Origin of the sequence: Parabacteroides sp. Y3-G-102 (assembly GCF_023656845.1) — a bacterium.
In the GTDB taxonomy this organism is placed as follows: Bacteria; Bacteroidota; Bacteroidia; order Bacteroidales; family Tannerellaceae; genus Parabacteroides; species Parabacteroides distasonis.
In genome coordinates, this window is the sequence record NZ_JAMOKU010000003.1 from 57,672 (window position 1) to 115,342 (window position 57,671).

At 46.8% G+C, this 57,671-nt stretch carries 37 protein-coding genes (2 of these 37 cut by a window edge); 26 read left to right on the top strand and 11 right to left on the bottom strand.

Features of this window, described 5'->3' with window-relative positions; genetic code table 11:
* From NBH16_RS02260 to NBH16_RS02275, 4 genes are all read right to left on the bottom strand, one after another.
* Positions 1 to 111, bottom strand: the 5' portion of a protein-coding gene (locus tag NBH16_RS02260; RefSeq protein WP_008780630.1) for a DUF349 domain-containing protein. Its footprint begins 1,743 nt before the window's first position; the window shows 111 of its 1,854 coding nt (coding positions 1-111); its start codon is at positions 109 to 111; its stop codon lies beyond the left edge, outside the window.
* 216 nt (positions 112 to 327) lie between these two features.
* On the bottom strand, positions 328 to 1,563 hold the full coding sequence (locus tag NBH16_RS02265; protein WP_005866596.1) for a sodium ion-translocating decarboxylase subunit beta: 1,236 nt from the start codon (positions 1,561 to 1,563) through the stop codon (positions 328 to 330).
* Positions 1,563 to 3,488, bottom strand: coding sequence for a biotin/lipoyl-containing protein (locus NBH16_RS02270; RefSeq protein WP_005861011.1), 1,926 nt, complete (start codon positions 3,486 to 3,488; stop codon positions 1,563 to 1,565). Before NBH16_RS02270 ends, NBH16_RS02265 begins: the two co-directional genes overlap by 1 nt.
* A gap of 18 nt (positions 3,489 to 3,506) precedes the next feature.
* Positions 3,507 to 3,803, bottom strand: coding sequence for an OadG family protein (locus NBH16_RS02275; RefSeq protein WP_010185308.1), 297 nt, complete (start codon positions 3,801 to 3,803; stop codon positions 3,507 to 3,509).
* Positions 3,804 to 4,093: 290 nt separating this feature from the next.
* Here NBH16_RS02275 and NBH16_RS02280 point away from each other — a divergent pair, with 290 nt between their 5' ends.
* Positions 4,094 to 5,059, top strand: a complete 966-nt coding sequence (locus tag NBH16_RS02280) for a tetratricopeptide repeat protein (protein ID WP_250788036.1) — start codon at positions 4,094 to 4,096, stop codon at positions 5,057 to 5,059.
* Between the two features lie 23 nt (positions 5,060 to 5,082).
* Here NBH16_RS02280 and NBH16_RS02285 read toward each other — a convergent pair whose 3' ends face one another.
* Positions 5,083 to 6,027, bottom strand: coding sequence for an Rpn family recombination-promoting nuclease/putative transposase (locus NBH16_RS02285; RefSeq protein WP_250788038.1), 945 nt, complete (start codon positions 6,025 to 6,027; stop codon positions 5,083 to 5,085).
* A gap of 524 nt (positions 6,028 to 6,551) precedes the next feature.
* Here NBH16_RS02285 and NBH16_RS02290 point away from each other — a divergent pair.
* The 8 genes from NBH16_RS02290 (at position 6,552) to NBH16_RS02325 (ending at position 16,338) form a co-directional block, all read left to right on the top strand.
* Entirely contained in the window at positions 6,552 to 7,772 is a 1,221-nt protein-coding gene (locus tag NBH16_RS02290; protein WP_147342806.1) for a hypothetical protein, read from the top strand.
* 20 nt (positions 7,773 to 7,792) lie between these two features.
* Positions 7,793 to 9,721, top strand: a complete 1,929-nt coding sequence (gene fimD, locus NBH16_RS02295) for a fimbrial tip adhesin FimD (protein ID WP_057326049.1) — start codon at positions 7,793 to 7,795, stop codon at positions 9,719 to 9,721.
* Positions 9,722 to 9,753: 32 nt separating this feature from the next.
* Positions 9,754 to 11,823 (top strand): FimE-like fimbrial tip protein, encoded by a 2,070-nt coding sequence (locus NBH16_RS02300; protein WP_250788040.1) that lies wholly within the window; start codon positions 9,754 to 9,756, stop codon positions 11,821 to 11,823.
* A 336-nt stretch (positions 11,824 to 12,159) separates the two neighbouring features.
* The gene (gene rpmH, locus NBH16_RS02305; RefSeq protein ID WP_005633099.1) at positions 12,160 to 12,312 is read left to right on the top strand and encodes a 50S ribosomal protein L34; all 153 of its coding nucleotides are present in this window, start codon (positions 12,160 to 12,162) and stop codon (positions 12,310 to 12,312) included.
* Between the two features lie 150 nt (positions 12,313 to 12,462).
* Entirely contained in the window at positions 12,463 to 13,089 is a 627-nt protein-coding gene (locus NBH16_RS02310) for a PASTA domain-containing protein (protein WP_005861027.1), read from the top strand.
* Positions 13,090 to 13,093: 4 nt separating this feature from the next.
* The gene (locus tag NBH16_RS02315; RefSeq protein ID WP_005861030.1) at positions 13,094 to 14,173 is read left to right on the top strand and encodes an RluA family pseudouridine synthase; all 1,080 of its coding nucleotides are present in this window, start codon (positions 13,094 to 13,096) and stop codon (positions 14,171 to 14,173) included.
* Between the two features lie 2 nt (positions 14,174 to 14,175).
* Positions 14,176 to 15,168, top strand: coding sequence for a D-alanine--D-alanine ligase (locus NBH16_RS02320; protein WP_122368914.1), 993 nt, complete (start codon positions 14,176 to 14,178; stop codon positions 15,166 to 15,168).
* 6 nt (positions 15,169 to 15,174) lie between these two features.
* A complete protein-coding gene (locus NBH16_RS02325; protein ID WP_005866611.1) occupies positions 15,175 to 16,338 on the top strand; it encodes a 1-acyl-sn-glycerol-3-phosphate acyltransferase in 1,164 nt (387 codons plus the stop codon).
* Positions 16,339 to 16,444: 106 nt separating this feature from the next.
* Here the strand turns inward: NBH16_RS02325 and NBH16_RS02330 are convergent, their stop codons facing one another.
* Entirely contained in the window at positions 16,445 to 18,124 is a 1,680-nt protein-coding gene (locus NBH16_RS02330) for a helix-turn-helix transcriptional regulator (protein ID WP_250788042.1), read from the bottom strand.
* 296 nt (positions 18,125 to 18,420) lie between these two features.
* Between NBH16_RS02330 and NBH16_RS02335 the strand changes: the two genes are divergently transcribed.
* Together NBH16_RS02335 and NBH16_RS02340 are read left to right on the top strand one after the other, a co-directional pair.
* Positions 18,421 to 18,894, top strand: coding sequence for a helix-turn-helix transcriptional regulator (locus NBH16_RS02335; RefSeq protein WP_005866615.1), 474 nt, complete (start codon positions 18,421 to 18,423; stop codon positions 18,892 to 18,894).
* 67 nt (positions 18,895 to 18,961) lie between these two features.
* Positions 18,962 to 21,112, top strand: coding sequence for an MAC/perforin domain-containing protein (locus NBH16_RS02340; RefSeq protein WP_250788044.1), 2,151 nt, complete (start codon positions 18,962 to 18,964; stop codon positions 21,110 to 21,112).
* On the opposite strand, the gene NBH16_RS02345 is transcribed toward NBH16_RS02340, so the two are convergent.
* Entirely contained in the window at positions 21,109 to 21,321 is a 213-nt protein-coding gene (locus NBH16_RS02345; RefSeq protein WP_147423677.1) for a hypothetical protein, read from the bottom strand. The genes NBH16_RS02340 and NBH16_RS02345 overlap by 4 nt on opposite strands.
* Before the next feature lie 61 nt (positions 21,322 to 21,382).
* Here NBH16_RS02345 and NBH16_RS02350 point away from each other — a divergent pair, with 61 nt between their 5' ends.
* The 5 genes from NBH16_RS02350 (at position 21,383) to rocF (ending at position 29,955) form a co-directional block, all read left to right on the top strand.
* Positions 21,383 to 22,195: a DUF6261 family protein gene (locus NBH16_RS02350; RefSeq protein ID WP_122368916.1), complete on the top strand. Its 813-nt coding sequence runs from the start codon at positions 21,383 to 21,385 to the stop codon at positions 22,193 to 22,195.
* A 37-nt stretch (positions 22,196 to 22,232) separates the two neighbouring features.
* Positions 22,233 to 25,526 carry a hypothetical protein gene (locus tag NBH16_RS02355; protein WP_250788046.1) on the top strand — a complete coding sequence of 1,098 codons (3,294 nt, stop codon included), beginning with the start codon at positions 22,233 to 22,235 and terminating at the stop codon, positions 25,524 to 25,526.
* Between the two features lies 1 nt (position 25,527).
* Complete coding sequence (locus tag NBH16_RS02360; RefSeq protein WP_250788048.1) at positions 25,528 to 27,657, top strand: InlB B-repeat-containing protein; 2,130 nt, start codon at positions 25,528 to 25,530, stop codon at positions 27,655 to 27,657.
* Positions 27,658 to 27,846: 189 nt separating this feature from the next.
* Positions 27,847 to 29,055, top strand: a complete 1,209-nt coding sequence (gene rocD, locus NBH16_RS02365; protein ID WP_044544513.1) for an ornithine--oxo-acid transaminase — start codon at positions 27,847 to 27,849, stop codon at positions 29,053 to 29,055.
* 3 nt (positions 29,056 to 29,058) lie between these two features.
* Positions 29,059 to 29,955, top strand: a complete 897-nt coding sequence (rocF, locus tag NBH16_RS02370; RefSeq protein ID WP_005861034.1) for an arginase — start codon at positions 29,059 to 29,061, stop codon at positions 29,953 to 29,955.
* Positions 29,956 to 30,060: 105 nt separating this feature from the next.
* Here rocF and NBH16_RS02375 read toward each other — a convergent pair whose 3' ends face one another.
* The 4 genes from NBH16_RS02375 to NBH16_RS02390 form a co-directional block, all read right to left on the bottom strand.
* A complete protein-coding gene (locus NBH16_RS02375) occupies positions 30,061 to 31,332 on the bottom strand; it encodes a hypothetical protein (protein ID WP_250788051.1) in 1,272 nt (423 codons plus the stop codon).
* A 129-nt stretch (positions 31,333 to 31,461) separates the two neighbouring features.
* Positions 31,462 to 33,915, bottom strand: coding sequence for a translocation and assembly module lipoprotein TamL (gene tamL, locus NBH16_RS02380; protein WP_005866633.1), 2,454 nt, complete (start codon positions 33,913 to 33,915; stop codon positions 31,462 to 31,464).
* Positions 33,912 to 38,522, bottom strand: a complete 4,611-nt coding sequence (locus NBH16_RS02385) for a translocation/assembly module TamB domain-containing protein (RefSeq protein ID WP_250788053.1) — start codon at positions 38,520 to 38,522, stop codon at positions 33,912 to 33,914. Before NBH16_RS02385 ends, tamL begins: the two co-directional genes overlap by 4 nt.
* 29 nt (positions 38,523 to 38,551) lie before the next feature.
* Positions 38,552 to 39,226 carry a TonB-dependent receptor plug domain-containing protein gene (locus NBH16_RS02390; protein ID WP_048927898.1) on the bottom strand — a complete coding sequence of 225 codons (675 nt, stop codon included), beginning with the start codon at positions 39,224 to 39,226 and terminating at the stop codon, positions 38,552 to 38,554.
* Between the two features lie 177 nt (positions 39,227 to 39,403).
* Here NBH16_RS02390 and NBH16_RS02395 point away from each other — a divergent pair, with 177 nt between their 5' ends.
* From NBH16_RS02395 to NBH16_RS02440, 10 genes are all read left to right on the top strand, one after another.
* Positions 39,404 to 40,189 carry an inositol monophosphatase family protein gene (locus tag NBH16_RS02395; RefSeq protein ID WP_057326074.1) on the top strand — a complete coding sequence of 262 codons (786 nt, stop codon included), beginning with the start codon at positions 39,404 to 39,406 and terminating at the stop codon, positions 40,187 to 40,189.
* Positions 40,190 to 40,415: 226 nt separating this feature from the next.
* Entirely contained in the window at positions 40,416 to 42,146 is a 1,731-nt protein-coding gene (locus NBH16_RS02400) for a tetratricopeptide repeat protein (RefSeq protein ID WP_250788055.1), read from the top strand.
* Positions 42,147 to 42,234: 88 nt separating this feature from the next.
* Complete coding sequence (locus NBH16_RS02405; protein WP_121960963.1) at positions 42,235 to 42,600, top strand: DUF3244 domain-containing protein; 366 nt, start codon at positions 42,235 to 42,237, stop codon at positions 42,598 to 42,600.
* Between the two features lie 618 nt (positions 42,601 to 43,218).
* Complete coding sequence (dxs, locus tag NBH16_RS02410) at positions 43,219 to 45,117, top strand: 1-deoxy-D-xylulose-5-phosphate synthase (RefSeq protein ID WP_008773943.1); 1,899 nt, start codon at positions 43,219 to 43,221, stop codon at positions 45,115 to 45,117.
* 20 nt (positions 45,118 to 45,137) lie between these two features.
* On the top strand, positions 45,138 to 46,475 hold the full coding sequence (gene trkA, locus NBH16_RS02415) for a Trk system potassium transporter TrkA (protein ID WP_005861043.1): 1,338 nt from the start codon (positions 45,138 to 45,140) through the stop codon (positions 46,473 to 46,475).
* A 9-nt stretch (positions 46,476 to 46,484) separates the two neighbouring features.
* The gene (locus tag NBH16_RS02420) at positions 46,485 to 47,939 is read left to right on the top strand and encodes a TrkH family potassium uptake protein (RefSeq protein WP_005861045.1); all 1,455 of its coding nucleotides are present in this window, start codon (positions 46,485 to 46,487) and stop codon (positions 47,937 to 47,939) included.
* Between the two features lie 11 nt (positions 47,940 to 47,950).
* Complete coding sequence (locus tag NBH16_RS02425; RefSeq protein ID WP_057319230.1) at positions 47,951 to 48,838, top strand: SMP-30/gluconolactonase/LRE family protein; 888 nt, start codon at positions 47,951 to 47,953, stop codon at positions 48,836 to 48,838.
* A gap of 64 nt (positions 48,839 to 48,902) precedes the next feature.
* Positions 48,903 to 49,493 carry a Holliday junction branch migration protein RuvA gene (gene ruvA / locus NBH16_RS02430; RefSeq protein WP_005866654.1) on the top strand — a complete coding sequence of 197 codons (591 nt, stop codon included), beginning with the start codon at positions 48,903 to 48,905 and terminating at the stop codon, positions 49,491 to 49,493.
* 50 nt (positions 49,494 to 49,543) lie between these two features.
* The gene (sov, locus tag NBH16_RS02435; protein WP_048927901.1) at positions 49,544 to 56,962 is read left to right on the top strand and encodes a T9SS outer membrane translocon Sov/SprA; all 7,419 of its coding nucleotides are present in this window, start codon (positions 49,544 to 49,546) and stop codon (positions 56,960 to 56,962) included.
* Positions 56,963 to 57,062: 100 nt separating this feature from the next.
* A protein-coding gene (locus NBH16_RS02440) for a TonB-dependent receptor (protein WP_122382788.1) crosses the window boundary here: on the top strand, positions 57,063 to 57,671 show its start. Its footprint extends 2,106 nt past the window's final position; 609 of the gene's 2,715 nt are visible here — the first part of the coding sequence; its start codon is at positions 57,063 to 57,065; its stop codon lies off the right edge, out of view.

The following is a 57,671-nucleotide window of genomic DNA, read 5'->3' on the forward strand; positions in this document are numbered from 1 at the left end:
GTTGGCTTCAACGTCTGCGGTAGCATCGATTTCCGGCGTCTCAACCGGTTTTTTAGTTTCTTCCAATTTCCCGGCTTCTTCCGGCAAATTAGTCTCAAGAGTGTCCTTCATATACAATCGCTTTTAAGAAAAGGATAAATACATTCCTATATCAAGTCACAAATTAAACTAAATATTTTTGGATTACAGCATTTCGGGGAAATTATTTATCTAAAAAGTCATTTTGGATACTAATAGATGTTAAGGTTGGCCGATTTCTCCTGATTCCGGTTGTAGAGACGGGGCATGCCCCGTCTCCCACCATCTACTCATACTATTTAATCTTATTTATCCCAAGAAGGAAATCAACACGCCGGCAGCTACCGCTGAGCCGATCACCCCCGAGATATTACTAGCCATGCAATATTGCAAGACATGGTTCTTCGGATCATATTGCAACGCGATCTCATTCGCCACACGAGAGGCCATGGGTACAGCACTTAAACCCGTGGCTCCGATAAGCGGATTGATTTTCTTCTTGGTGAACAAATTGAAAATCTTAACGAAGAAGATACCTCCGGCAATAGACAAGGCGAATGCCAAGAAACCGCCGATTACGATACCGATTGTTGTCAGGTTCAAGAACGCCTCTGATGTCATGGTAGCTCCGACAGATAATCCAAGGAAGATCGTTGCAGCGTTCATGATGCTGTTGGAAGCGGCATCGAACAGACGGAACGTATTGGTTCCGATCTCTTTTACAAGATTACCGAACATCAACATACCGATCAAAGGAACGGAGCTGGGAACAAACAAGGCGACTACGGTAGTTACCACGATCGGGAAGATAATCTTCAATACACGCAAATTTTTGATCTCCATGTTAGAAGGGTATTTCTTCTCTTGTTCCTTCATGTTGATCCGTAATTCTTTCTTAGAACACAGTAGCTTAACGACCAACGGGATGATAACCGGTACCAAAGCCATGTAAGAATAAGCGGCGATAGCGATCGGGCCTAGCAAATGCGGAGCCAATTTAATGGTCGTGAAGATAGCCGTCGGGCCATCGGCGCCACCGATAATACCTAAAGACGCTGCCTCTTTCGGTGTGAATCCCATCAAGATCGCTACCAAAAGCACCGTGAAGATTCCCAATTGGGCCGCGGCGCCGAAAATGGATAGGCGAAGGTTGCGGAGCATCGGGCCGAAGTCGGTCAACGCACCGACACCCATGAAGATAATCGGCGGCAAGAAGCCCGTCTTGATCAACATATAATAGATGAAGTTCATCAAGCCAAGCTCGTGTGCGATATCATGCAGCGGCATTTCCCAGATGTTTCTCATCACGCCGTGTACATTAATCAACCCATTCTCATCCGCTTGAATCACTCCCATATCGCCTCCGGGGAAATTGGCGAGCAATACGCCGAACGCGATAGGCACGAGCAATAGCGGCTCGTATTGTTTCTTGATACCGAGGTAGAGCAATACGAACGCTATGGCATACATGATCAAGAACTGCGGTTCAGCAATGATATTGCTGAACGCAGTCATCTCATATAAGTTTTGAAATATCTCGTTCATTATTGAATCGTCATTAATACATCATCCTCAGATACGGCATCACCGGAAGACAGGCAGATCGCCGTGATCGTTCCCCCGAACTCGGCACGTACGGCATTGTATGTTTTCATGGCCTCCACGTAGCAAAGGACATCACCTTCTTTCACTACGTCGCCTACCTTCACCGGTGTATCGGAAGCGTTCTTTATAAGGAAGAATTTACCTTCCAGCGGAGAAAGCACCTCTTTTCCAGCGCCTGCGGGAGCATTTGTTGTCTCCGGGGCTGTCGGGGCGGGAGCCGCTGTCGGTTTAACTTCCGGAGTCGCGCTGTTGGTATCACCAAAAGCGACGGTCACACGGTAAGCTTGCCCGTTTACATCTACGGTCATGACTTGCGGAGTAGTCGGCATCGTTAATGCAGCGGCAGGTGCCGGAGCCGGTGCGGCTGGAGTGGCGGGTACCGTCGGTTTACCGGCGTTCGCTTTCTCTGCCTTACGTTTTGCCACGTCTGCCTTAAACTCGACCTTGGCCTTTCCGGACCGATATGCCTCGTATTGAGCGGGGTGCATGGCGTATTCGAAGAGCTCTTCCTCGTCCTCGCCGACTTCCCATTGCTTCTCGTTCATCAACTTGCGATACTTATCCAACGCGTCCGGATAATTGTCTTGAGGATTGCCCTCGAAGAACTGGCGGCCTTCGGCCTTCGCCTTCTCGACGATCTCGGGAGCCAACGGGCCCGGAAGACGTCCGGCCTTTCCGAGGATCATATCCCAGATATCGTCGGCGATCATGCTCCAGCGGGCTTTCCCCTTCTCCATCTGCATGACGTTCATCAAAGCTAGGTTCTTCACGTATTGGCTGAATGGAGTTACCAATGGAGGATAACCGACACGTGGCCATACGTAAGCTACCTCGTCGAACAACTTGATCAATAACTGGTCTTGAGACATCAGCGGTTTGTTGTTCTTTATATTGCTCTTGTTGATCGTCTCTAGGTTCTTCTCAAGGTCCGCCATCAAGCTACCCATCATACCACCCGGAAGTCCCGGTCCGATCAGCAAGGAATTCATCAACCGGTTCTTCGGGCTGATATACAATCCCAAGAAATCATCCATGAATTCTTGAACCAAGGCACGAACCTTCATATAAGCCTCCATATTGATCTCGGGCACCTTATAACCGGCGTCCTTCAACATCGCCTGTACGGTCAGCAAGTCCGCATGTCCTGTACCCCAAGAAAGCGGCTCCATACCTACGTCGATATAGTCGCAACCTGCGTTACAAACCTCCATGATGGAAGCTACGTTAAAGCCGGGACCGGCATGGCTATGATATTGGATCGGGATCTCTGGATATTTTTCCTTGATATTGGCTACGATACGGCCTAATGTGTACGGACGTCCGATACCGGCCATATCCTTGATACAAATCTCATCCGCTCCGAGCTCGATCAACTCGAATGCCATCTTGGTATAATACTCAACCGTATGTACCGGAGAATGCGTGATACACAAGGAGCATTGTGAGATCATACCGGCCTCTTTCGCGTATTTAATAGATGGGGCGATATTCCGTACGTCGTTCAAACCGCAGAACGTGCGGGCGATATCCGTTCCCTGCGCTTTCTTTACCTTATAAAATAGCTGACGTACATCGTCGGGTACCGGGCTCATGCGAAGGCCGTTCAACGCGCGGTCCAACATATGCGTCTGGATACCTGCCGCATGGAAAGGTTTTGTCCATTCACGGACCGCTTTATTAGGATTCTCTCCGAATAATAAGTTGACTTGTTCAAATCCTCCGCCATTCGTTTCCACCCGGGCGAAACAGCCCATCTCGATAATTGCCGGAGCGACTCTGGTTAGTTGGTCTACGGTCGGGACATACTTTCCGGCAGATTGCCACATGTCTCTGAAGACCAAACTGAATTTGATTTCTCTTTTCATGATATTAATATGTATTATTTATACTTTCTCAATTTTGATAACTTTCCCCTGTCCACGGGTCACGGCGCTGATTGCCGATACGATGGCGGCTGTCTCCTGTCCGGAAAGACTGCCGATTGCGGTGGTTTGCGTTGGAGTGGCCGTTTGTACCCGAACGGCTGCCGCTACTGGTTTCTTCGCTATGATCTCTTCCGGTGCGTATTTATTCACCAAGACGATAAGTCCTTTCCCCAGATAGATAACGATCAAAAGGATAGCAAATACGGTGGTCATTCCAACTACCATTAACAAAAGTCCTGTCTCTATATTCTCCATATTCTATATTTGTGGCTAGCTTAAAAGGTTTCTACAAAGGATTGAGCAACTTTCAGCCAAATTAAAAAACAATCGCAAAATTATAAAATACTGGAAAACGATCTGTTACATTTTAATTAAAAAAATGAAAATAAATAAGCGAAACGGCCTTTTCGGTGAATGATTGTCAGCTTGAAAAAACACGTACGTGTTTTTTCCGATGCTTGTACGGCTGAAAATTCAAATATATTACCGTAACTTTGCGGTGGAACTCTAATAATGTAGAACTATAATAATTAAGGAATAAGACCATGGGAAATTTCTTTACATCTTTATTCTCTTCTTCCAAACCGGCCGAGGCGACGGAGGATAAGGCGAAGAACGAGCAGAAGAACTTTGATATCTTGAAATACGACGGCGTGCGTGCCCAGAAGATGGGAAAACTTGCTTATGCGATCAAATGCTTTACGGAGGCACTGAATATACAGGAGGATTTTGAGACGATGAGCTATCTCGTCTCCGCTTATACGATGGCGAACGATCTAGGGAAAGCCGAGGACGTGTTGAACCGGATGGTTGAGATGGAGCCGGATCATATCGCTACCCGCTTGACTCGTGTTAACTTATTGTTTATGTTGGATAAGGATGCGGAGGTCATAACCGATTGTTTGCACGTGATCGAGCTAGAGCCTTCTAATCATGTCGCTTATTTCATGATGGCAAAAGCGAAGAAAGCGACGAATGACGTATTTGGCGCTATCGCCGACCTAACGAGATCGATTTCCTTGAAGGAGGATTTCGCCGATGCTTATTTATCGCGTGCAGAGATTCTTTTAGGACTGGGACAAGCTAAAGAGGCGCTGCCCGATGTGGAGAAAGCGATCGAGATCGTGCCGGAGGAGGAAAGTTCTTATTTATTGAGAGGACGTATTCATATGGCTTTAGGGGATATCGAGGCTGCGAATTCTGATTTCCAGCAGGTCCTAGATCTAAATCCGTTTAATGAGGATGCTTGTATCTTATCTGGTCAGTTATTGATCGAGCAAAAGAAATATGACGAGGCGATCGCTTTCTTTGACGAGGCGATCGAGACGAATCCGTCTTTTGCCAAGGCTTATAGTGAGCGTGGGCGAGCCAAGAATCTGAAAGGAGATAAGACCGGTGCGTTCGAGGACTTGAAGAAATCTTTGGAACTGAATCCAGAAAGCGAGGAGGCCCAGAAGATGAACGGACAGCATTCGAATTTCGATGATATGTATAAAGGGGGAATCTTTTGATTCCCCCTTTATATAAATAGGTATTAGCAATTCGCTATTTCTTCCGGAGAAAGCCCTGTGCAATTCGCTATGATCTCTATGGAAAGCCCTTGCTTTTTCAAGTTGGCGGCAATTTGACGTTTCTCTAGGTTCTGTCCTTCTGCAATACCCTCCGCTCTACCTTCTGCTCTGCCTTCCGCTTTACCCTCTGCGATGCCTTCTGCTCTGCCTTCCGCTCGTCCATCCGCATGCCCTTCTATCCATCCGGTCTCGATGACGCTCTTTTGATATCGAAGGGCTTCCATGTGGGCGTAGTATTGGCCCTTCTCGGAAGGGCTGAGTTTATCGATCCGTAACTTCTCCCGTGCTTCCGGCAATCCTTTGGCGGTGGCATGTTCATCTATTTCTCCTGTTTTTAGGAAATAGATCCATTCGTCGAGGGGTGTTTTCGCCAGTTCGTCAAACTCGTTGACACGTAATACGTAATATTCAGGAAAAATATCGCCGGCTTCTTGTTTGACGAATTGTTCCCGTTGGCGGGTGGATAGTTTCAATATATCGTCAAAATGAATACCTTTGAATTGGGTCTTCCCGTGATATACGTAATCTTTTCCCTGCCCAAGATCGAAATAGATAATGTTTACGGAGTAGATTTTCTTGATAGTACCGTATTTCTCTCCCTCATGAATATACTCGGTGACTGCCTTGGATGTGCCATATAGCATACGGTGAAAATAATCTAGCTCCCGGTTGTTTTGTACCTCGATGATTACCAGCTCGCCTTTACTGTTTTCTGCCAATACGTCTACGCGGTTGAACTTGTCCTCGCTATCCTCTTTGTTACCTTCGCTTTCTAGGATGCGGACAATAATCACGTTTTCCCCGAGAAGGGTGGATAAAAGACCTTCGAGGACTACAAAATTGGACTTTTGGCGAAGTAAACGTTTGATCGCCCAATCGAAACGTACTAACGATGATTTATTTTTCATAGTTATCTTGTTTATTTGTTTATACTTCCACAAAGATAATGAATTAAACGATTATCTTTGTTCCTATTCATAAAAAAGCAACCATGACCTATAATGTTTCTCTGGCAGCATGGGTATCTCTATCGAAATGATAGGATTCTCTATCGTTTATTTCAACAAACCTTAAATTGCTAGTTTTACCCCTTAAAGTTGAAAGTTCCGCCTATTCCATTCATTAATGTATCCATTTAATTTTGTCAGTGTAAAAAAATCCGCTAGCCTGTCCTTGGGAACTTCGTTCCGATAGGACGAAGGTCTAGGCAGGCTTGAGTAAAGAAGACATACAAGACTGAATCAACTCTTTACCTTGTTGAGAATAGGTAAAGATAATTTTCATAAGTTCTTCTCCAAAGTGGATTGATTTGCATAAGAGACTATAATATAAGGATTTAATATTAGGATAGGTTATATAGTCCTATCGGAACTAAAACGATCCTTATATTCTAGACAATAAGGAATAAGTTAAACGAATAAAATATAGGGGTATGAAAATAAGGACAATAATCTCAAGTATTTGCTTGATGCTACTAGCGATCTCTTGCTCGATGGGGGATGAGGTGCTGGATGAGGTAGGCAAAGTTGTTACAGAGGAAGAATCGAGGACGGATATATATGCGGAATTCGACTTGGCTTTAACAGGTGGCACTCTACAAACTAAATCAGTAGGTACAGAAGCTCCGGATAATAATAAAACAACAGAAGGAGTTATCAATAGCTGTTATATAGCGGCATTCTTAGGGGGTGAAGATGCGTTAACAAACGGAAGTGAAATAATAGCCTCTGCTTTCTATAATACCTATCAAGGAGGTGATGCGATAGGCTCTGCACCTACGAAAGATAATCCTAATATTTATGCGTTGGGAAACCATATGATTATTAAGATTCCTGTAAGAAACGCGGATGCGACAGATAAACCTAAAGTGACGTTTGTGGCGGTCGCTAATATATTATCGGCCGATGCAAAAAAAGATCTGGATGGATTTGTGGCAAACTGCAAGACTTACGGTGATATATTGGGACGAAGAATTACTATGACAGATCCTAATATCTTCGTGAAGTTCGGTTCAGTAACTATATCTGATTATAAAGTGCGGGAGAAGGTATTGGATGAATGTGTTGAGGGAGAGAATTGTACCAAGGTTGAAATACCGGTATATCAACTTACGTCGGCTATTCAGTTGGAGGAGTTTAAGGTAAATAAGAAGGTACAAACTGGAACAGATTCGAATGGGGAACCTGTTTTCAAGGAAGAGACGGTATCCGATGCTAACGTTGTAAGCGTTTCATTATTAAACGCCGTTACTAGCACATATGTTAAAAAGGCTGATCCTAATGTGATTCTGAGATCTTCTCCTGTAGGTCCGCTTTCTGTAGGTGATGATAATCCTTTTCATCCGGATTATAATGATTCGAGTGTATCCCCAAAACCAACGTATGAGAATATTAGCGATATTCGTTTTTATACATATGCGAATGAAAGCAATGACGTGAATAAACAAACGGCATTGAAAGTCGTATATACGGTGAATGGAGTGGAATCTACAAGTACATTTAAGATAAAGACGGACGGCGCAGCCTGCGTACAGCCGGGGAATATATATAAACTGTATGTGACCATTACGAATGGCACGGCAGAAGGAACCTGCACGGTAAACGACTTTATATCGAATACGGTAACAGGAACTTGGGAAGAAGTAATAAAATAAACGGGTAAAATTAATAAGTTATGAGACTAAAGAATATACTATTTACGATAGCTGCCACGACATGGCTATTCTCTTCTTGCTCAGAGGAGACATTGGTTGACGGGCCTGTTATAAGTGGAGGAGAGGAGGCTACGATATCGGCTACTTTGTCCATAAATAGTGTGGAGACAAAGGCTGCTGCGAACTATGAATTTCCACAGGATGATGCCGAAAAGAAAATCAATAACTATGTGATAGCGGTTTTTGATCCGGAAAAAGCGAAAGTGGTTGGTTTAAGCTATGGTGAGCCGGATGCGAAGGAATCGTTTGAGGTAGAAGTCGTGGCTAAATGTTACGGGGAAAAACAGCCGATATTGACACTCGTTAATTTGCCGAGTGTTCAATGGGAAGCTTGTAAGGCTTATACGACATATCAGCAATTCAAGGATTTGGCGGTAGAGCAAGCAGGAAGTTTCAAATCCTCTGAATTGATAAAAATCGCGGAACAGTCTGAAACTCTAAATAAAGGTCAAATCAATAAATTTGATATCAAAGTGGATCAGTTGGTTGCACGCATTGATGTTTCGTGGAAATTTTCTGCTGGAGAAGAAGCTTCTTTCGATGTTTCCTCATTTAAAATAACAGGGATCAACCCGGAGTCAGACGTGGTTTTACCTGCGGGAGGCACCGTTTGTACGAATAGTAAAAAGAATAAATCAATGACTAGCTCATGGGATAAAACGGAGGAAGGCTGTATCAGCAGCTTCTCTTTTTATACTTATGAGAAAGCTACTGAAGGTTCTCCTATTGTAATCGAGATAACAGGCGTGTTAAAGGAAAGCGCTATGGATGAGGGGATGGCTCGGACTTTTAAGTATGAGTTGAATCCGGTGCGAAAGGCTGGAGTGTGTGAAACTACCGGTCTGGTTCATGGAAACTTATATAAGTTAGCAGGAACATTTGATTTGAAAGAGCGCAATATGAAATGGGCTTATAGTATAGTAGATTGGGTACCAAGAACGACGGATGTGAATGTGGAGAAAGGAAATTATTTGTTAGTTACGCCGTTGAAGATTACGATGCCGAATAAGATTACTGATGATAATAGTATATTTTACCAATCATCTTCGGCTATTAGCATTTCTTCAGATGAAATAAAAGTTTATATCCTGAAAAATAATCAGCAGGAACCAGTTGTAAATATACAGGGCATAAGTATTCAAGATATAGGTGATGGAATAAAAGGTAATATAAAAGTTATTAGTCCAATACCTGTGAATTTTTTACCTCGTGTCATAGAGTTTGTGGTCAGAAATAATAATGGGCTATCGGAGAAAGTGAGAATAATACAGTATCCACCATTGTTCTTATCTGCCCGTACTACTAAAGAATCTGTTTCTGGTAGTTTGAATAATAAGTCTATGTACATAGTAAATGTTTTAGTAGCTAATTTGAGTGATATATCTAGTACAATTATAAAAAATGGAAGTGAAACAGATAAAGCTGATTTTAACAAATTGAGTCAACAATACGTGAACTATCTAAAGCAGACAGTTGTGATAGGCTATCCTGCAATCTCAGGAGAAGGGAATACTGTGGATAGTGATGACAATAATCGTTTAATGTCTCCTCGATTTATGTTGGCATCTCATGCCGGTACTACTTCGAAAATGTCTTATACTGACGCTGTCGAACATTGTCGTGGTTATTCGGAGAGAGAGAAATCTGGTACTTCATATGTTACTCATAATGACTGGCGGCTTCCAACTCTTGCTGAGCTCTATATGATTGATTATTTGCAGAATGTACAAGGCTCTGGTTTCGATATGATTTTAACTGGAAGATTTTATTGGAGTTCCAGAAGATCAGAAGCAGTCCAAATGATGGATGCAACTACTAATAACCAATCGTCTACCTCAAAGGCTGCTACGGTACGTTGTGTTAGAGATGTCAAGGATGGTGAGATGTAAAGATTTTTATAGAATATAAAAACATAAGGAAAATGAAAAATTTAATATACATATTCTCAGTAATGTTTCTGGCATTATTCTCTTGTCAAGAGGATATATTGGAGCAATCAATAGAGAATAAAGATAGCGGTGATTTTGCTGTAGTCAATTTCTCATTGACTGTACCGGATTATTCTGTGAAAACAAAAACAGCGGCAGATGGCGTGAGTAGTTTATCTTTAATGACTTTTGATGAGGAGAACGTTTTCCTTGGAAAGGTAGATGTCTCTGCGGATTTGACAAGTGGAACTGCTAGGGTTCCAAAAGCGACTAAGTATATTCACTTTATTTGTAATTATAATTGGAGTGGATTTAACGAAGAAGCAAATAAAGGAAAAAACGAAGGAGAGGTTATAGCCCCTTTGGTAACAGGTGAGCTTGCTTTTTGGGGAAGGGCAGAAGTTTCTGATTTTAACCAAATGGTCAGTGTAAGTTTGTTGCGTAATTACGCAAAGGTAACGGTAGGTGTTGATGCAGGCGTGCAGGGCTTCACTATAGGAGGATATGGTGTGTATCACTATGCATCAAAAGGAACGGTGGCACCCTATAATGAGAACGGTGATAACACTTTTGATCGTAATGATAATGAGGTTTTGACTTTGCCGGTTTCTATGAAATATTCGGAAGGTTCAGACTTTGATACGAATGAAAAATATCTGTTCGAATCCCCTAACACAAGTGATAATACTACCTATGTGATCATTCAAAATGGCTCTAATGGCAGATATTACAAAATACATCTATTAAATTCAGAGAAGAAAGCTTATAAGATTGAACGAAATTTCAACTATGGCATTATAATCAAAGGATTTACAGGCGGAAGCAATAGTGGTGCCGAATCATTGGAGGATGCGAAGAAGAGCGCTCCTTCTAATGACTTGTATGCGGAGATATTGAAAGAATCCCCAATTATTTCAGATGCGAATGGAAATCGTTTGGTGGTGGATAAACTGATTCATTTATTTACATCATCTTCAAATTTAAGTGTACAGGCCAACTACTATCCCAATGGATTGTCTACGGCAAATAATACGGACATGAACGTTTCCATATTGGAAGATCAGGGAAATATCTTATCGAACTTGAATATAACGAACGGGTTAATAACTGCGAAGGTCGCTCATGTGGAAAAGGGAAGTCAAACGGCGAAGATTCGAGTGAGCAAAGGTGTTTTGTCCCGGGAGATAACTGTCATTGCTTCTGAGATGTATACATTTAATCCATATACGCCCCTAATCTATTATGCGGGCAAAGATCAGAAAATCGACTTGTCATTCACTATTCCTTCAGACTATCCGAGTTTCCCGGTAGAGTGTAAGATTCATGCTACGAAACTTTATCCCGTGGGTGATGATCAGAATATGTTGATCGTATATGAGGATAATACGTATTATTATATCTATGAAGCCGTGTCTTCTGGTCCTCAAACCGTGTCGTTTAAAACGAGTGTCGATAATAGTAATGGAATTGTAACTATAGAAAATGAGAATTTTCAGACAGCTAATATAAATGTTAAGAGCACGAAGGATTTCCCGATAAATGGATCTGCATCATATTATCATTCTGGCAATTGGGGATCGTACTGGAGTTCTGTTGGTAAGAATTCGCAGATTTCATACCGTATAGCTGGAGGAAAATCTGGAAATATATCAATCATGGATGATGAGGGTAGTTATTCTATGGCAAGCTCTATTTTGGAGAAAGTTGACGATAATGCGACAATAACGTTCTCTTATAAAAATAGTAAAGATTATACGGTCTCGATGTCTGTAAGTGATTACAAGAAGAATCCGAATATCAATTTATTACCGGCAATGACTGGTTCTATAGAATATGGATATTATTGGGGGTGGAGCTGGGAGAGTGAGGGATATCCTCCTACTGTAAGTTGTTTGAATGGTAGCATGTCTTGTAGCAATGGAAAGTATACTTATACGTATTACGGTAATCCCAGCAAGGGTATGACAGTTAATATTACATATAATAAAAACGGAAATACCTATAGAGCTAATCCTTCCATAGAAGATTTAGCCGAAGGTTCTGATATTCGATTGGCAAGATAATGGGTTCCCATCCATCATGTGAATGACGGATGCGGGGAGCGTGCGGCACACAATGGATTGAATTTGTTTTACACGTAGGCTGCACCTCCTCCCCGGCCCTTTACCTCATATAGCATTCGTGCTTTATCGATGCCATTCATTCCGTAAGGAGATGGGTGGCATCGCTTTCTTCATTTGCCGATGACGTTAACTTACTTGCCCCATGCAGTTAACTTGCTTTGGTCTGATATCAAAGGTTCTTGTGTAAAAAATTGCGCAACCCTTTGTTTATTAAAAAAAAGGCTCTATCTTTGCAGCCCGAATAAGTATGCGAATAATAATAAATAATATAGAAAGATGAAAAGAACATTCCAACCTTCCAACAGAAAAAGAAAGAACAAGCATGGCTTCCGTTCAAGAATGGCTACCGCTAATGGCCGTAGAGTATTAGCTTCTCGTCGTGCTAAAGGCAGAGCTAAATTAACGGTATCTGACGAATACAACGGATAATTAGTCACGTTCTAAAGATTTATAAAGAAAGTAGAGGTTTTTTCCTAAAAAGCCTTTACTTTCTTTGTTTTTGTAGTATTGCTCTGGTGGATATTGGTCTATATGCCGTTTTTTTTCTACTTTTGAACCGCCTACAAATACATACGTGAAATGAGTAACTTTTTTGTAAAACTGATAAAGAATCCGTTTGTCATCAATCTCTTGTTGGTGATAGTCGTGTCGTGCGGCGTTGTTTATGGCGTACTGGCGTGGCTGGATTCTTATACCCGCCATAATCAAGCGGTGGTCGTTCCGGACGTGAAAGGAATGAAGCTAGAGGACGCCGCCGAGTTTTTCGGGAATAATAAGCTACGCTATAACGTGATCGATTCCGTATTCTCGAAAGATGTGGCTCCGGGCTCCATCGTGGAGTTGGTTCCCGGTGTCGGATCGAAGGTGAAAGAGGGGCGGATCGTCTTTGTTACGATTAACGCGTTGACCTCCCAGATGGCCGTGATACCGGAGGTGGAAGACTTATCTTTCCGTCAGGCGTATGCCTTGCTGCGGGCCCGTGGCTTCTCGTCGGTCGAGATAGAGTATGTGCCGGGCGATTATAAAGATTTGGCGATGGGGGTGGAGTTAAACGGGCGTACCTTGCTCAAGGGGGAACATGTACCGTTGACCGCTCATCTGGTATTGAAAGTAAGCAGTGGCGATCCGAATATGCTTCCCGACTCATTGGCTTTGGATAGTATTCCGGTAGAACCATTGGATAGTGATATAGAAAACTGGTTTTAAGGGAATGGACGAGTTTTTGGACGATATGGATGATGAACAGGTAGACGACCTGTTGATGCCGGAAGAAGACGAAACATCGTCGAGCCAGATGTATGAGCATTTCCGTTTCGTAGCGGACAAGGGGCAATCCCTGCTCCGGGTGGATAAGTTCTTGGTAGACCGTATGATGGGCGCTACCCGTAACCGCATCCAATTGGCGGCTGAGGCGGGTTGTATCTTGGTGAACGATAAGCCGGTGAAAAGTAATTACCGGGTGAAACCTTTGGATGTGGTTTCTATCGTGATGGATCGTCCACGCCGGGAACTGGAGATTATCCCCGAAGATATCCCTTTGAATATAGTATATGAGGACGATGATTTGCTGGTGGTGAATAAGCCGGCAGGCTTGGTCGTACATCCCGGTCATGGTAATTATACCGGTACGTTGGTGAATGCCTTGGCTTATTATTTGAAGGATGATCCCTATTATGATCCTTCCGATCCTCGTTTAGGCTTGGTACACCGTATCGATAAGGATACGTCGGGCTTATTGGTGGTGGCTAAACGCCCGGAGGCCAAGAGTAACCTAAGCCTGCAGTTCTTCAACAAGACAACCAAACGTAAATACCGTGCCTTGGTATGGGGCATCGTTCAAGAGGATGAGGGGCGTATCGAGGGAAATATCGGTCGTGACCCTCGTGACCGTATGCAAATGACCGTCTTCCCGGAAGGCGATCAAGGCAAGACCGCCGTCACCCATTACACCGTGTTGGAACGCTTGGGCTACGTGAGCTTGGTGGAGTGCCGTCTGGAGACGGGGCGCACGCACCAGATCCGTGTACATATGAAATATATCGGTCATACGCTTTTCAACGATGAGCGGTATGGCGGACATGATATCTTGAAAGGAACAACTTTTACTAAATATAAACAGTTCGTGCAAAACTGTTTCGCTATTTGTCCACGTCAGGCCTTGCATGCTAAGACGTTGGGGTTCGTTCATCCTACTACGGGAGAGGAGATGTTTTTCGATTCTGAGATTCCTTCCGATATGCAGCAGCTGATCGACAGATGGCGTGTATACGCGAACACTAAAGAATTGTAAAAATGAAAAAGAACATCGCTATCGTAGCAGGGGGAGATTCCTCCGAGATCGTTATTTCATTAAAAAGTGCGGACGGAATCTACTCTTTTATTGATAAAGACAAATATAATTTATATATTGCCATCGTTAAGAGGGATGAGTGGGCGGTTATACTTCCTAGCGGGGAACATACACCAATTGATAAGAATGATTTTAGCTTCAAGGAGAATAGCGTGACGAGGCATTTTGACTTCGCTTATATAACGATACACGGTACTCCGGGCGAGGACGGACGTTTACAAGGATATTTCGATATGATCGGTATGCCTTACTCGTCTTGCGGGATGCTGGTGAGCGCTTTGACATTCAATAAATACGTATGCAATCATTACTTGAAAGACTTTGGTGTAAAAATTGCCGCATCCATTCATTTATTCAAGGGAGAGACTATTACGGACGAAGAAGTCGTGACTCGTTTGGGTTTGCCTATTTTCGTGAAACCAAACGATGGGGGTAGTAGTTTCGGCGTGACGAAGGTGAAAGAGCTCTCCGCTATCCAGCCCGCTATCGCTAAGGCGTTTGGGGAAGGACGTGAGGTGATTCTCGAGAGTTTTATCGATGGAACGGAAGTAACATGCGGTTGCTATAAGGTGGAGGGTAAAGAGGTTGTCTTTCCTTTGACCGAGGTGGTTACGGATAACGAATTCTTCGATTTCGACGCAAAGTATAACGGGCAGGTGGACGAGATCACTCCGGCCCGTATCTCCGCCGAGTTGACGGAGTTGATACAGCGCAAGACATCAAGGATCTACGATATATTGGGCGCCAAAGGACTGATTCGTGTGGATTATATTATTCCGGCAGACGGGGAGCCTGTCTTACTGGAAATAAACACGACACCGGGAATGACGGCTACCAGCTTTATCCCACAGCAAGTACGTGCGGCGGGATTGGATATAAAGGATGTCATGACAGACATTATTGAAGACGAACTCAAAAACAGAAAAACAAAATGAATAGATATGGATACAGAAACAGTTTCCCCTAATTTCGACGACATCCGTCCGCTGAACAACAGTGAGGTGAAGGACGCGATTGAAAAATTGGTCGCCAATGAGGATTTCGAGCGGGCTTTACGTTACATAAAGCCGAATTTGAATTGGGAGGAATTCTCAGTTGCCATGCGTGCTTGCAAGACGAAGGAGGAGTTTAAATCTACTCTGGCCTATGACGCTGTAATGACGGTGGCGAAAAATACTACTTTCTCGCTTACTATCTCAGGGCGTAGCCGTCTGCCGAAAGATAAGGCGGCCTGTACGTTTATCTCGAACCATAGGGATATCGTATTGGATGCCTCCTTCTTGAATGTCATGTTATATGATGTGGGGTATGGTATGACGCAGGTCGCTATCGGCGACAATCTTTTAATCCGTCCGTGGATCGAGACATTGGTACGCTTGAACAATAGTTTTATTGTGAAGCGTGGCGTTTCTGTTCGTCAGATGTTGGAGGTCAGCAAGACGCTTTCCGCCTATATCCATCATGCGATCAAGAATGTGAACGAGTCTGTATGGATCGCCCAGCGTGAGGGACGTGCTAAGGATTCGGACGATCGTACGCAGGGCAGCGTATTAAAAATGTTGAGTATCGGCGGTGATAAGGACAATCTGTTGTTGAATTTGATGGATTTGAATATCGTGCCGGTCGCTATCTCCTACGAGTTTGATCCTTGCGATTTTTTGAAGGCGAAAGAATTTCAGATGAAGCGGGATGATCCGGATTTCGTGAAATGCCAGCGGGATGATCTATTGAGCATGGAAACGGGTATCTTGAACAATAAGGGTCGTGTCCACTTTACGATTACTTCCCCGATCAATGATTCCTTGGCTAAACTGGACAAGGATATGGAGAAGAATGAGCTGGTAAGCGCTATCGCGTCCGTTATCGACCGGGAGATCTATAAGAACTATCGTTTCTATCCGTGCAATTACGTGGCGTATGACTTACTGAACGGCACTCGTCGTTTCCAAGAACATTATGGTCCGAAGGATAAGAAGCAATTCGAGGAATACTTGCAAGGACAATTGGATAAGATCGTCCTTCCGAACAAGGATGAGGCGTTCTTACGTAAGAAGATCTTAGAGATGTACTCCAATCCGCTGAAAAATTATCTGACAACTTTATAAGCGGCCTTTATCGGCTATGCGTAGCGGTTCGTACTTGATCCGCCCTTGATCCCCTCCTTTCCGGCGAGCATGCCACCTTCGGGTGGCAGCCGCCGGAAAGGAGGGATTATCTTTTTTGCAGGAATTCGTCCAAGGATTCCTCTTTCAGCAATCCAAGTTTCTTGCGGATACGGCTGCGTCCGGAGTTGACGCTGGGACGGGAGATGCCCAAGGCCAACGAGATCTCGTCCGTGCTCTGCTTCAGGTAGATCAGCATGCAGAGCAGTTCGTCGGATTTGGTCAGTTCCGGGAAGTCCTTACGCAAGCCGGGCAGGAAGCGAGGGTACAGGGCAGCGAAGGATTGGCGGAACCGCAACTCGTCCTCGCCGCTCAGCAAGGAGGGGTTGAGCTTCTGGCGTACGCTGTCGATCACCTCGTTATGGGCGGCTTGCTCCAGCTCGGCGCTCAGTCGCTCATTGCGGCGGTTCAGTTCTTGTTGGGTAGCGAGGAGATTATCCAGCCGTTGACGCTGGATCTCCCGCTCACGTTGGTGAAGCCGGCGACGTTGGAGTGCGTAGACAATGATCCCGGTCAGCAGGCAAATGGCTAGGATCAGGATGACGCGCGTATAAACGAGCGAACGTTCCTTCAAGGCCACTTCGGCGGATAAGGCCCGATTCTCCTGCTCCTTCCGTCCGGTCTCGTAGCGTACGTTGGCACCAATGGCGTACCGCTGTTTCTCCGCCAGTTGCAACGAGTCGTGTATCTCCTTGTATTCCGGGTAGATCTCAGCCATCTTGTCTCCCTTCTTTTGTTGGGCGTAAAGGTTGAGCAAATGCCGTCCGGTCCAATCCATCATATCGTTCGCCTCGTATTTCTTGTAGAGAGCGTAGGCCTCTTCCATCAGGGGGAAGCCTTTTTCCGGCTTTCCGTCGCGTACGAGGCAGGCCCCCAGCATGAATTTGAAAAGATCTTGATACCCCGCGGAGATCGCTTCTTCCTCTTCTATCAATTCCTTGTACCCTTCGAGGGCGGCAGGGATAGAGTCGGGCACATATTCGTAGTAATAATTGTAAAGTATGTTTTTGGCGGCGAGGACATAGGCGTTCTCTTTCAGCTCCTCCCCTCTCTTTAAGGCCTGCCGTGCGTAATATAAGGTAGAGTCGTGCTGTTCCAGCTCCCAGAATATCCCGGCTTTCATCCGGTAGAGGTCGCTGATGGTAAAACTATCCAACTGGAGGGAGTAGTCGATGGAGCGTGAGATGGCCTCCATAGCCTTGTCGTACAATCCGAGGTCGCTATAGGTGGAGGAGAGGTCGGCGAAGGTGTAGACGAAACCCCGGTTGAGCTTCTCGGGGTGGGCTACGCACCAGTCCATGGCTTCCTGTATGACTTCCACCTCTTTTTCCCGCATTCCCTTGCGGCGGTAATAATGGCCGAGGGTAGAGAGCAGGTCGGCCGGATCGTCGGCGGCATCGGGGTGGAGGCGATAGACGGCGAGGGCCCTTTCTTGCACACGGATCGCATCCAAAGGGTCGCGGCGGAATTTATAGAGCGTGTTGGCTACCGCTTGGGCGATACGGATCTCTAGCCACGGGTCGTCGGAAGGGGGAAGAGCGGCGAGGCTGTCGGCGAGGCGCAAGGCCTCCTCCCGGTTGTCGCGGTCGTTGAGCTGCCGGAGTATCTCCTTGGTATCGGGCGGAAGCTGCCGGGAGAGGGAGCCGTCCGCGGGAGGCGTGTCGTGCCGGCAAGCGAGGGTGGCTAGCGAGAGGAGGGTGGCTAGCAGGAAATGCGTGATGTCTCTCATCTGCGTAGGATTTTATGGTTTATCGCGAATATACGCCGTTTTTCATGGAAAATAGCGTGTCCCGGGGTATAAATCGATTGAATCATCTATTGGTTTTTTATCCGTCCGAAGGCCCGGCGACGTACCTTTGACTTGTCCGTACCACCGGTGCCCCGAGCGGCGTGTCAATTAAATTGATGATCGCATTTCGTGCGGATAAGGCCGTTGTTGAGGACTTGTTGAGCGGATTGCTCAAAAAAGAATTCGTCGTATAAGGATAGGAATGGTTTCCTTTGAGAAACAAAAACGAAGTAGTAATGGAAGGGTCATACTTACGGATTTTGATGATGTGCGGGATGCTGGCGCTCCTCCTCTGCGGGGGCTGCTGGGTGTTCGCATGGAAGCATCTGCGCCGGCGGATCGACGAGCGGTTCGACGTACTGTCGGAACACTTGGAGCGTCACGCCGCCGAGTGCCCGATACGGAAGGAGCACCTGCTGGCCTCGTGCCTTCCCGCCGATCCGGAGCGAAAAGGGAACGGATCGTTCCACCGATCGTTCCGGGCATCGTATCCGGGTTTCCTGCCGACGCTTAGGGAGCGGGTGCCGGGGATCACGCCGGCGGAGGAAACGCTTTGCATGCTGATCAAGATGAACCTGAGCAACCGGGAGATCGCCGACAAGATGTCTATCTCCATCGGAAGCTTGCACACCACCCGCTACCGGCTGAAACAGAAGATGCCGCCGGAGGCCGCCAAGGGCATGGACGAATGGGTACGGGCGATCGAATAGGGTCATGGGGAGGCGAACTCCCTACATTATAATATAGAGTATACACCTTTATCTAAGAAGAATCAGTATGAGAAGAGAATCTTTATTTTTCGGTATTTTGACGCTGGTGGTGTCGGCCTTCCTCACGGGATGTTCCGACGACGACACGGAAGTGTACGTCCCCCAGCGTGTGGCGGAGTTCAACCTCTCCGACGAGTCGGACGGCAACCGGCTGTTCATCATCCATCCGTGGGAGGGCGAGATCGCCATCCCGGTGCACGATGATCGTATCCGCGACTTCGAGTTCAGCGGCAAGTATTTCGATTGGGAGATGAGGCAGGGGGCCGAGAGCCGCTTCCTCGTGCTCAACCTCAAGAAGGAGGTGGAGCGTAAGCCTTTCCTCGAGAAGATCGCCCTGCGGGGGATCGCCAGCAAGTCGGGGGAGGCGGCGACGGACACGCTCTTCCTCGTGTCGCAACCCAAGCTGGAAAGCTCAGCGTCGGATAACGCCCCGAGCTATATGCACAACGTGGGCAAGACGGTGAACACGGCGGGCGATATCTTCGCCGCCCCTAGCGAGCCTTTCCTAGATTTCGACCTGATGTACGGCACGGAGGCTTTCGTGAAGACCCCTCACGCCGAGTCGTGGGGACGGGAACGCTCCGGCGTGGACTACGAGGAGATGGTGGACAACATGTGGCAGGAGCTCGGCATCTCGGTGAGCAGCCTCGGCTTCACGAACCAAGGCGCTCCTACGCCTACGAGGTCGAAACTCTTCTCCGGCTCCTTCGACCAGCGGTTCCAGCATAACCAGACCTCGTCCAACCGCTTCGAGTATCACGTGGACGTGCATGTCAAGCCGATGGTGGAGCTGCATATGGCCACCGCCATCTATACCTCTGCCAGCGATCCCGACGTCTTCCTGCCGTTCCTCACCACGACCGCCTCGCGCTTGCTGAACGAAACCAATAGCGACCTCTACAAGCGATACGGCAACACACAGAAGGGCATCTACGATCTATACGACACCTACGGCACCCACGTGCTGGTGGGCGGTGTCTTCGGCGGGAGCTATACCTATATCTACAGCCGGAAGGAGAACCTCTATTACGACGAGACGGTGTTCGCCGCCGAGGCGGAGCTTTCCGCCAAGTCGTCGTCGCCGGCGGGAGAGAACGAGAACTGGCTCCAGACCTACTACCGCGTGATGGGTACCCACGGCGGCAAGATCGGCGCCGGGGGCGGCTATACGAAGTCGGAGCTGAACGAGCATATGTCCGAGGAGAGCATCATGATCATCACCGGCGGCAACGCCTCCGTGGACTTCGAGAGCTGGGACAAGTCCATCGCCGACGAGAACAGCAACCTCCACCTCGTAAGCTACGGCCCGAGGGGCGATACCACCCGTTGCTTCCTGGTCCCCCTGTATTACCTGACGAAGAACTACGCGCGGCAAGACGCGCTGAAGAAATATCTGGACCCCTACGTGGAGGCGCGTTCGAAGCTGGCCAAGAAACCGCAGCTGATCCTGGCCGACTTCATGATGCGTACCGGGAAGGACAATCACGGGGATCCCGCCGGACAACGTGTCTTCACCGGGCCGGACGGCAAGGAGCGCATTTACAGCCCGCTGGTGCTGAATACCAAGGGACCGAACGACTCGCGGATCGGCAAGATGCTCGATACCTCGGCCCACGAGTACCTCGACGTGGGGGATAACGCCGACCAGCTCTGGTGGGTAGCCCTCGACTTCAAGGACGAGTGCCGCCCCATCTACCACATGCGCTTCATGAAGGAGGACGACGCCCGCAAGCACGGCTTCGAACCGTGGGGGCAGGATGCCGAATCGGGAATGATGTGGGACGCGATCGATAACCATTACGTTTGCTTGAAGTTCTCGCCCGACGACAGCCATAAGGAACCGGTCACCGGCGTGGGCATCGCCCGCAAGGGGAAGAGCGATGACCTATACTACGTGATCGCCACCTCGCCCGGTACCGACATGACGCTTCCTTACTCCATCGACGAGCAATTCCCGGCCTATTGGGGAAGCAAGGAGTATAAATTGAAGAGCGAGAACCCGCCGTACCGCTTCGGGGTGGACCAAGAGAACGACCTCAACGAGGGCGACAGCTGGTTCGGCCGGAACAAGGCGACCAACCATAAGCAATGGATCTTCCCGGTCTACACCACCAAGGCATTGGACTGGCCGATCCGGTTTACGAAAGCGACGGACTAGCGAAATGCCTCGGAAACGATCCCTACGACCGTAGCCATCCCTCCCGAGGCCTCCGGAGCGATGCCGACAGCCGTAGCGGTCCCTCCCGAGACCTCCGGAGCGATCCCTACGATCGTAGCGGCCCTTTCCGGGGCCTCGGGAGAGATTTCGACACCCGTAGGCATTGTTTGATAGAAAAATATATGATTATCAAAGGGATTATCCTGCATTTGTAGGAAACCTTACGTCTGTGGACAAGAGGAAAGTATTAACGAAAAAACAACAAACAGTATGAGTTTAGCGAAACAAATCGGATCGGTATCGAAGACCGCATTGACCAACGCCGGCCACATGAACATGAACAACGAGATCTACGCCCGTATCTTGGATACGACCGTGGCCGCCCTCCATCTGGAGGCCCTCGCCCCGGGTTACAAGGAATGCATCGACCGGGAGGCGGAGTGCGTGAACCGCGTCACCAAGAGCGCCTCCACCGCCCAGCTGGAGGCGAAAGACAAGGAGCGTGACAAGACCCTCCAGTTCATCTACTCCATGAACGGCTCCTATAAGGTATGCCCCGACGAGACCCTGCGTACCCCCGCCCTGCTGGTAGACAGCGTGCTGCGGGCCTACGACAAGATCTACGCCAAGGCCTACGCCGAGGAGACCGCCCTGATCGACGGCCTGCTGCTCGACCTCGCCAAGGCTGACGTATCGGAAGCCCTCAAGACCCTCCACCTCGACACCTACGTGGCCCAGTTGAAAACCTTGAACGATGCCTACAAGGCTCTCGACATCACCCGCACCGACGAGTACTCCGCCCGTGTGAAGACCGATACCACCAAGGCCCGCAAGGCGACCGACGAGACCCTCGACCTCATCATCCAGCGTGTCAACGCCTACGCCGTACTCGAGCCTACCGAGGCCATCAACGCCTTCATCGACACCGTGAACCAGATCTTCCGCAAGTATAAGAACCTCATCGCCGCCAAGGGAGGCCCCACCAGCCCCTCCAAGTCCGACGACAAGCCTTATCCCACACCCGACCCTGCGCCCGACCCCGAGAACCCCGGCGGCGATAGCGAGAGCCCGGACGAGATCTGAGCCTAGCAAATTGTCAAACACTTAAAATCGAATCCATATGAACGAATTTTATCTTTCTAGAAAGATATCCGCGCGGCTCTCCCTCCGGGCCGCCGTGCGGATGTTCTGTATCCTGACGCTGGCCCTATGGGGGCCGGCAATGGCAGGAGCGCAAGCGCAGACACAGCCGCTTGACGTGGCTAGTACTAGTATTACTGATAAACTAACTCTCACCTATAAACTGAAACCCAACAGCTCGACCGATTACGCTTGGTTTTACAAGGTCGGGACTAATGGCACCGAGACCGAGTTCTCCGGTACGCTGACGGGCACGAACGCAAACTGGCAGCAGGGCGCGATCGATATCAAAAGCGAGAAAGCGATAGCCGACGCGAATAATCTTGACAGCTACCCGATCCTAAAATTGGATGGGCTAAACCTGACCTCCACTACTGCCGACGGCTCATTATTTTATCTGGAGGGCAGTAAACCGTTCTGTATCCAAGCGACAGGCAACTCTGCCAGTAACCTGAAAGCGAAAAAGGATGTGATTAATAACTACCAAGGATGCATCCTGCTTCTGGATGGTGGCACCGCCGGATTGAATATCGCTGCGGAAGGAACTGGATCATATGGAATATATCTGTACTCTACTAGTTCTGCTATAAATACCACCATCAAAGGCAAGATAACTGTCACGGCGGAAGCTGTTGCTGTGTTTCTAGACAATTGGGGTGCTTTCTCGGCTACCGAAGACGCGAAAGTAACGGTTTCTTCGGAAGATAAAGATGGAGACGCAATTTATGGAAGCTCTAGAGTGAAATCCCCCTTCCTCCAATGGCAGTTCGCCACCGCCCCAACGAGTGGCCAGACGCTCGAGGTGAAAGACGCCAGCGGCCAATCGTTCGATCCCGTTATCCAATTCACCACCGACGGTAAAAAGAAGGGTTTCGCCATCAACGTCACAAAGAACACCGGCTACACCCTTTGGCTGGGCAACGAACAACTGATGGATTCGAAAGGAACAACCGTCTTTACGGCAACGGAAGATAAATTAGTCTCCTTCTCAGGCATGACGACTCTCCCCGCCGACTGGCCCGAGTACGCCAAATTAGCCAATGTCGGCCCGACTGGCACCGATGTCGCCGTCTCCGGCACTACCTACACCGTCAAGACCGCCTGCGGCCTCGCGTGGATCGCTTGGGTGACGAATAACGGGAAGACAATCACCGATGCCGATAAAACCTATACCGATTCCTATCCCGCCTCCGAGGGCTTCAAGGACTGTACGGTTACGCTTGCGGACGATATCTCGCTGGCGAAACCTGCCCAAGGCGTGGCGAGCGGCTTCGAGGCTAATTGGATACCGATAGGGACTTATAAAGGCTTCGATGCACGTTACTACTTTCAAGGCACCTTCGATGGTGGCGGCCATACGATTACCGGAATGACGATCTCCTCGGCCTCGTTTTACTATATCGGCCTTTTCGGTTATCTGTATGGAGCGACCGTGCGGAATCTGACGATGGCAGGATCTGACAATATTAATTTGACAACTATTGCTAATGCTCAAGACACCGCTTACTATCTTGGCTGCGTGGCAGGTTATGTAAAGAATGGAAAAATCATCAATTGCCATAATCAATGCAAGGTTAGTTTTTCTGTGACCGGCAATTCTGGGTCTCTCGGTGGAATTGCCGGTTACTCTGAAGGTTCGGTGATTAGCGCTTGTTCAAACAGGGGAGCTGTCACTATGACCGGAAAGATGGGTCGTGGTGGTGGAATCGTAGCGACTAATAATGGCTCTTCTATCGTTTCCTGCTTCAATACGGAGGATATCCGTGTTACTGCTACCGGTTCTGGTTCTAGCGATGCCGCGTATGCGGGCGGTATCGGAGCCTATAGTAGCGGTAATTGTAGCATATCGCACTGCTATTCGACAGGGTGGATAATCGCTAAATCTTCCGCTGCTAATGCTTATTCCGGCGGCATTGCCGGACTATCTGAGAAAACGACGATTGAATCTTGTTTTGCCACAGGCGCTGTTTCTGCAGGATCAAACAGCGACAGCCGGATAGCTGCCGCAGGTGGTATTGTGGGGCAAGCTTTTGCTGGAAACATTAATATAACGATAAAGAATTGCCTCGCCTTAACTACCGCCGGCGTGAAAGCCTTAGGAAATACGTCGGATAAACAGGCCGGTCGGATTCTCGGATCTGATTCACCTACTAATAAAGTTACCCTTCTCGACAACTACGCCAGCACCATGATCCAACTGACGATAGGAGATAATACGCCAGCCGTCCCTACCGATAACATAGGTAGCGATAAGGCAAACGGTGCCGACACTTACCTCGATGATGTCGCCGCCGAGATCGCCGCTTGGGCAGGCCCCGAAAATACACAAGCCTTCACCGCCATCGGTACCGCCGAGAACGGCCTGCTCCCGCAACTGAAAGCTATTGCCGGCTATGGCGCTGACGGTCTGCCTACAGCTTACGCGAGTACTATTATCCCCGGCCAGTCCGGCTTGTCGTCTGCCTCCTATCTGAGGTCCTTGTTGTCACTGCCCTTGTCTTCTAGCGATACGATGACCTTCATGCTCTTCTACTCCAACAACAAATGGAGTTATAAAAAGGGAGCCGGAACGGAGACCCGTTTCAACGGCAAAATATCGTCACCCCCAGGCCCTTCCGCCAACAAGCTCATCGTCGCCACCGCCACCGGCTACACCGCTAAGGAGGCCGTTGCCCAAGGTTGGGAAGAGGTCTCTGTCCTTTACGGGAAAAGGGTCGATCTCACCGCCGGTAGCCCCTATCTGTTGGCCGCCGACGCAGCCTTGACTCGGGTAACCTTTAGCCAAACAGCCTCCGATGCGCCGATCGAGATACCGGCTACGGCTACGGTCGCTTCCGGCGATGCCCTCGAGAACGGCGTGTTCCTCTTCCGGACGAACCCGAATCTCGCCAACCTTACGCTCCGTGGTATCTACGTGCTCAATGCCGAGGGTACCCGCTTCGACCTTCAGGAGGCGGATTATGTGCTGAAGCCTTTCGAGGCATACATCACCGCCAATGCCGTCACCCGCTCGCTGGTTCGTAGCGTGGGTGTGTGCGATGGCTCCGTGGTGACCGCCAACGAGATCGCTACCGCTACCGCCGCTGTCCGTATCTGGGCCGCCGACGGTGCGCTGCATGTCTATTCCGGGGAGGCCGCCGCGCTTACCGTGGTACGCTCCGACGGACGTACCGTCTACGCCGCCTCTATCGCCCCCGGCGATACCCGCTTGGCTTTGCCTTCCGGTATTTACATGGTTCGAATCAATAACATCACTTATAAAATAGCGCTTTGATATGAAACAATATACTAGTTTATGGCTCGTATGCCTGCTGGCGGTCTTCTCGATGACCGCCCGGGCGCAGGAAGGGATCGAGACGAAGGCCCATCCCGACTACCCCGCTCTTCCTTTCATGTTGACTTTCGAGGCTCCCGCGGAAGGATCTGCCTCCTTATCGATCTCGGCGGACGGTGAGACCCTCACATCCCCTACGACCTTGCATTCCGGCACCGAGGTGACGATTACCGTCACCCCCGCCGACGGCTACCGAATGGCTTCCGGTTACCCGAAGGTTTACCGCACGGGTACGCCCTCCGAAACGGTACCGGCTACGTTTAAGCCCGATGCCAGTAGCGGTATCGCCTACCTCTACACCTTCACCATGCCGGACTTCCCGGTCACGGTAGAGGTGGAGTACGAGAAGATCCAGTCCACCGTCACCTTCGCCAACCCGGCGAACGGTACGCTTACCTTGAGTACCGCCGATGCTCCGGGTAGTTCGATTGTTTCCGGCGGCGAGGTCGCCTCCGGTACGAAGGTGACGATTGCCGCCACCCCCAACAAAGGCTACCAAATGGTGTTCGGCTCCTTGAAGGTATCCGGGAAGGTCGGGGATAAAACCAATACTGTTCCGTTGCAGAAAGAGAAAGATGGTACGACCTACTTCTTGATGCCGGCCTATACGGTGGAGGCTGAGGTGAAATTTGAGCCTATCCTCGTGGCTCTGTCCTCGGAAGCCCGTTTGAGTTCCCTATCGTATAAGGAAGGAAGTGGGGAGGTTACCCCGCTTCCCGGTTTTCTTGCCTCTACGATGAAATATGAGGTGCTGCTCCCAAATTCCACGCAGAAATCGGCTACCCTCACCTTATCCGGCCAGCTGGTCGATGCGAAGGCTGAGCTGCTCGTGAATGGATCGCCTGTTTCCGTAGAACCGACAGGATCGTTCACGGCTACCGTATCGCTCGAGAGTGGATCGGCCAAGGCTACCTTGGTCGTTACCGCCGAGGATGGACAGACCAAGCGTACGTATGAGGTAAACTTCACGGTACTTCTCGAGTCGGAATATTACGTCAAGATCCTGCAGCCGGAAGGCGGTACGATCTCCGTTTCTTATACAAAAGAGGGTAAGGAAGTGAGCGTGAAATCCGGCGATGCCGTACCCGTTGGTACTGAGTTGAGCTTGGCACATACGGCCTTGCCAAAGTACGAATTCGTGAGTTACAAAGTGAATGATGACCCGCTAGCATCTGGGAATATTACCGTCTCCGGTACCGACGACTTGACGATAACCGCTGCCTTTACGCAGGAATCTTCCGTGACTCCGGAAGAGATCGCTACGATCGGTACGCCGGCCGTTCCCAAGGAAAAGGAAGGGCAGGAGGGAACGAATGTTCCAACGGATGATAACCCGATCGTGATCATCCCCGATGCCGTATCCCTGCCATCGGATACGGAACTCTCCAGCCTCCGCTTGGTGAAGGAAGATATAGAAGACCCAGCGAAAAAGGCTGAGATTGAAGAGAAAGCGAAAGCTGCCGCCCAAGATGCGGGTATCGCTCCTGATGCCCCGAAGATCGTGATGGAAGTGACCTTGGTTAAGGTGACGACCACGATTTCCGCTACCGACGCATCCACCACTACCGCCGTAACTCCCGTGCAGCCCTCCGATATCGTGACGGTACGTATCCCGTATCCGGAAGGCGTAAATAAAACCCAACATGATATCGTGATTATCCACCTCCGCTCGGACGGCGTGGTAGACGTGTATTCCGAGGGTAATAACAATTTGACATTAGAGGATGATTATATGGAGATCTCCGTTGCCAGCTTCAGCCCGTTCGTGGTAAGCTATACGCCCAAATCTGGGCCGGTGGATCCCGATTATCCTGACACACCCGACACCCCGGATACCCCGGATGTCCCGACATCGAATGCCTCGGTAGAGGGAGGCATAGCGGTTTGGACCTCTGCCAACGCCCTCCATATCCGTGCGGATCGTCCGGCTGAGGCATGGGTTGTCGGCCTGTCGGGTGCTAGTCGTGCCCGGTTTGCGGTCGTTCCCGGCGAGACAAGACACGCTCTTCCCGCGGGAGTCTATCTTGTCCGGATAGCCGACCAGACCTATAAGGTACGGATACGGAACTAAGCGTTGTTTGTTTGACGTGAGAGGGATGCCCTTGTTTCTCCTTGGGGAGAGCGGGGCATCCCTTCTTTTTTGTGGATATGTTTCTTAACATACATACCCGTAATCAATTGGTTAGCCGCAAATGCTTATCTTTGAGCTATCCCGATGTAAACGCTTACAATATGCTAGTCATTTAAACTCAATTATAGTATGAAACCGGAAGATTACATTACCAGAGAGGAGAAGTATGGTGCCCACAACTACCATCCTCTGCCGGTCGTTCTCAGAAGAGGCGAAGGCGTGTTCGTGTGGGACGTGGAAGGAAAACGTTATTTTGATTTCTTGTCTGGCTATTCTGCCTTGAGCCAAGGACATTGCCATCCTAAGATCGTGAAGGCCCTGATGGAGCAGGCGGAGAAGCTTACGCTCGTATCCCGTGCTTTTCATGCGGATATACTGGGTGAGTACATGGAATTTACCTGTAAGTTTTTCGGATATGATAAGCTCTTGCCGATGAATACGGGGGCCGAGGCGGTAGAGACGGCTTTGAAGCTTTGCCGCCGTTGGGGATACCGTCGGAAAGGGGTCGCTCCGGAGCGTGCGAAGATCGTGGTTTGTAGCGAGAATTTCCACGGACGTACGATCACGATTATCTCCATGAGCACCGATCCTAGTTCCTACGCCGATTTCGGCCCTTATACGCCCGGATTTATAAAGATACCCTATAATAAGGTGGATGCCTTGGCCGAGGCCTTGAAAGATCCCGATGTAGTAGGCTTCTTGGTGGAACCGATCCAAGGTGAGGCCGGGGTCGTGGTGCCCGGCGATGGTTATCTGCGGGCTTGCTATGATCTTTGCCATCAGCATAATGTGTTGTTTATCGCGGATGAGATACAGACAGGTATCGGTCGTACCGGTAAGTTATTGGCTTGTGATTACGAGGGGATTCGTCCGGACATCTTGATCTTGGGAAAGGCGTTGTCCGGTGGGGTCAGTCCGGTCTCGGCGGTATTGGCGGACGATGAGATCATGCTTACGATCGCTCCGGGAGAGCACGGTTCTACGTATGGTGGAAATCCGTTGGCGGCGAAAGTCGCTATCGCCGCCTTGGAGGTGGTACGTGACGAGCATTTGTCGGAGAATGCGTTTAAGATGGGTGAGCTGTTCCGTGGTGAGATGGAGCGGATTAATAATCCTATGATAAAGAAAGTACGGGGTAAGGGCTTGTTGAACGCTGTCGTGACGGAACCTAAAGATGGGAAGACGGCATGGGACATCTGTTTGGCGTTGAAGGAAAACGGCTTGATAGCCAAGCCTACCCACGATCATATCATCCGCTTCACGCCTCCTTTGGTGATTACTGAGGAGCAAATGATGGAAGCGATTGGCATTATACGAGATACGTTCGCTAAATTCTAGTGTATGAAGATAAATGTAATAGGTGTTCCCTTGAATCTGGGATGTGACCGGGCTGGCGTAGAGCGTGCCCCGAACCACCTTCGGGAACGGGGATTGATGGGGGTGATCCGGAAGAACGGGCATAAAGCCTTTGACTTGGGTAATTTGTATGTACCCCCTGTTAGCGAGGCGGATAAGTTCGTACGGGGTAACAGCATGAAATATCTGGATGCGATCGTGGAGGTGAATACGAATCTGGCGGAGTTGGTTTATGATACATTGCGTGGAGGAGCGTTCCCCTTGGTGATTGGCGGGGATCATTCGCTGGGTTTAGGTAGCGCCTCGGGCGTGGGTAAATGTTATGATGATTTCGGTATTATCTGGCTGGACGCTCATGGGGATATCAATACCAGCGAGACTTCTCCCAGTGGTAATATCCACGGGATGCCTCTGAGTGCGTTGATGGGGATGGGAAGCGAGGAACTGGTGAATATCTACGCTCCCGGGAATAAGGTGAATCCGCAGAACGTATTCTTGGTCGGGACCCGCAGTCTGGATGAGGGCGAGTGGGATTTGATCGAGCGGGAGAAGCTGAGTGTCTATACGATGGAGACGATCCATCTGAAAGGCATCGGCTTCGTAGCTGAGGACATCAAGCGGAAATTGAAGGAACGGAAGATCCGCAACGTGCATTTCAGCATAGACGTGGATAGCATAGACCCCCGTTTCGCTCCGGGCACGGGAACTCGTGTGTGTGAGGGACTGATGCCGGATGAGTTTAATAACTTCGTGGATCATATGTTGTCTACGAATCTGGTTAAGTCGATGGATTTGGTAGAGCTGAATCCGGAGCTGGACGTGAACGAGCAGACCACAAACCTTTGTCTGCAGATCATCGATTATATTACCGCCCGTCTATAAGGAATCTAAATTCCATGGTTTATGATAAGAGTGTGAAAAGGAAGTCCCCTTGTTCCGGTTAAGACCGGATACGAGGGGACTTGAAAATACGATATGTCTATTGGTTTATTTCATTCTTCGGATATTGGCGTAATTGAAGCTATCGCTCAAGAAATCGTCCTCGCTGAATTTATAGCCTTGCGGTCCCCAGTTGCCCATAGCGAGCATGGCGATCATCTTCATCGGGTTGAAACCGCTCATATCGCCGCCGGCGGCCGCTAGAGGAACGGACTCCATCAACTTGCGCATGGAATGTGGATAATTCTCGTTGATCACCATGTTGCGGTATAAGGCAAGGATTCCATCTCCTTGCTCCTTACGGTTCCAAGTCAGTATATATGTACCGTCGTTGGCTTCCGCCTTCGCTTGGAGATCGGGCAGTTTGGCGGAGTTGGCGTCCGCTATGATAAAGGTTACGAAACCTTCCTTGTCCACTTTAGGCATTTCTTTGTCGTAAATAGAGGCATACGAGTAGGTCTCGGCTGACCCAAGGCATATGGACCAGTATCGTACATCGGCGGTGGCGTATTCGCTTACGCTTTTAGGAGCCGTAGGAGGGATGAAACGGAAAGTTGCTACCTCCCCTTCGTTCAGTTTGATGCGGGCGAATAGGTATTCTGCCGGGCTGTTCGGGTACATTAGGCTCAGCGGGGCACGCATGAACGGGAGTTGCGGCAGGTCGGCGGAGAAATCCATCGGCGGCAAGTTCAACGATTCGTGGATGTTGCAGACCTCACGCTTCGGGAAATCTACTTCCTCACCTGTAGTCACATCGAAAGCTTGGATAGCAGGCATGTCCACGCCGCCATACTCATCGCCGCTATATTGTTTCGCCAAGTAAAGACGCATGAAAATGGAGACCATATTGACATCTTCCGGGAACTCACATACGTTCTTCATCGAGGCACGTGCGCTGGCGGGGGTGTTAGCGGGAATGATGTAAATCGTATAGCCATTTGCTCCGTAGTCATCTGTTTCCTTTACATAAGGGTTGATGGAGCTGTCGTCGGGTTGGATATTTACGTCTTCAATGCTGGATACGTCTATTTGGGTCTCGTCGTTATAAACCGTGAAGTTGGAGAAGCGTGACTTCGGGAACTTTCCAGTCAAACGAAGGCCGATGTTTGGATTATCTTTGTAAGAATAGGTGTATTCCCAATAATCGGCATAGATATCAGGAAAGGCCAGTAGGGTTTGATTGTCGCCTCGAAGCGTCTTGCCCCATTGTTCCTTGGGTTCCGGGTTGTTGATTTGAGGGGTATTCTCATCATCGTCGTCGCAAGCGGTGAACATACCCACAGTAAGGGCTACCAACATTAAGTAAAAAATCTTCTTCATGATTCTGTTCGTTAATTAATCTGTTTGTTATTAAAATGAGAGCGCAAAAGTATCTCATTTCCAATTAGGGTTGACCTATTGAAAATGAAATACCTTGGATAAGACCACAGAATCCTAGGAATGGAACAGCTAGAAGGGATATCCGATAGCGAAATGGTAACCCATGCCGTCCTTGAATTTCGGGATATTGTAATAGCCTTTCTTTCCGGTATCGTAAGGGAGATGCAGACCGATACCCACGTCGAAACGGATGACGATAAAGGTGAGGTCGTAACGCAGGCCGAAGCCGGTTCCTAAGGCTAGATCCTTGAGGAAGCTACCCCATTTCAGTTGTCCGCCGGGACGATCCGGATCGTTTCGGATCAACCAGATGTTGCCGCTGTCGAGGAAGGTAGCCCCGTGGAGGTCGCCAAGGATCGGGAAGCGGTATTCGAGGTTGGCCTCGAATTTAAGATCACCCGTACGGTCGATGTAAGCGTATTTATTGTTGTCGCTGTTCTGGTAGTAGCGTCCGGGACCGATGCTGCGGATCGTAAAGGCACGGATGCTATTCGCTCCGCCGATGTAGAATTGCTCGTTATAAGGGGAGGTACGGGCGTTGCCGTAGCTATAAATAGCGCCGGCCATTAATCGGCCTACGAGATATTGCTTATGCCCGAGGGCGTAATTATAACGTATCTCGGCGGTTCCCTTGATGAATTGGGCGAAGGGGTTGCCGAGTAATTCCTTATCCTCTTTATTGAATTTCTTCCCGGCTAACGCATAAATCCCATCCAAGACAAGGCCCGCTTGGGTAACGGATGCCTGCCACCAAAGATGGTTCCGGCGACTGGTAATCGGGGAATCATCATAGGTATAGGTATAGTTCATGGCCGGGATGAATTGATTTTGCAAACTCTTTTTTAGAGCCTTATTCACGTTGGTAATGCTGTCGAACTCGTGCGTGGTATGCTGGAGCAAGTTGAACGTCAGCTTGAAAGGGGTGATGGAATGATGAGACGTGGCGGTAGGCTGGAACTCATACGAGGCGTCACCACCGAATGCCAGCAACTTGAAGAAACGGGCCCGGTTCATCTGGTCCGCATAGAGGCGGAAGGTGGTGCTGGCCGGGAAATTCATGTCCCGTTTGCTGAATGTAGGGAACAATACCCGTGGGAAAGTCAGCGTGGTAGTCAAGCCTAACTCATAACTGTTGATCTTGGAGTTGCTACCATCCAGCTTGTTGCCGGTCTGCCATTCGTAAGAGCCGCGGAGTTTCACGCCGAAGGTCTCGCCCCCTCCGAAGACATTCCGTTTGGTCACGCTGAAAATGGCGCCCGGACCCACTTGGTCGTTGCTCTTGGCGGTAACGTTCAACTCGAGCTCGCCGTCCAATGGAAGATCGTAGACCGTATTGATCCGCAGATCCAGCGTATCTTGACGGCGCATGGTATCACGGGGGGAATATTGCAACTCGGCATAACGGAAGATACCCAAGCGGGACAGGGCCGTTTGCGTCCGTTCCTGCGCCCGCTGGTTATAAAGTTCCCCCGGCTTGAAATATAAACGGTTGTAAATGACCGAGGGGCGAACCCTTAGCTTACCCTCATAATGGATCGTAAGGTCCTTATAGCGGATCGAGTCCGTGGGAGTCTCATTCTGATAGCCGTTTAGCCAGACGGATATATCCCCGAGTTTCCAAGGACGGAGGGCCGAGGGGGGCAGGCTTTCCTTCGGGGCCACCCGTAAGGCCACTTTCCCGGGGTTCAACAAGGTATCCGCTTGATAGGTGATGAAATCGGGACGGAAATAGTAATATCCGTTGTTACGGAGCAAGGACGAGATGCGTTCCCGCTCGGCTTGCAATTGGACGACATTGAAATTCTCTCCTTTGTGGAGGATACGATCGCCGATCGTGGCATCGATCAATGAGTCGGCACGGTGACGGATATGGACGTATTGGATGCTGTCCAGCGTATACGGATCGTTCATGGTGACACTGTATTCCAGCTTCGCCTTCCGGGGATTCTTGGGATCGGGTATGACCTCGAAAGAAGTCTCTCCGTTGAAATAACCGTACTCGTTCAATAGGTTCCGGGCTACCTTGACGCGGACATCCGGGTTCACGGTGGTGATCAGCACCGGTTTCGACGCCAGTTTGTTGAAGATCCACTTGCCGACCTTCCCTTTCTTGTTCACGAAAGCGTTGTAGACCCACAGGCCGAAAGGAAAAGGCACCCGGATCGAGGAGCTTCCCAGCAAGGCGTTGTTGGGGGGATAGGCTAGGGCGGCCTCGACCTCTTCCAAGGCGGCTTCGCCGGGTTTGGTCTTATCCTCGTTCTTCACCTCTATTTTCTTGATACCGGTATATAGGACCGCTCCCTCGGGAAGGTTCTTCGTGGTGGAGCAAGAGGAGAGAAGAAGTACGGATAGGAGGATGCTCCCGGTGGCGACGTGCCATCCCCCGCTCGGGTTAGACGCTCTCCCTCGCCCGAGGGAGACATCCTCCCCTGCCCGAGGGAGACACTCTCCCCTGCCCGAGGGAGACATCCTCCCCCGCCCGAGGGAGTCGTCCCGCCTAAAATATATTAAAATGCTTTTCATTCCTTTTCATCATTTATGGGTTTCACTTTCGTTTTCTTGAAGTTGAATAACTCCCTGAGGTGCATCATTTTCTTGCGGAGCACGATACCGGCCCCGGTCTCCGTGATCTCGCCTTCCAGCAGGCTCTCGTAGTTCTTGTCGTGGAAGAGCTTGACGTAGCGGGAGCCGCTGCTGTCCAGCCGGTATTCGACGGATACGTTGTCGATGAACGGCTGCGCCTGCCCGTTGTTAATGTTCTCGCCGGTAGAGATACGGCCGCCTAGAACCACACGGATACGGTCATTATAGAATCGCTTGGCGAAGCGGAAGGAGTAGTCGGTACGAGTACCGCCTCCGGCGTCGCCATTATCGTCGTATGTCTCCATGCCGAAACTGATATCCACGGACTTCAAGGCGCTTCCGGCGATGTTGTTGATCTCGCTTTGCAAGAAGCTGGTCAAGGCGTCTCCCATATTCATGTTCACTTTGCCGCTACCACCGCCACCGCCGAGGTACATACCGGTCACGAGCATGCTGACAGCCAGCTTCGCCCGTTCCTCCGGACCTTTCGAGGTTAGTTCCTCTTGCATCGCCATGTCTTCCGGGGCGGTGAGGGTAAATTGCAACCCTAGGTTCTCCAGTTGTTGGGTCAGTTCGATGCCTACGTCGAAATTCACCAAGCGGGGCGATGATTGCCCGGTTAGGGTGACGGACGTACGGACTCGCTCGGTAGCCGTAAGGTTCAAGGTCGGGTCCATGGGGTTGCCCGTCCATTGCACGTAGCTACCCTCCTGTACGTTGAACTCCTTCAGCGGGATGACCGGGATGGAGTACTTGATGGTTCCGCCCGTCAGCGTGTAGCGTCCGTTCAAGAACATATCGCCTTGCGGGGTATACTGGAAGGAAAGATCGCCGCCACCCTCCAAATTGATATGGTTGGACTGGTCGGGACTTAAATCCACGTTCGCTTGTACGGCGGGATCGATGTGGATCGTCATCAACATGTCCATGCCTCCCATCGGCAACGGGGGTTTACGAGGCATGCGCCGGCGTAAGGTATCCGTGAAAGAGGTGAAGGTTACCATGTCCGACATACGGTCTTGCACGGTCAACGGGGAGTCTTTCAGCACGTAGGTGATATTCGTCCCGCCCAATAACTGCAAGTCCCCTCGCATGGTCAAGGCATCCAACGGCCCGCGTACGGTAGAATTCAGGTTGACGAACAGCTTTCCGTAGACAAGGCTTTCCTCGTTTTTCTTAACGTTCAGCAGTTGCAAGTTATTCGCCGTTAGTTTAAGATTGGCGGTCATGCGGGATAAATCGTTGAAATCCACTTCTCCGTTGATGATAAACGGATTCTTGTTGTATGCGTAAATACCATATTGGTTGAACAAGATTCGGTTGTTCTTTATCTCTATCTTCTTATCGTCGAAACGGAAGGTAGAACCTGCGGCGCCTACATAAACGGAAGCGGTATCGAGAATCAGATATCCCTCGGCCATGGGTTTATCGCTTTGTCCGCTGATAGCGAGTGTACCATCGAGGTCTCCGCCCATTTTCGCCATATCATCCGGGATGAACGGGTTGGCGATATCCAAGGGGAAGTGCATGAACTCGATATTACCGCTGATATGGTCGGTCTCGCCCATCTGGTATAAGGCGGTAATGGCACTCACCTCTTTCCGGTCCCGGAAAAGGTGCATATCCACTTGATGGTTCCCCTGCTCTAAAGGTAGATAGACTGCGTTGAACATGAGTTCGCCGACCCGCTCGTTCTCATAATACAGATCATCAATGTTCATATCCGCCACGACCATGAAGGCCGAGTCGGAAGGAGCGTACTGGAAATCGGCGTTCAATATACCTTTCATCGGCGGGATATAACTGAATGCGTTGGAGATAACCCCAAGGTCGATCTGGTTCAACTCGGCGTGGACTTCCTCCATCTCGTCACTTTCCGCTTGGGAGTGTATCCAGAGGGCGGCGTTATTATCTCCGCTGAGTCGTAGGTTCGCCTCGATATCCTTCATGCTGCGTACCACGACGTAATTATCCGGATTCAGCTTGAAAGGGCGGAACGCTATGATCGGGTCATCGGGGAAGAGATGGAACTTGACCCCGTTCTGTATCTTATCGGCCCGGATTCCGAGCAACAAGCCGGTCTCGCCTTTCCCGTCCTTGAAATAAAGGCGGGCGTCGCCGAAGCCATAACGTATTTGCCCGTCCAGCCCGGCGCTGAAAGGTTGTTGCTGCCTGTATTTATTCTTGATCACTTGGGCGCTATAGAGTAATCCGAGCGAATCTTGGTGCATCTCCGCCCGGATGGTATCGATCTGCATCGTATCCCGTGCCAGATCGTAAATGGAGGCATCCATGCGTATACCCGTTTCCGGTGAGGTATAGGCGTTCATGGCGATGCTCTTGAAATCTACGTAATAGGTTTGGAGATAGTTGTAGATCGGATTGTCCTGTCCTGCCCGTACCTCGAGGTACATATCGGGGAGGAGCGGGCGAAGGATCTCCAGATTGACTGTCGAGTCCCGTTCCAATTGGAGGGTGATATCGTTCGATACCTTAGTCAACTTATCCGTGATGTGGTGTATGCAATCAGTACCCGTGAGGATGATCCCTAAATCCCCGGCGTGGAAAGACACACGGGTGGTATCGATATCCGTCCGGGCATGCAAGGTCAGCGTTTTCGGCTTGAAACTTTGTTTCGGGGTGACGACCTCCCAGTTTCCTAACGTAACGTCGATCGTGTTATCTTCATCCAGATTACTTTCTGCCTCGGCGAAGAGCTGGAAAGAGGTGGCGAAGGGATTTGCCATTAAGTGCATACCCTGTAAATCCATGTTCTCTACATCCGCTATCAACATCGCTTTCACCTCGTGCTTGTGGAGGGTCGCGTTTAAGGAGACATCCATTTTCGCCAACGGGTATTTGCTAAGCAAGTCCACTTTCAGTAAGTTCTTTTCCAGAGAGCCATCGATGGATACGTCTGATACCGATGAGGCGCCATAGCGTATATCCGATATCTTACCGTCCAGTTTGGCCCATGTACGTTCAGAGAAAGGATCTGTGCCCCGGCCTTCTGCTTTAACAGAGGCGGTCAGCCAAAATAGAGAGTCTTTAGGCATGAAATGAGTAGGTTCCAGACTGTCTATCCGTAAATTAGCCTCATAAGCCAGTTTTACCGGATTATAGCGGGCGGTCAGACCTACTTTGCCTTTATCTTGGGTAAGAACAAGCTCGGTGCGGTATTCTTGATTTGCGACTGTAGCTTCCCCCTTCAACTGAATTCCTGCCGGAATGGCAAATTGATCCCGTTGGGAGGCGGGAAGCATCGCCAGCAAAAAATCCAGATTACCGGATCGAGCCTTTAACTGAATCTCACCGGTTCGCCGGATGCTATCCGTCACGGACTCCATACTACCCGTGACGTTCATCTGAAACGCTCCCGGCAGCATGATATCGCCTTGTATGATACGTATACTGGAGAGGTTGCCTTCTACGCCAGCCGTAATAGCGAGAGGCTTGTCCGGGTAGGCTTTCTTGAAATCCTCCGGAAGAGAACCTGCCGCTATCAATAAATCCTCTTTCCCCAACGAGGCGTTTAACAGGGCTTTCATGCTACCTTGCGGATGATCCTCGAGGGAGCTCCAAGGGATAGTCGCTGTCAATCTCACTTCGGAATTTGGTGTCTGGAGAAGTAGGTCCGGTACGTCTATCTGTTCATGGTCACTCCGGACATTTCCTGCTAATGCCGAAACCTTAAGGCCGGAACGTTCTTCCACGAAGAATTCCTTGATGTGGGCGTTTATTTCTTTTCCTTGATATAAGATGGAATCGATAGAGGTGTTCAGGTTCGTTAAACTGATATGGGAGAAATCGAGTCCTTGCTCGGGTGCCGCGTAATTCCCGTCATAAGCGAATGTAGAATTCGTTATGTCAAAGTTTCTCGCCTTATATTGTTCCGCTCCAAGATCTACGAGGCCGTTATTTAGCCCGGCTTTATTTACGAAAGCCGTAAGGCGTAAGGAATCCGAGGGCATTTGTAGGGCGAAGGCTACCCGGTCCAAACTAATTTTATCCAGCTTGAGTACCCAGTTCAGAGGTGTGGAAGTCGTGTCTTCTTTCGAGGTTGAATCATTTAATAGAAGGGTAATGGCGGTATCGGATAAATCTACGGTATTAAATGTAGCTTTCTCCTCGGACAGGTCTATACGATCGGCGTGCAGGTAAAGCTTTCCCAAGAATCCTTTGATTTCCATACCTTCAATCATAGTCCCGGTGTTAACCTTTACGTTCCGGAGGTCGATCGCCTCTACCAATACTTGCTTCCGCAAAAGAGGAAGGGCACGAACCCGTACCGTCAAGCTCTGTAAACTCAACAAGGTATCGGCGGGAGGATTTACGACCTCGACACCCTTAACCGTAAGGTCTAACGGGAAAGATAGCCTAATCTGCTCGATCCCGATTTGCATACCAGTCGCTTTTCCTGCGTATTCGGTCGCTTTCCGTACCGCGAAGTTTTGGAAAGGAGGTATATATAGTAATATAGAGAGTAACAATACCAATGCGATCGGTATTAGGCATATCACTCCTATCCGTTTAATCCATACTCTCATATTGATACGTTTCTCTTTTTCTTATTTGTTTATTTGCCTGTTTTTATGACGATCGCTCCGTTTGCGCCTCTTACCCCGTATTCACCGGCGTCTTTCAATACTTTTAATTCCGAGACATCTTCGACGGGAATCGTGTTTAGAACAGATAGGTCCATCGGTATACCGTCTACCACTACTAGCGGGTCACTAGGACTGTTTAGGGAAACACTCGCACGGATGCGTACGGAACCATCGGCGAATGTTATGCCACTCATCCTTCGTAGCAGGCAATAGAGATCCCGGCATCCGGTTTTCTGTATCTCTTCTTTATTCATAACGCTTGAGCTTACTATTTTGTTTCGTTCCCTTTCCATAATTTCTTTTAGGGCCTCATCCGGTTCAAAACTACGCTTTGCGTTGAATGTGCTATTCTCTAAAGTAATGGTTATATAATTGTATCCGTTGACTGGGACTTTGACTATATTTCTTGTTTTCTTAATAGTGACGAACAAGGTATCATTCAGGTTAGCCCCCGGGATGGTGAATACGCCATGTTTGTTCGTTTTCACGGTGATCGGATTCTGACTGCCTAGCGTGACCGGATAGCGTTTGATTATTTTATCGCTGATGTCACGCAATACACCGACTAAAGTATCATTCTGTGCCAAAAGTATTTGACTGCTGAATGATAAGATGATGATTGAAAGATAATGTATTGTTTTCATAGCTCAATCTTTTTAGCTGAACATAACACAAAGATAATATAATATTTCTTAAAGGCAGAGTTTTAGGGTAAATTCGTAATAGGTATTATTTTTACGTTTCTATGTGGTCTCATTTGTCGCTAAAATGAGATTACTATAAATGGAAATCATTACATTTGCCAAAATAAAATGAACGGTATGGAATTAGATTTAGCCTATTTGTGTAAGGAGGTTCGAGAAATAGCTCGTGCTTCTGCGACATTCTTAAAAGAAGAACGCCGAAAGTTTGACTGGAACTTAGTGGAGGAAAAAAGTGCTCATAACTATGTATCTTATGTGGATAAAGAATCGGAACGACAGATCATAGAGGCTTTGTCTACTTTGCTACCCGAGGCTGGTTTTATCGCGGAGGAAGGCTCTGGAAGTTTGACCGATGAGGAATATTGTTGGGTAATTGATCCATTGGACGGTACTTCAAACTATATTCATGATATCGCACCTTATTGCGTGAGTATCGCTTTAAGAAATCGGAAGGAGTTATTGTTAGGAGTAGTCTATGAGGTGTGTAGGGACGAGTGTTTTTATGCAGTGAAAGGTGGTAAGGCTTACTTGGATGGGAATGAGATACATGTATCGGATGTCTCAGTACTGGATAACGCTTTCATTGCGTTGGGTTTCCCTTATAACTCTGATGCTTATCGTCCGGTAGCCGCTCATTTGGTTGATAGGTTGTATGGTTTTGCGGGAGGTACCCGTTTGATGGGATCTGCCGCCGCTGAACTGTGTTATGTGGCAGCAGGACGTTTTGATGCCCGTATAGAGGCCTTTTTAGGCCCTTGGGACGTAGCTGCTGGTGCCTTGATTTTATTGCAGGCCGGAGGAAAAATATCGGATTTCAATGGAGGAGAGAACTGGGCTTCGGGTGAACAGGTAGTTGCCAGCAATGGCAAGGTTCACTCTCTTGTGTTGTCTTTGTTGCCCTAATACTAGAGTAATCCTGCGTATTCTAGTGCTTCTGTGTGTATTTAAAAGGTAAAAGAGTTTAAACTTACTTCTTATTTGCGGGGTGTTTGATCCGTTTTGATTTTCAAAACAGATGGAGGAATGCAAATACCCGTAAATCCTCGTGTGTGTCTAATTCAGTAAAAATCAAGACTTTTAGGATTAGAGATTTTACTTACATTTGTGGAAAATAAAAATGTTACAGAGTATGAAAAACAATCTATACGTCTTTTTTCTGTTCTTTATTACTGGACTAATGTCATGTAGCCATCACTCAGGTCTATATGAACATGCGGAAAAGATAATGTCCCAACATCCCGATAGCGTTTTAACATTGCTATCAACAATACAAGATGTAAATGATCTTTCAGAAAAGGATCGTGCTATGTACTACCTACTTTTGACAGAAGCTCAAAATAAAACTTATGTCAAACCTACTTCAGATTCGTTAATTACAATAGCAGTTGAATTTTTTGATAAAACGGAAGATTGGGGAAGAAAAGCAAAAGCTTGGTATTATAGAGGGAGAATAAACCAAGACCTAGGTGATGCTCTTCATGCGCAGGATTATTATTTGAAAGCGTTGCAGGATGAAAATCAGATTAATGATTATATACTTATTGGACGAATTTATAGTAGCATAGGAATGTTATATACATATCAAAATGTGTATGAAAAGGCTCTTCCTTACCAAAGGAAGGCTTTAGATCGCTTTGCTTTAATGCAAGATTCAGTTGGAATATCATATGTTTTGAGAGATATAGGGCGAACTTTTACTGCTTTAGAAAAGAAAGATAGTGCAATAGCATATTATGAGCAAGCTCTTCTTGTTTGTAGTAGTCGTAATAAACCTCTGGTTTATGGTGAATTAGCCAGTTTGTATATAGATAAGGGAGAGTATCTAAAAAGTTACAAATATATACAGAAGGTTTTGAGCTCTCCTTCCAAAAAAGTGTTGTTGGATCCCACATATCTTACTTTAGGAAAACTTTTCCATAAAACAAATCAGATAGATTCTGCCTATTTTTATTTACGACTTTGTACTAATAGCCCTATTATTAAAACACGTGCGGGTGCTTTTTATTATTTGGCTCAATTAGAATTAGAAAAGAAACATTGGAAGAAGTACGCTATCAATCAGATACAATATGAAGAACTGAGAGATTCTATTAATCTGATTAAGCAGACTGAGTCAATTCGTAAAATGGAGAGTCTATATGATTATCATCAAGCTGAATCAAAATTTTTGAAAGCGAAGATTTTGCTTGATAAAATGGAGATAAGATATTTATACGTGTGTTTGTTTGGTGGAGTTTGTCTGATTTGTGTTGTAATAGGGGTAATATGTGTATATTTCTCTATGAAAAGAAAAAGGATGAAGCTGTGTGAGCAACGAGAAAAGCTATTTGTGCTAAAGAAGAAGCGAGAGGAAGATCAAATACGTCTTGAACATAATGAAAAGATGATCCAGTGTTTAGAAAAGCAACTGGAAGAGTCTTCCATGGCCTATACTGAAAAAGAGAAAGAACTTATGGCTTTGCAAAAATTAAAATTGGAAGCCGAAAATCAAACTTTAAAATGCGTTAAAACGGAAAAGCAACTTCTAATTGAGAAATTTTGTATGTCAGATATTTATTATAGATTTCACCTTAAAGAAGAATGGAGGCCTAAAGAAGAGGACTGGAAGCAGTTGTTTAAGGGTATAGATGATGCATATGACAATTTTACCCATCGCTTAATGAGTGTCGCTCCTAAATTAACGATGACGGAATTGCGGGTAAGCTGTTTAATTAAAGCAAATGTTCCTCCTGTTACCATTGCTATGTTGATTGTAACAACACCAACTAATGTTTCAATGATAAGGAAACGATTATATGATAAAATTCACTCAGAGAAAGGCTCTTCTGAAAAATTTGATAAGTTTATACGTGACTTTTAATAGGATTGTGCATAATTTGTGCAGTTAGTAATATCCAGTTTTTTAACTAATCATGCTATGTTTGTTGCACAATTAATACACATTTATTATGAGAAATGCATGTAAATTTGCTGTTTTAGCAGTTATGTTGTTTTTAGTTCAGTTTTCTTTTGCGGATACTATTCCTACAGAAGGACAATGGAATGAGGAGGATTATTATCGTTCTGTTCACACAAACCGTCCTCCAGTAGCATCAATCGAAGGAGACATCCTTTCCTTGAGCTTTGAAGATGCTTTATCAAACTTGACCGTATGTGTCATGAATGATAAAGGAGTGAAAGTCTATGAAGATGTTGTTTCTTCAGAGGCAGGTGGAACTTATTCTTTCTCTTTAGCGGGAGAAGCAAATGGCCAGTATCAGGTTGTGTTGTTACATCGGTTGGGACACTTGACCGGTAGCTTTACCTTGGAATAAAAAATTAAGAGGTTTTGTAAGAAGAAAGAGCTGTTAAGCTTCTCGGTAAAATGGGAAGCACAGCTCTTTTTTATTTGGACAACTGTACCAAATACGAATCTTTACTTGAAAACGTATCTATGTATATGTTTTACCGCTAAACGTATTATTAATCAGCCGGGAGTCATTCTGTTTATTGTATATTTCTTGAAAATAGGCTCCATTGTAGGCTGCTTTACTATCCATAGAAATTGCGATTAGTATTAATAGAAATTCAAAATACTATGGATACTAATCGGAGCTTGGATAGATACAATTTTATTGTATGTTGATTATGAGGTGTATAGGTAATAGTTTGGAAATATTAGACTTATTGTGCTTTTTAAGAGATCAAATTTGGTGTGGTTGGGCTATTTTTATTTCCAAATGGTGTTATTTCATGACTATATTATAACTTGAAAAATTCATAGTTATGAAATTCACAACTCATAACTATGTTTTGAAAAAAACATAACTATGAAATTTTATAGGATTTAGCTGTTAAAATCAATATGGATTTCCCCCTTGTCTAAGAAATGACAGAACAATACTATTATATATGCCGTTTATTCTGTATTTTTGCCAGAAAAATTAGCAGACATGGCTGAAAGCAAAGTTGAACACCTATTGGATAGCATTCATTTTCCGGAAGACCTGAGACATTTGTCACAGGATAAGTTGGAGCAGGTATGTGCCGATTTGCGTCAATATATTATCGATGTTTTGTCTGAGAATCCCGGTCACCTAGGTGCAAGCCTTGGTACGGTAGAGCTGACAGTCGCCCTTCATTATGTATTCAATACCCCCTATGACCGTATTGTCTGGGATGTCGGGCATCAAGCTTACGGACATAAAATACTTACAGGAAGGAAAGATATTTTCCATACGCTTCGTAAGTTTAAAGGAATTAGCGGCTTCCCTAATCCTGCGGAAAGTGAGTATGACGCTTTTATCGCCGGACACGCCTCAAATTCAATCTCTGCGGCGATGGGTATGTCGGTAGCCTCGGCCTTGAAGAAGGAACTGGATCGCCATGTGATCGCCGTGATCGGGGATGGCGCTATGACCGGAGGACTCGCCTTCGAGGGGTTGAATAATGCGTCTGCCAACCCTAATAATTTGTTGATTATCCTGAATGATAACGATATGGCGATAGATCATAGCGTAGGTGGTCTTAGCCAGTATTTAGTGGATATAACGACGAGTCAAGCCTATAATAAAATGAGATACGATGTGTATCGAGGCTTAAAGAAGATCAAGCTCATCAATAACGATCGCCGGGAAAACATCTTACGTTTTAACAATAGCCTTAAAGCATTGCTTACCCAGCAACATAATTTATTTGAAGGCTTCAGCATCCGTTACTTCGGTCCGGTGGATGGGCATGATGTAAATTATCTGGTGAAGGTATTGAATGATATAAAAGATATGCAAGGCCCTAAGCTGTTGCATATCAAAACGAAAAAAGGAAAAGGCTTTAAACCTGCGGAAGAGTCCGCTACGGAATGGCATGCTCCCGGAAAGTTCAATAAGGAAACCGGCCAGCGTATTATCGTTCGTAAATTAGATGAACCTCAATTATATCAAGACGTGTTCGGTCATACATTGGTAGAGCTTGCGGAGAAAGATGAGCGTATTGTAGGCGTAACTCCGGCTATGCCTTCCGGCTGCTCGATGACTTATATGATGAAAGCCTTCCCGGATCGTGCGTTTGATGTGGGAATTGCGGAAGGACATTCCGTAACTTTCTCTGCCGGATTAGCTAAGGAGGGAATGATACCTTTCTGCAACGTGTATTCTTCGTTTATGCAGCGTGCGTATGATATGGTTATCCATGATGTAGCTTTGCAAAAACTACATATGGTGATCTGTCTGGATCGTGCGGGATTAGTGGGAGAGGATGGAGCTACACATCATGGCGTGTTTGATTTAGCATATCTTCGTCCGATACCGAATTTGGTAATCGCTTCCCCATTGAATGAGTTGGATTTACGGAATTTGATGTATACAGGCTATGCTGCTTTTAATGGCCCGTTCGTAATCCGTTACCCTAGAGGTAAGGGGGAGATGAAAGATTGGCGTAACGAGATGCAAGTATTGCCTATAGGAAAAGGGAAAAAGTTGCGTGACGGGGATGATATCGCCGTACTTTCTATCGGACCGATCGGAAACGAGGTGATCAAAGCCATCGAGATGGTGAAAGAAGAGGGGGTATCGATAGCCCATTACGATATGATCTACTTGAAACCGTTGGATGAGGAGCTGTTGCATGAGATCGGGCGGAAATATAACCGTATTATTACGGTAGAGAATGGAGTGATAAAAGGTGGTTTTGGTAGCGCTGTCCTTGAGTTTATGGCAGACAATGGTTATACGCCTCATGTAAAGCGTATCGGAGTGCCGGATGCGTTTATCGAGCATGGTTCTATACCGGAACTGTATCAATTATGTGGTATGGATGCCGAGAGCATTGCGAAACAGTTGAAAAAGGAGAATTGATTATTGTCAATTAATAAAATATGAAAATTGTCATAGCCGGTGCGGGAGAAGTAGGTACACATTTAGCGAAAATGTTATCTCAAGAGAATCAGGACATCATTTTGATGGATCCGAATGAGGAACGGCTGAATTTCTCAAAATCTAGCATGGAGATTCTCCCTATGGTCGGGAATCCGACCTCGCTTAGAGATTTGGAGGAAGCGGGGATCAAGAAAGCGGACTTGTTCGTAAGTGTTACTCCCGAGGAGACTACCAATGTGACGGCTTGTATGTTGGCTCATAATCTAGGAGCGCATCGTACGTTGGCCCGAATTAATAATTACGAATATTTATTGCCTAAAAATAAAGAGCTGTTCGAGAAACTGGGAATCAACTCGATGATTTACCCTGAGATGTTGGCGGCTAAGGAGATCGTGACAGCTGTACGCCGTCCGTGGACACGCCAATATTGGGAGCTGTTTGGTGGAGCTTTAATTCTGATAGGTGTTAAAGTTCGGGATAATTCCCGTTTGGTGAACCGGGTATTGGCCGAATTGCTAAATGAGCAGAAGCTATATCATATTGTCGCTATTAAGCGAAAGAACGAGACGATAATCCCCCGTGGTACGGACCGGATAGAGTCTGGTGACATCGTGTTCTTTACGACGACCCGATCTCATATAGAGGATGTGCGCTTACTGGCCGGGAAGAAAGATCCGGAAGTAAAGAAGGTTATTATTATGGGAGGAAGCCGTATCGCTATCCGTGCTTGCCAATATTTACCTAATAACATCCGGGTAAAAGTAATTGAGGCTAATAAAGAGAAAAGTCATCGAATCGCTGAGGTAGTGCCTAGTAATGTCTTGATTATAAACGGAGACGGCCGTGATACTGATTTGTTGATGCAAGAAGGCATCAAGGATGCGCAGACTTTTATAGCTTTGACGGAAAACTCCAGCACGAATATATTGGCATGTCTGGCCGCTAAGCGTTTAGGTGTGTTTAAGACAATCGCTAAGATTGAGAATATCGATTATATCCAATTGGCGGAAAGTATGGACATCGGTTCGGTTATCAACAAAAAGCTGATAGCGGCCAGCCATATCTATCAATTTCTTCTGGATGCGGATGTCTCTAACGTGAAATGTTTGACCTTTGCGAATGCGGATGTAGCGGAGTTGGTGGCTCGACCGGATTCAAAGATTACCAAGAAACAAGTCAAGGATCTCCGTCTGCCGAAAGATATGACTCTCGGTGGGTTGATTCGTGACGGTGAACCTATGATGATCAAGGGTGATACTCAGATACAGGCATACGATCATGTTGTCGTATTCTGCTTGGATACGGCTATGCGTAAGCTGGAGGACTACTTTAACTAGTTGATAGTTATGTTGAACGTACGTTTTATAGTGAAGATGCTAGGGGTGATGTTCATCCTTGAGACTTTTTTTATGCTGGCTGCTACTGTCGTAGCCTTCCTTTATCGGGGGAGTGATGTCTATCCGCTTCTTATTTCAAGCGGAATCTTATTCGGGACCGGTTTTTTGTTCTACTCTATGGGCTTTAAGGCGAATGAACACTCGGCCGGCCGGCGGGAAGGAATGTTGATCGTGACATTGACTTGGATTTTATTCTCTTTATTTGGAATGTTACCATTCTATATTGGAGGATATATAGATAATGTGACCGATGCCTTTTTCGAGACCATGTCCGGATTTACGACTACAGGCTCTACTATTTTAACGAATATAGAGGCATTGCCTAAAGGTATCTTATTCTGGCGGAGTCTTACACAGTGGCAGGGAGGTATCGGTATGGTCGTATTCACCGTGGCTTTGATGCCTATTTTCGGAGGTGGTGCCTCGCAGATGTTTGATGCCGAAACGCCCGGTATAACCCATGAACGTTTTCGTCCTCGTATTACGCAAGTCGCTAAACGCCTGTGGGGGGTGTATGTTTTTCTGACACTTTTTTTAGTCGGCCTTTTATGGGCTGGTCCGATGAATTTGTATGATGCGGTAAATCATGCGTTCACGGCTATATCTACTGGTGGATATTCAACCAAAAACGCAAGTATCGCTTATTGGAATTCCTCTTATATAGAGTATGTAATAACTATTTTCATGTTTATCGGAGCTACCAATATGACATTGGTTTATTTCTGTTTTAATGGAAATGTGAAGAAATTGATTAAAGATGAGGAGTTTCGCTGGTTTTTCTTTTTTGTTTTAAGCGCTATTATCGTTGTCATGGTGTGGATCTTGTACCTTGGATTCGCCTCGGATGTAGAGAATGCGTTCCGTAAGGCGGCTTTCCAAGTGGTGACCTTGGTTTCTACCTGTGGATTCGCTACGGATGACTATATTCCTTGGGGACCGTTTTTCTGGTTTATCGCATTGATCTTGATGTTTATTTGTGGATGCGCCGGATCTACTTGCGGTGGCTTGAAGATGGGACGCTTCGTTATTTTAACGAAGAATCTCTCCAATGAATTTAAGAAACAGACACATCCCCATGCGGTGATTCCAGTACGAATGAACGGACATGTCGTATCTGGTGATATCGTACACCGTGTGTTAGCTTTTGTGTTCGCTTATATTACGTTAATCGTGGTGAGTTGTTTGGCTTTATCTTTGGATGGGATGGGATTTTCGGAGGCGATTGGTGCTGCTGTTTCTGCTATAAGTAACGTAGGGCCCGGCTTGGGAACGCTTGGTCCGGTAAGTAATTTTGCGGATGTCCCCACGGTGTCGAAATGGTTTCTGTCTTTTTTGATGTTAACAGGGCGTCTGGAGATATTTACGGTATTAACGATATTAGTCCCCGGTTTTTGGAAACAGTAAAATTATTGAAAATGAAAAGTATACAGGTCATTGCTAGTCTGCTGTGTGGTATTCTGTATTGTGGGATTTCTTTAAATGCCCAGAATGTATTGAAAGCAACGGGTTGGATGCCAGAGCACACATTTACTTCCGGAATAGAAGGTCCGGCTGTAGATAGCGAAGGAAATTTATATGCCGTAAATTATAAGAAAGAAGGGACGATCGGTATTGTACGCCCAGATGGTAGCCATGGCTGTTTTCTCACTTTGCCGGAAGGATCTACCGGGAATAGTATCCGCTTCGGGAAAGACGGAAATATGTACGTGGCGGATTATACAGGGCATAATATCTTAAAAGTGGATATGAAATCTAAGAAGATCAGCGTATTCGCTCATGAGCCAAAGATGAATCAACCAAACGATATTGTATTTGCCCCCAATGGAAATATGTATGCGAGTGACCCGGATTGGCCGAATCAAAAAGGCCAACTTTGGTTGATTACCCCGGATGCGAAAGTCTCCTTATTGGAGACGAATATGGGAACGACTAATGGCATCGCTGTGAGTGAGGATGGTAAACGCTTGTACGTTAATGAATCTGCCCAATTAAAAGTCTGGGTATATGATATATGCCCGGATGGTACTTTAAGGAATAAACGTCTATTTCATACTTTTGAGGGGTACGGTATGGATGGTATGAAGTGTGACGAGAAAGGAAATCTTTATATTTGCCGTTATGATAAGGGTACTATAGCTTTGTTAAATCCGCAAGGAGATTTAGTTGAAGAGATTCAATTGACAGGAAAACAGCCGTCTAACTTAACATTTGGAGGACCTGATCATCGTCAATGTTATGTGACATTGCAGGATCGGGGTTGTTTTGAAACCTTTAAGGTTCCTTATCCGGGAAAAGAATGGTAACCCGATATACGTTTTTGATTAATTTTGCGTTATAATAGGTACGGAATATTAAAAAGATATATAGATGATAGAATATATAAAGGGTGAAATCGTGGAACTTACACCTACACGTATGATTTTGGAGTGTGGTGGTATAGGCTACGAGCTGAATATATCCTTGAATACATATAGTGCGTTTGGGAACAAGACTACCGGAAAAATATATATATATGAGGTAATCCGGGAAGATGCTCATTTACTATTTGGCTTTGCCGAGAAAATCGAAAGGGAGTTGTTCCTTTTGCTTACTTCCGTTTCTGGAGTGGGACCGAATACCGCACGCATGATCCTTTCTTCTCTACCGCCCTCCGAATTGGTTCAAGTGATCGGTTCAAAGAATGAGGCCGCATTGACTGCCGTGAAAGGGATTGGTTTGAAGACGGCCCAGCGTATCTTGGTAGATTTGAAAAATAAGGTGAAACCTATGGAGAGTATGGCCGGAAACTTGCCGGAGGCATCAGTCTCTAATGGAGCGGTAACCGAGGAGGCCGTAGCCGCATTGGTTATGTTGGGTTTCCAGAAAGCGGCTTCGCAAAAAGCGGTATCCGCTATTTTGAAAGGCTCGCCCACTTTAGCTGTGGAACAAGTAATTAAAACTGCGCTTAGAATGCTTTGATAATTGACAATTGAGGATTAACGATTAACAATTGACAATTAAATGAGAAAATGAGAAAACGAATACTGAAATATTCCATATGGATCGTTGTATTATTGTTTGGTGTCGGCTTGTATTCGCTGAATGCTGATTACCTTGCGTATACATCATCTTTGCCGGAATTGGAGTTGCTGGAAGCTCCGGAGGATACGATTCCTCCCCGTTATCCGGTAGCTAAAACTACACCGGAGGAATATCAAGATATCGTGAAACAATCACCTGCCGATTTGCGTGATCCGGAGAATGTCAAGACTACGATTGAGTATGATTTAAAGACGAATACGTATATTGTTCGTACGAAATTAGGCGATATGGAGATTGGTACGCCGATGAGTTTAACCCCAGCGGAATACCAAGATTATTCTATGCAACAATCACTTCGTTCCTATTTCCGCCAAAAGAACGAGGAAGAATTCCAAAAAGCTACGAATAAACAGTTCAACTTAACCGATATGCAGTTTAATATCGGTGCGGCGGAACGTATTTTCGGCCCCGGTGGAGTACGTGTAAGAACACAAGGTTCGGCCGAGATCACGATGGGATTGAAGACGAATAAGAATAATGATCCTTCTCTTCCGGAGCGTTCCCGTAAACGTACTTTCTTCAATTTTGACGAGAGTGTGCAGTTGAATGTACAAGCCTCGGTGGGTAGCAAGGTGAATTTCGGAATGAATTACAATACCGAGACCTCTTTTGATTTCGATTCCAAAAAATTGAAGTTGGCGTATACAGGCGAGGAGGATGAGATTATCAAGTCGTTAGAAGCCGGTAACGTGAGCATGAATACCAGCAATTCCTTGATTAATGGAGGTGCGGCTTTATTTGGTATGAAAGCGGATTTACAATTTGGTAAGTTGCGAGTGAACGCCTTGTTTGCCCAGCAGGAATCTGAATCCAAGACGGTTAGCTCAAAAGGGGGCGTGCAGACGAAGCCCTTTGAGATCAAGGTGGATGAATACGACGAGAACCGTCACTTCTTCTTGGGCCATTATTTCTATGATAACTACGATAAGTTTATGGAGTCTTTGCCTACCGTCACCTCCGGTATCGAGATCTCCAAGATAGAAGTATGGGTAACCAATAAACGCGGTAATTATGACCAGTCCCGCAATATCGTAGCTTTCACCGATTTGGGAGAAAATGAATCTCGTAATATCGGTAATACTGCGTTGGTGATGCCTTCCGGAACGGACAGACGTCCGAATAATTCCGCAAACAATTTATATACGACTTTAACCACTCAATTTACGGATGCCCGTAAGATAAGTATGGTTAATGATGCGTTGAAAGGCTCCATGGAGGGAGGACGGGATTTTGAAAAAATCGAGAGTGCCCGTTTGCTAGAGTCATCTGAGTATACATTAAACAAGAAATTGGGTTATATTTCTTTGAGGACTCAGTTACAGGCTGATGAGGTATTGGGTGTCGCTTTTAGTTTTATCTATAATGGCAAGACCTATCAAGTCGGTGAGTTCTCTACGGATAATAAAGAGAATACGAGCGACTGTATTTATGTGAAGTTGCTAAAGGGCATCACGATGTCGCCTGATATGATGTTCTGGGACTTGATGATGAAGAACGTATACTCATTGGGTGCTTATTCGGTGCAGAAAGAGAAGTTTAAGTTAAACGTTACCTACCAGAGCGATTCTACCGGTACGTATGTAAACTATCTTCCGGAAGGTAATTGTGCGAATCAAATCTTGATTCGGGTATTAGGGCTGGATCGCTTGGATACCTATGACAATCCGAATCCGGATGGTTTCTTTGATTTTATTGACGGTTATACGATACAGGCGGAGACCGGTAAGATTATATTCCCTTGTGTACAACCTTTCGGCTCGAAATTACGGGAAAAGGTAGGTAATGCCTATGCCAGTAAATATGTATTCCAAGAGTTGTATGACTCGACATTAACTGTTGCTCGCCAGATCGCCGAGAAAAATAAATTTCTTTTAAGTGGTGAGTATAAAGCCTCGTCGGGTTCGGAGATCGACTTGGGAGCTACTAACGTGGCCCGTGGATCCGTACGTGTCACGGCAGGAGGAGCTACACTGACCGAGAATGTGGATTATACGGTAGATTACAGTTTAGGACGTGTGACGATCTTGAATGAGAGCATCATATCGAGTGGGACACCCGTTAGCGTATCTCTGGAGAACCAGTCTACTTTTAATATGCAGCGAAAGACGATGATCGGGTTAGACTTGAATTACCAGTTCAATAAGGACTTCATGGTCGGTGCCACGGTTATGCATATGTCGGAAATGCCTCTTACGGTAAAAACCACTTTGGGAGATGAGTCTATAAAGAATACTTTATGGGGCTTGAATACCTCTTATAAAGCCGAGAGCCAGTGGTTGACAAATGTATTTGATAAGTTACCCTTGTTGACATTGACCAAACCTAGCCAAATCTCATTCAATGCGGAATTCGCTCATTTAATAGCGGGACATTATGAGAATCAATATACGGGTGGTTACTCTTATTTGGATGACTTCGAGTCTACACAAAGTGGTATGGATCTTTTGAACCCGTATGCTTGGAACTTGGCGAGTACCCCCTATGAAGATTCGAATCCTAAATTTCCGGAAGCGGAGAAGGTGAACGATATCGCTTATGGTAAAAACAGAGCTTTGTTGGCTTGGTATACGGTAGACGGAATCTTCACACGGAAGAGTTCCTCTTCCCGCCCTCGACATCTTACGAATGATGATTTATCGAATCATTACACCCGTGGAGTCAGTTATAAAGAGATCTTCCCGAATAAAGAGTTGGGAACCAATGATAATACGACTTTGCCTGTATTAAACCTCGCTTTTTACCCGAATGAGCGTGGTCCGTATAACCTGGATGCGGAAAATGTAAACTCGGACGGTACGTTGGGTAATCCGGAAAAACGTTGGGGTGGTGTAATGCGCAAGATCGAGCCTAGCGATTTGGAATCTGCCAATTATGAATATATCGAATTCTGGCTTTTAGACCCGTATCTTGAGGACGAGACAGCCGAGGGTGGTGACCTATACTTTAACTTGGGTGAGATTTCCGAGGATATCTTGAAAGATGAGCGGAAATTCTTTGAGAATGGTATGCCCGTGGACGGTGATATGTCGAAAGTTGATACGACTGTTTGGGGTAAGGTGCCTCGCACGCAAAGTACGGGATATGCGTTTGATGCCCAAAATCGTGAGCTGCAAGATGTCGGTTTGAACGGTCTTTCTACGGAGGAAGAGCAAATTTTCCCTACGTATGCGGATTATTTGAATAAATTGAGGGCGAAACTATCCGGTGAGACAATCTCTAAGATGATGGATGATCCGTTTTCTCCTTTTAACGATCCTGCCGGGGATAATTATCACTATTTCCGTGGGGATGATTACGATGCTAAGGAGTTGGATATCTTATCTCGCTATAAACGATATAACGGTACAGAGGGAAACTCACAAGAATCCGATCAAAGATATGCTACAGCCGGAAAGAGTACACCGGATGTGGAAGATATCAATGGCGATAATACGTTGAATGAGACAGAGAAATATTTTGAGTACAAGATCTCTCTCCGTCCAAAAGATTTGCAGGTCGGTGTAAACAACATCGTCGATGAGCGTACTCCGGAAGTAACCTTAATGAATGGTGATAAGGAGAAAGTAAAATGGTATCTATTTAAGATTCCTATTAAAGATTATGAGAAGAGGGTTGGAGCGATCCGGGATTTCAAGACAGTCCGTTTCATGCGTATGTATATGACAGGATTCCGTAAGTCTACGGTTCTGCGTTTCGGTACCTTGGAATTGGTTCGTGGTGATTGGCGTACTTATACGCAGGATTTGTCAAATCCTCTTATTCCGCCAAAGTCTGATGGACAGATCGTCGTATCTTCTGTAAATATAGAGGAGAACGGGCAGCGTCAGCCGGTCAACTATGTGTTGCCTCCGGGTATCAGCCGTATGTTCGATTCCAGCCAGCCTCAGTTGCTTCAACAGAACGAGCAGGCATTGTCTATGAAAATAACGGATTTATCTCCTGCGGATGCACGTGCGGTTTATAAATCTACCGCTTATGACCTTCGCCGGTATAAACGATTACAAATGTTCGCTCATGCGGAAGCGCCGATTGATGAGAGCAAGACTTTGTCGAATGGTGATTTCTCTGTATTTATTCGTTTAGGTTCTGACTATAAGAATAATTATTATGAGTATGAGGTGCCTTTGGATCTGACTCCCCATAGTACTATTCTTTATAATACGAACAATAGTGCGGATCAAGAAAAAGTATGGCCTTTAAATAATACCTTGAATTTTAAACTGGAGACTCTAACCGACTTGAAGTTGGAGCGAAATAAATTGAAACGTCAAGGACAGGGAAATATAAGCTACCAAAAGGTTTATTCGAAAAATGATCCGGATAATACGCGTAATAAAATCAGTATCATCGGTAACCCTAGCTTAGCGGAGGTGAAAGTGATCATGATCGGCGTACGTAATAATACGGGTGATATCAAGAGCGGTGAGGTTTGGGTAAACGAACTTCGTATGACCGATTTCGACGAGAAAGGCGGTTGGGCCGCTAATGCGAATCTGAACGTCGCTTTATCCGATTTGGGTACGGTCAATGTAAGTGGACGAATGGAAACCGCTGGTTTCGGTGCGTTGGATCAGTCGCTGGCCGAACGTCGGATGGATGATTATTCGCAATATAGTGTGGCGACCTCGATTGAGTTGGGTAAGTTGTTCCCTGAGAAAGCAAAGGTTAGCATACCTTTTTACTATGCTTATTCGAAAGAGACTACAACTCCTGAGTATGATCCGTTGAATGAGGATATTAAGCTTTCGGACGCTTTGGATGCGGTAGAGACCCAAGCCGAGAAAGACTCCATCAAGAGTTATTCTTTGAATCAGACCACTATTAAGAGCGTCTCTTTCAATAACGTAAAGGTAGATATCCGTAGCAAGAACCCGATGCCGTATGATCCGGCGAACTTCTCGTTAGGTTACTCTTATAGCCAGAACAGTAAGAAGAACCCGGAGACCGAATATGAGACAACCAAGGATTACCGGGGTAATTTCGCTTATAATTATACGCCTTACGTGAAACCGTTCCGACCCTTCGAGAAGCTGAAGAAGAATAATGGATATACGAAATATATCAAGCAATTCGGACTGAATTACGTTCCGTCGAATATTAGTTTCCAGACGGCGATGATGCGGAATTACTATGAGATTAAGCTAAGGGATTTGACAAGTTCTACGGATGGAGGTAACCAGTTGCTCTCATTCAGTCACAATTTCTTGTGGGACCGTGCCTTCAGTTTGCGTTGGGACTTTACGAATAATCTGAGCATGACGTTTACTTCCGGTACGAATGCCCGTATCGAGGAACCGAATGTTCAAGTGAATAAGAAATTGAATCCGGATGATTATCAGGTATGGAAGGATTCCGTGAAGCAAAGTATCCGTGATTTGGGTACTCCTTTGAAATATGACCAAACGTTTAATGTCACTTGGAATATGCCATTGCAATTCATACCGGCATTAGACTGGGTAAATAGTTCATTGACTTATAATGCCACGTACAACTGGGATCGTGGAGCCAATGTCGCTAGTATTGAGTTGGAACAGGGTAATATAATAAAGAACCAACGTCAATTTGACTGGCAGGGTAGTTTCAATTTGCAGTCATTGTACAATAAGAATAAATATCTGAAGAAGATCAACCAGAAATTTATGGCCTCTTCCCGGGTAAGCGCTCGTCAACCGGAGAAAAAGAAGAAAGAGGTGAAACTAGAGAAAGAGATTCAATTGAGCCCGGATAGTGGAACGATCGTGCAGCATGGAATGTTTACGAAGAAGGTTCGTATCACGGCACGTGGAGCGGATGGGAAGGTCTATTCAATTAAATATAAGCCGATCAATTATGCCCAAGTCATGATCTTGAATAAAGATACGGCTCATTTGAAGCTGACAATTGTGCCTGGTCCTCAGCCTTTGGAGGGAACTTTAACAAAAGTAGCTGAATATAGTAGCCGTTTCTTGATGATGGTACGTCGGGTAAACATACAATATTCGTTGGTAGACGGTATGATGTTGAGTGGTTACGCTCCGGAGGTTGGTGATATGTTCGGGCAACGGCGTACAGGAACTTTGGCTCCGGGACTCGGTTTTGCCTTTGGAGCGGTAAGAAGGAGCTTTATCGACGAGGCGGACGAGCGGGGCTGGCTGGTAAAGAATGAGAATATGACGACTCCCGCCATGATCAATAGCGCGAAGAATCTTACGATTCGTGCGAATCTAGAACCTATAGCCGGCTTGAAGATTGATTTGAACGCAAACCGGGTAGATACCCGTAGTACCGATATCTATTATATGCAAGACGGTATGCCCGAGCAGATGGGAGGTAGCTTTACGATGACGACGATTGCCTTGGGTAGCGCTTTCGGCGGTAGCGGAAACGCTAATAACGGTTATTCCTCGAAAGCGTTCGATAAATTTATCGCTCACCGTAGCGTGATCGCCCAGCGCTTAGCGGATACATATTCCGGTACGGTTTATCCGAGTTCCGGTTTTATGGCGGGGCATGCTTTAGCCGGAAAACCTTATGATCCAGCCGTAGGGGGAGGTGTAAGTCTGAATTCCATGGAGGTATTGGTGCCTGCTTTCTTGGCGGCTTATACAGGCAAGGACCCAAATAAGGTAGGTCTGTCAGCTTTCCCGTCCATTAAGAGTCTGCTACCGAACTGGCGTGTTACGTATGATGGCTTGATCCGTATACCGGTTATCCGCAAATACTTTAAGAGCATGATGTTGAGTCATCAATATCGTTGTTCCTATAGTGTAGGTGCGTTTTCCTCCTTCTTGGATTGGGTAGATGCCGGGCAGGATGGTTTGGGATATATCCGTGATATCCAAACCGGTAATCCTACGCCATCGTCTCCTTATGATATAGCGGCTGTGAGTATCACGGAAGGATTCAGCCCGTTGTTTGGTGTAGACGCTACTTTATTGAATAATATAACCGGTAAGTTTGAGTTGCGCAAGACTCGTAACTTAAGCCTGAATATTTCCTCTTACCAATTGGTGGAAGCGCTTTCCAACGAATTCGTGATAGGAGTAGGATATAAGTTGACTGAGTTTAACAAGGTGTTGAAAATGAAAAAGACACGGGACTTCAGTAATGATCTTACGATCCGCTTAGATTTCTCTTACCGTAAAATGCAATCGTTGATCCGTAAGATAGAGGATCAGTTTACGCAGGCTACCAGCGGGAATATCGCCAAGACCATCCAGTTCTCTGCGGATTACGGGTTAAGTCGTGCCTTGACATTGAGAGCGTTCTATGATTTACAGATCAATGAGCCGATCGTGTCCACATCTTCTTACCCGACATCGAACTCGAACTATGGTATTAGTTTACGGTTCTCCTTAGCGCAATAAAAAGAGTATAGTCTATTTACAGGACTTCTTGGTCTGTTTTTAAATACCTGTCTAGCGGTATGGAATAAACCTTTATATTTGTGCGAAATATAATTTGGATATGAAGAATACTTACAAATTGATATTATTTCTTCTCTTGATAACCCAAGCCTCTTTCGGCCAAGACGTGAAAGGGTATATTAAGGATGCGGAGAGCAAGGAAGCTTTAGCCGGGGTAAACGTTTTTTATAAGGACAAAGGGGGTACGAGAGGAACTGTGTCTGATATAAACGGTTATTATGAGCTGAAAGTGACGGATGGCGACGCTGTATTGACTTTTAGCTATCTGGGATATGAAACGTTGAGCGTTCCCGTGAAAGTAGATCCGGGAGAGTTCTTGACACGTGACGTATCCTTACGAACAAGCTCAAACATGATGGACGAGGTCGTCGTGAGCGTCGGGCGTTATGAGCAAAAGCTAAGCGATATTACCGTCTCTATGGAATTATTGAAAGCGAAAGATATCACTCGTCAGTCTCCGAAAGATTTAACGGATGTACTGAAGAATATCTCCGGAGTGGACGTAACGGACCGGCAACCTTCCGTACGCGGTGGTACGGGATGGACCTATGGCGTGGGTAGCCGTTGCTTGATTCTGGTGGACGGAATGTCGGTGCTAACTCCGGGTTCCGGCGAGATAAACTGGAATATGATCCCGATGGAGAACGTC

Coding starts and splice junctions, on each gene's coding strand:
- fimD (WP_057326049.1), top strand. CDS start 7,793: ATGAGACTAAAGAATATACTATTTACGATAGCTGCCACGACATGGCTA.
- NBH16_RS02280 (WP_250788036.1), top strand. CDS start 4,094: ATGGGAAATTTCTTTACATCTTTATTCTCTTCTTCCAAACCGGCCGAG.
- NBH16_RS02285 (WP_250788038.1), bottom strand. CDS start 6,027: ATGAAAAATAAATCATCGTTAGTACGTTTCGATTGGGCGATCAAACGT.
- rpmH (WP_005633099.1), top strand. CDS start 12,160: ATGAAAAGAACATTCCAACCTTCCAACAGAAAAAGAAAGAACAAGCAT.
- NBH16_RS02390 (WP_048927898.1), bottom strand. CDS start 39,226: ATGAAAACAATACATTATCTTTCAATCATCATCTTATCATTCAGCAGT.
- NBH16_RS02420 (WP_005861045.1), top strand. CDS start 46,485: ATGTTGAACGTACGTTTTATAGTGAAGATGCTAGGGGTGATGTTCATC.
- rocF (WP_005861034.1), top strand. CDS start 29,059: ATGAAGATAAATGTAATAGGTGTTCCCTTGAATCTGGGATGTGACCGG.
- NBH16_RS02310 (WP_005861027.1), top strand. CDS start 12,463: ATGAGTAACTTTTTTGTAAAACTGATAAAGAATCCGTTTGTCATCAAT.
- NBH16_RS02315 (WP_005861030.1), top strand. CDS start 13,094: ATGGACGAGTTTTTGGACGATATGGATGATGAACAGGTAGACGACCTG.
- sov (WP_048927901.1), top strand. CDS start 49,544: ATGAGAAAACGAATACTGAAATATTCCATATGGATCGTTGTATTATTG.
- NBH16_RS02425 (WP_057319230.1), top strand. CDS start 47,951: ATGAAAAGTATACAGGTCATTGCTAGTCTGCTGTGTGGTATTCTGTAT.
- ruvA (WP_005866654.1), top strand. CDS start 48,903: ATGATAGAATATATAAAGGGTGAAATCGTGGAACTTACACCTACACGT.
- NBH16_RS02360 (WP_250788048.1), top strand. CDS start 25,528: ATGAAACAATATACTAGTTTATGGCTCGTATGCCTGCTGGCGGTCTTC.
- NBH16_RS02345 (WP_147423677.1), bottom strand. CDS start 21,321: ATGCAGGATAATCCCTTTGATAATCATATATTTTTCTATCAAACAATG.
- NBH16_RS02385 (WP_250788053.1), bottom strand. CDS start 38,522: ATGAGAGTATGGATTAAACGGATAGGAGTGATATGCCTAATACCGATC.
- NBH16_RS02320 (WP_122368914.1), top strand. CDS start 14,176: ATGAAAAAGAACATCGCTATCGTAGCAGGGGGAGATTCCTCCGAGATC.
- NBH16_RS02340 (WP_250788044.1), top strand. CDS start 18,962: ATGAGAAGAGAATCTTTATTTTTCGGTATTTTGACGCTGGTGGTGTCG.
- trkA (WP_005861043.1), top strand. CDS start 45,138: ATGAAAATTGTCATAGCCGGTGCGGGAGAAGTAGGTACACATTTAGCG.
- NBH16_RS02290 (WP_147342806.1), top strand. CDS start 6,552: ATGAAAATAAGGACAATAATCTCAAGTATTTGCTTGATGCTACTAGCG.
- NBH16_RS02325 (WP_005866611.1), top strand. CDS start 15,175: ATGGATACAGAAACAGTTTCCCCTAATTTCGACGACATCCGTCCGCTG.
- tamL (WP_005866633.1), bottom strand. CDS start 33,915: ATGAAAAGCATTTTAATATATTTTAGGCGGGACGACTCCCTCGGGCGG.
- NBH16_RS02355 (WP_250788046.1), top strand. CDS start 22,233: ATGAACGAATTTTATCTTTCTAGAAAGATATCCGCGCGGCTCTCCCTC.
- NBH16_RS02400 (WP_250788055.1), top strand. CDS start 40,416: ATGAAAAACAATCTATACGTCTTTTTTCTGTTCTTTATTACTGGACTA.
- NBH16_RS02275 (WP_010185308.1), bottom strand. CDS start 3,803: ATGGAGAATATAGAGACAGGACTTTTGTTAATGGTAGTTGGAATGACC.
- NBH16_RS02330 (WP_250788042.1), bottom strand. CDS start 18,124: ATGAGAGACATCACGCATTTCCTGCTAGCCACCCTCCTCTCGCTAGCC.
- rocD (WP_044544513.1), top strand. CDS start 27,847: ATGAAACCGGAAGATTACATTACCAGAGAGGAGAAGTATGGTGCCCAC.
- NBH16_RS02270 (WP_005861011.1), bottom strand. CDS start 3,488: ATGAAAAGAGAAATCAAATTCAGTTTGGTCTTCAGAGACATGTGGCAA.
- NBH16_RS02375 (WP_250788051.1), bottom strand. CDS start 31,332: ATGAAGAAGATTTTTTACTTAATGTTGGTAGCCCTTACTGTGGGTATG.
- NBH16_RS02405 (WP_121960963.1), top strand. CDS start 42,235: ATGAGAAATGCATGTAAATTTGCTGTTTTAGCAGTTATGTTGTTTTTA.
- NBH16_RS02300 (WP_250788040.1), top strand. CDS start 9,754: ATGAAAAATTTAATATACATATTCTCAGTAATGTTTCTGGCATTATTC.
- NBH16_RS02335 (WP_005866615.1), top strand. CDS start 18,421: ATGGAAGGGTCATACTTACGGATTTTGATGATGTGCGGGATGCTGGCG.
- dxs (WP_008773943.1), top strand. CDS start 43,219: ATGGCTGAAAGCAAAGTTGAACACCTATTGGATAGCATTCATTTTCCG.
- NBH16_RS02350 (WP_122368916.1), top strand. CDS start 21,383: ATGAGTTTAGCGAAACAAATCGGATCGGTATCGAAGACCGCATTGACC.
- NBH16_RS02395 (WP_057326074.1), top strand. CDS start 39,404: ATGGAATTAGATTTAGCCTATTTGTGTAAGGAGGTTCGAGAAATAGCT.
- NBH16_RS02265 (WP_005866596.1), bottom strand. CDS start 1,563: ATGAACGAGATATTTCAAAACTTATATGAGATGACTGCGTTCAGCAAT.